General features: G+C 44.1%; 58 protein-coding genes and 2 pseudogenes. 24 read left to right on the top strand and 36 right to left on the bottom strand.

All coding sequences use genetic code 11. The features are described from left to right. Positions 1-223: 223 nt before the first annotated feature. The gene (gene rpsA, locus DW657_RS02190) at positions 224-2,008 is read left to right on the top strand and encodes a 30S ribosomal protein S1 (protein WP_118311246.1); all 1,785 of its coding nucleotides are present in this window, start codon (positions 224-226) and stop codon (positions 2,006-2,008) included. 464 nt (positions 2,009-2,472) lie between these two features. On the opposite strand, the gene DW657_RS02185 is transcribed toward rpsA, so the two are convergent. Next, positions 2,473-3,039: a transposase gene (locus DW657_RS02185; RefSeq protein ID WP_118311245.1), complete on the bottom strand. Its 567-nt coding sequence runs from the start codon at positions 3,037-3,039 to the stop codon at positions 2,473-2,475. Positions 3,040-3,516: 477 nt separating this feature from the next. Between DW657_RS02185 and DW657_RS02175 the strand changes: the two genes are divergently transcribed. From DW657_RS02175 to DW657_RS02145, 8 genes are all read left to right on the top strand, one after another. Then, the gene (locus DW657_RS02175; protein WP_118311243.1) at positions 3,517-5,874 is read left to right on the top strand and encodes a bifunctional DNA primase/helicase; all 2,358 of its coding nucleotides are present in this window, start codon (positions 3,517-3,519) and stop codon (positions 5,872-5,874) included. Between the two features lie 24 nt (positions 5,875-5,898). Continuing rightward, positions 5,899-6,330 carry a hypothetical protein gene (locus DW657_RS02170; protein WP_118311242.1) on the top strand — a complete coding sequence of 144 codons (432 nt, stop codon included), beginning with the start codon at positions 5,899-5,901 and terminating at the stop codon, positions 6,328-6,330. An 869-nt stretch (positions 6,331-7,199) separates the two neighbouring features. Further along, positions 7,200-7,649 carry a D-Ala-D-Ala carboxypeptidase family metallohydrolase gene (locus DW657_RS02165; RefSeq protein ID WP_233546592.1) on the top strand — a complete coding sequence of 150 codons (450 nt, stop codon included), beginning with the start codon at positions 7,200-7,202 and terminating at the stop codon, positions 7,647-7,649. 72 nt (positions 7,650-7,721) lie between these two features. Next, positions 7,722-7,820, top strand: a complete 99-nt coding sequence (locus DW657_RS18555; protein ID WP_158573450.1) for a smalltalk protein — start codon at positions 7,722-7,724, stop codon at positions 7,818-7,820. Positions 7,821-7,891: 71 nt separating this feature from the next. Further along, positions 7,892-8,503: an HU family DNA-binding protein gene (locus tag DW657_RS02160; RefSeq protein WP_158577302.1), complete on the top strand. Its 612-nt coding sequence runs from the start codon at positions 7,892-7,894 to the stop codon at positions 8,501-8,503. A gap of 251 nt (positions 8,504-8,754) precedes the next feature. Next, on the top strand, positions 8,755-9,942 hold the full coding sequence (locus DW657_RS02155; protein WP_118311240.1) for a PCMD domain-containing protein: 1,188 nt from the start codon (positions 8,755-8,757) through the stop codon (positions 9,940-9,942). A 45-nt stretch (positions 9,943-9,987) separates the two neighbouring features. Continuing rightward, positions 9,988-10,779: a porin family protein gene (locus tag DW657_RS02150; RefSeq protein ID WP_118311266.1), complete on the top strand. Its 792-nt coding sequence runs from the start codon at positions 9,988-9,990 to the stop codon at positions 10,777-10,779. A 133-nt stretch (positions 10,780-10,912) separates the two neighbouring features. After that, positions 10,913-11,671 (top strand): hypothetical protein, encoded by a 759-nt coding sequence (locus DW657_RS02145; protein ID WP_118311239.1) that lies wholly within the window; start codon positions 10,913-10,915, stop codon positions 11,669-11,671. Positions 11,672-11,965: 294 nt separating this feature from the next. Here DW657_RS02145 and rplT read toward each other — a convergent pair whose 3' ends face one another. The 5 genes from rplT to thrS all read right to left on the bottom strand — a co-directional run bounded on the left by rplT (position 11,966) and on the right by thrS (position 16,148). Further along, complete coding sequence (gene rplT, locus DW657_RS02140) at positions 11,966-12,310, bottom strand: 50S ribosomal protein L20 (RefSeq protein ID WP_089544559.1); 345 nt, start codon at positions 12,308-12,310, stop codon at positions 11,966-11,968. 39 nt (positions 12,311-12,349) lie between these two features. Next, complete coding sequence (rpmI, locus tag DW657_RS02135) at positions 12,350-12,547, bottom strand: 50S ribosomal protein L35 (RefSeq protein WP_006846865.1); 198 nt, start codon at positions 12,545-12,547, stop codon at positions 12,350-12,352. Between the two features lie 78 nt (positions 12,548-12,625). Further along, positions 12,626-13,312: a translation initiation factor IF-3 gene (gene infC, locus DW657_RS02130; protein ID WP_117661652.1), complete on the bottom strand. Its 687-nt coding sequence runs from the start codon at positions 13,310-13,312 to the stop codon at positions 12,626-12,628. 256 nt (positions 13,313-13,568) lie between these two features. After that, positions 13,569-13,943, bottom strand: coding sequence for a GxxExxY protein (locus DW657_RS02125; protein ID WP_118311265.1), 375 nt, complete (start codon positions 13,941-13,943; stop codon positions 13,569-13,571). A 252-nt stretch (positions 13,944-14,195) separates the two neighbouring features. Then, on the bottom strand, positions 14,196-16,148 hold the full coding sequence (thrS, locus tag DW657_RS02120; protein ID WP_117661651.1) for a threonine--tRNA ligase: 1,953 nt from the start codon (positions 16,146-16,148) through the stop codon (positions 14,196-14,198). Positions 16,149-16,454: 306 nt separating this feature from the next. Here thrS and DW657_RS02115 point away from each other — a divergent pair, with 306 nt between their 5' ends. Then, entirely contained in the window at positions 16,455-17,486 is a 1,032-nt protein-coding gene (locus DW657_RS02115; RefSeq protein ID WP_117661650.1) for an asparaginase, read from the top strand. 834 nt (positions 17,487-18,320) lie between these two features. Here the strand turns inward: DW657_RS02115 and DW657_RS02110 are convergent. After that, positions 18,321-19,898, bottom strand: a complete 1,578-nt coding sequence (locus DW657_RS02110) for a DUF4301 family protein (protein ID WP_089544563.1) — start codon at positions 19,896-19,898, stop codon at positions 18,321-18,323. Positions 19,899-20,566: 668 nt separating this feature from the next. On the opposite strand from DW657_RS02110, the gene DW657_RS02100 reads away from it, so the two are divergent. Beyond that, the gene (locus DW657_RS02100; RefSeq protein WP_118311237.1) at positions 20,567-22,786 is read left to right on the top strand and encodes a bifunctional (p)ppGpp synthetase/guanosine-3',5'-bis(diphosphate) 3'-pyrophosphohydrolase; all 2,220 of its coding nucleotides are present in this window, start codon (positions 20,567-20,569) and stop codon (positions 22,784-22,786) included. Between the two features lie 123 nt (positions 22,787-22,909). Here the strand turns inward: DW657_RS02100 and DW657_RS02095 are convergent, their stop codons facing one another. Genes DW657_RS02095 through DW657_RS02080 form a run of 4 tightly spaced genes read right to left on the bottom strand, consistent with a single transcriptional unit; the run spans position 22,910 to position 26,362 of the window. After that, positions 22,910-24,871: a tetratricopeptide repeat protein gene (locus DW657_RS02095; protein ID WP_118311236.1), complete on the bottom strand. Its 1,962-nt coding sequence runs from the start codon at positions 24,869-24,871 to the stop codon at positions 22,910-22,912. Then, positions 24,868-25,428, bottom strand: coding sequence for a peptide deformylase (gene def, locus DW657_RS02090; protein ID WP_118311235.1), 561 nt, complete (start codon positions 25,426-25,428; stop codon positions 24,868-24,870). The genes DW657_RS02095 and def overlap by 4 nt, the downstream gene beginning before the upstream one ends. Continuing rightward, positions 25,425-25,838, bottom strand: coding sequence for a Holliday junction resolvase RuvX (gene ruvX / locus DW657_RS02085; protein ID WP_117661646.1), 414 nt, complete (start codon positions 25,836-25,838; stop codon positions 25,425-25,427). Before ruvX ends, def begins: the two co-directional genes overlap by 4 nt. Positions 25,839-25,879: 41 nt before the next feature. Further along, positions 25,880-26,362: an SPOR domain-containing protein gene (locus DW657_RS02080; RefSeq protein ID WP_117661645.1), complete on the bottom strand. Its 483-nt coding sequence runs from the start codon at positions 26,360-26,362 to the stop codon at positions 25,880-25,882. Between the two features lie 381 nt (positions 26,363-26,743). Here DW657_RS02080 and DW657_RS02075 point away from each other — a divergent pair, with 381 nt between their 5' ends. The 3 genes from DW657_RS02075 to DW657_RS02065 all read left to right on the top strand — a co-directional run bounded on the left by DW657_RS02075 (position 26,744) and on the right by DW657_RS02065 (position 27,681). Further along, positions 26,744-26,956 (top strand): YtxH domain-containing protein, encoded by a 213-nt coding sequence (locus tag DW657_RS02075; RefSeq protein ID WP_089544569.1) that lies wholly within the window; start codon positions 26,744-26,746, stop codon positions 26,954-26,956. A 65-nt stretch (positions 26,957-27,021) separates the two neighbouring features. Next, positions 27,022-27,372: a phage holin family protein gene (locus tag DW657_RS02070; RefSeq protein WP_118311234.1), complete on the top strand. Its 351-nt coding sequence runs from the start codon at positions 27,022-27,024 to the stop codon at positions 27,370-27,372. A gap of 9 nt (positions 27,373-27,381) precedes the next feature. Further along, a complete protein-coding gene (locus DW657_RS02065; protein WP_367379341.1) occupies positions 27,382-27,681 on the top strand; it encodes a hypothetical protein in 300 nt (99 codons plus the stop codon). Positions 27,682-27,969: 288 nt separating this feature from the next. Here the strand turns inward: DW657_RS02065 and DW657_RS02060 are convergent, their stop codons facing one another. From DW657_RS02060 to DW657_RS02050, 3 genes are read right to left on the bottom strand one after another with little or no spacing between them, the layout of a single operon-like run. Next, positions 27,970-28,749: an MBL fold metallo-hydrolase gene (locus DW657_RS02060; RefSeq protein WP_118311233.1), complete on the bottom strand. Its 780-nt coding sequence runs from the start codon at positions 28,747-28,749 to the stop codon at positions 27,970-27,972. A 59-nt stretch (positions 28,750-28,808) separates the two neighbouring features. Beyond that, complete coding sequence (murB, locus tag DW657_RS02055; protein ID WP_118311232.1) at positions 28,809-29,864, bottom strand: UDP-N-acetylmuramate dehydrogenase; 1,056 nt, start codon at positions 29,862-29,864, stop codon at positions 28,809-28,811. A 34-nt stretch (positions 29,865-29,898) separates the two neighbouring features. Beyond that, complete coding sequence (locus DW657_RS02050; RefSeq protein WP_118311231.1) at positions 29,899-30,756, bottom strand: DUF4348 domain-containing protein; 858 nt, start codon at positions 30,754-30,756, stop codon at positions 29,899-29,901. 181 nt (positions 30,757-30,937) lie between these two features. Between DW657_RS02050 and pheS the strand changes: the two genes are divergently transcribed. The 7 genes from pheS (at position 30,938) to DW657_RS02020 (ending at position 38,485) form a co-directional block, all read left to right on the top strand. Further along, entirely contained in the window at positions 30,938-31,978 is a 1,041-nt protein-coding gene (gene pheS, locus DW657_RS02045; RefSeq protein WP_089544574.1) for a phenylalanine--tRNA ligase subunit alpha, read from the top strand. A 19-nt stretch (positions 31,979-31,997) separates the two neighbouring features. After that, positions 31,998-32,549: a DUF3332 domain-containing protein gene (locus tag DW657_RS02040; RefSeq protein WP_089544575.1), complete on the top strand. Its 552-nt coding sequence runs from the start codon at positions 31,998-32,000 to the stop codon at positions 32,547-32,549. 142 nt (positions 32,550-32,691) lie between these two features. Then, complete coding sequence (locus DW657_RS02035; RefSeq protein WP_118311230.1) at positions 32,692-35,109, top strand: carboxypeptidase-like regulatory domain-containing protein; 2,418 nt, start codon at positions 32,692-32,694, stop codon at positions 35,107-35,109. 240 nt (positions 35,110-35,349) lie between these two features. Then, entirely contained in the window at positions 35,350-36,915 is a 1,566-nt protein-coding gene (locus tag DW657_RS02030) for an acyl-CoA carboxylase subunit beta (protein WP_118311229.1), read from the top strand. Between the two features lie 24 nt (positions 36,916-36,939). After that, a complete protein-coding gene (locus DW657_RS18115; protein WP_176425588.1) occupies positions 36,940-37,089 on the top strand; it encodes a hypothetical protein in 150 nt (49 codons plus the stop codon). A 10-nt stretch (positions 37,090-37,099) separates the two neighbouring features. Then, a complete protein-coding gene (locus DW657_RS02025; protein WP_022120280.1) occupies positions 37,100-37,525 on the top strand; it encodes a biotin/lipoyl-containing protein in 426 nt (141 codons plus the stop codon). 180 nt (positions 37,526-37,705) lie between these two features. Continuing rightward, the gene (locus DW657_RS02020) at positions 37,706-38,485 is read left to right on the top strand and encodes a HesA/MoeB/ThiF family protein (protein ID WP_118311264.1); all 780 of its coding nucleotides are present in this window, start codon (positions 37,706-37,708) and stop codon (positions 38,483-38,485) included. Between the two features lie 243 nt (positions 38,486-38,728). On the opposite strand, the gene DW657_RS02015 is transcribed toward DW657_RS02020, so the two are convergent. From DW657_RS02015 to DW657_RS02005, 3 genes are all read right to left on the bottom strand, one after another. Then, entirely contained in the window at positions 38,729-39,112 is a 384-nt protein-coding gene (locus tag DW657_RS02015; RefSeq protein WP_118311228.1) for an MFS transporter, read from the bottom strand. A 136-nt stretch (positions 39,113-39,248) separates the two neighbouring features. Further along, the gene (locus tag DW657_RS02010) at positions 39,249-39,662 is read right to left on the bottom strand and encodes a putative toxin-antitoxin system toxin component, PIN family (protein WP_118311227.1); all 414 of its coding nucleotides are present in this window, start codon (positions 39,660-39,662) and stop codon (positions 39,249-39,251) included. Between the two features lie 10 nt (positions 39,663-39,672). Next, complete coding sequence (locus DW657_RS02005) at positions 39,673-39,888, bottom strand: dephospho-CoA kinase (RefSeq protein WP_233544398.1); 216 nt, start codon at positions 39,886-39,888, stop codon at positions 39,673-39,675. Between the two features lie 442 nt (positions 39,889-40,330). Between DW657_RS02005 and DW657_RS02000 the strand changes: the two genes are divergently transcribed. Further along, the gene (locus DW657_RS02000; protein WP_118153697.1) at positions 40,331-40,597 is read left to right on the top strand and encodes a helix-turn-helix transcriptional regulator; all 267 of its coding nucleotides are present in this window, start codon (positions 40,331-40,333) and stop codon (positions 40,595-40,597) included. 96 nt (positions 40,598-40,693) lie between these two features. Here DW657_RS02000 and DW657_RS01995 read toward each other — a convergent pair whose 3' ends face one another. From DW657_RS01995 to DW657_RS01905, 19 genes and pseudogenes are all read right to left on the bottom strand, one after another. Next, complete coding sequence (locus DW657_RS01995; RefSeq protein WP_147381870.1) at positions 40,694-41,677, bottom strand: hypothetical protein; 984 nt, start codon at positions 41,675-41,677, stop codon at positions 40,694-40,696. Positions 41,678-41,706: 29 nt separating this feature from the next. Continuing rightward, positions 41,707-42,672, bottom strand: coding sequence for a leucine-rich repeat domain-containing protein (locus tag DW657_RS01990; RefSeq protein ID WP_118311224.1), 966 nt, complete (start codon positions 42,670-42,672; stop codon positions 41,707-41,709). Between the two features lie 699 nt (positions 42,673-43,371). After that, on the bottom strand, positions 43,372-43,590 hold the full coding sequence (locus DW657_RS01980) for a type II toxin-antitoxin system YafQ family toxin (protein WP_233546591.1): 219 nt from the start codon (positions 43,588-43,590) through the stop codon (positions 43,372-43,374). Positions 43,591-44,093: 503 nt separating this feature from the next. After that, positions 44,094-44,231, bottom strand: a pseudogene (locus DW657_RS18270) (glycosyltransferase); the annotation flags it as partial. Further along, complete coding sequence (locus DW657_RS01970) at positions 44,232-44,666, bottom strand: putative toxin-antitoxin system toxin component, PIN family (protein WP_118311221.1); 435 nt, start codon at positions 44,664-44,666, stop codon at positions 44,232-44,234. Next, on the bottom strand, positions 44,663-44,881 hold the full coding sequence (locus DW657_RS01965; protein WP_118311220.1) for a hypothetical protein: 219 nt from the start codon (positions 44,879-44,881) through the stop codon (positions 44,663-44,665). Before DW657_RS01965 ends, DW657_RS01970 begins: the two co-directional genes overlap by 4 nt. 453 nt (positions 44,882-45,334) lie before the next feature. Next, a pseudogene (locus DW657_RS01960) lies at positions 45,335-45,466 on the bottom strand (dTDP-4-dehydrorhamnose 3,5-epimerase); the annotation flags it as partial. An 18-nt stretch (positions 45,467-45,484) separates the two neighbouring features. Further along, on the bottom strand, positions 45,485-45,829 hold the full coding sequence (locus tag DW657_RS01955) for a hypothetical protein (protein WP_147381869.1): 345 nt from the start codon (positions 45,827-45,829) through the stop codon (positions 45,485-45,487). Between the two features lie 110 nt (positions 45,830-45,939). Then, entirely contained in the window at positions 45,940-46,914 is a 975-nt protein-coding gene (locus DW657_RS01950) for an HNH endonuclease (protein ID WP_118311218.1), read from the bottom strand. Then, the gene (locus tag DW657_RS01945; protein ID WP_118311217.1) at positions 46,892-48,829 is read right to left on the bottom strand and encodes an AAA family ATPase; all 1,938 of its coding nucleotides are present in this window, start codon (positions 48,827-48,829) and stop codon (positions 46,892-46,894) included. Before DW657_RS01945 ends, DW657_RS01950 begins: the two co-directional genes overlap by 23 nt. Before the next feature lie 105 nt (positions 48,830-48,934). After that, positions 48,935-49,129: a hypothetical protein gene (locus tag DW657_RS01940; RefSeq protein ID WP_118311216.1), complete on the bottom strand. Its 195-nt coding sequence runs from the start codon at positions 49,127-49,129 to the stop codon at positions 48,935-48,937. Positions 49,130-49,167: 38 nt separating this feature from the next. Continuing rightward, entirely contained in the window at positions 49,168-49,296 is a 129-nt protein-coding gene (locus DW657_RS18550) for a hypothetical protein (RefSeq protein ID WP_255415890.1), read from the bottom strand. A 112-nt stretch (positions 49,297-49,408) separates the two neighbouring features. Next, positions 49,409-49,621 carry a hypothetical protein gene (locus DW657_RS01935; RefSeq protein WP_118311215.1) on the bottom strand — a complete coding sequence of 71 codons (213 nt, stop codon included), beginning with the start codon at positions 49,619-49,621 and terminating at the stop codon, positions 49,409-49,411. A gap of 32 nt (positions 49,622-49,653) precedes the next feature. After that, positions 49,654-51,639 carry a hypothetical protein gene (locus tag DW657_RS01930; RefSeq protein WP_118311214.1) on the bottom strand — a complete coding sequence of 662 codons (1,986 nt, stop codon included), beginning with the start codon at positions 51,637-51,639 and terminating at the stop codon, positions 49,654-49,656. Next, positions 51,636-52,490 (bottom strand): hypothetical protein, encoded by an 855-nt coding sequence (locus DW657_RS01925; RefSeq protein ID WP_233546590.1) that lies wholly within the window; start codon positions 52,488-52,490, stop codon positions 51,636-51,638. The genes DW657_RS01930 and DW657_RS01925 overlap by 4 nt, the downstream gene beginning before the upstream one ends. Before the next feature lie 9 nt (positions 52,491-52,499). Continuing rightward, positions 52,500-53,393, bottom strand: a complete 894-nt coding sequence (locus tag DW657_RS01920; protein ID WP_118311212.1) for a hypothetical protein — start codon at positions 53,391-53,393, stop codon at positions 52,500-52,502. 4 nt (positions 53,394-53,397) lie between these two features. Beyond that, positions 53,398-54,339 carry a hypothetical protein gene (locus DW657_RS01915; RefSeq protein ID WP_118311211.1) on the bottom strand — a complete coding sequence of 314 codons (942 nt, stop codon included), beginning with the start codon at positions 54,337-54,339 and terminating at the stop codon, positions 53,398-53,400. Continuing rightward, positions 54,339-55,622, bottom strand: a complete 1,284-nt coding sequence (locus tag DW657_RS01910; RefSeq protein WP_118311210.1) for a metallophosphoesterase — start codon at positions 55,620-55,622, stop codon at positions 54,339-54,341. Before DW657_RS01910 ends, DW657_RS01915 begins: the two co-directional genes overlap by 1 nt. A gap of 182 nt (positions 55,623-55,804) precedes the next feature. Continuing rightward, positions 55,805-56,062, bottom strand: coding sequence for a hypothetical protein (locus DW657_RS01905; RefSeq protein ID WP_118311209.1), 258 nt, complete (start codon positions 56,060-56,062; stop codon positions 55,805-55,807). A 74-nt stretch (positions 56,063-56,136) separates the two neighbouring features. On the opposite strand from DW657_RS01905, the gene DW657_RS01900 reads away from it, so the two are divergent. Beyond that, positions 56,137-56,574: a transposase gene (locus tag DW657_RS01900; RefSeq protein ID WP_089543290.1), complete on the top strand. Its 438-nt coding sequence runs from the start codon at positions 56,137-56,139 to the stop codon at positions 56,572-56,574. Between the two features lie 2 nt (positions 56,575-56,576). Beyond that, a complete protein-coding gene (locus DW657_RS01895; protein WP_158577301.1) occupies positions 56,577-57,479 on the top strand; it encodes an IS3 family transposase in 903 nt (300 codons plus the stop codon). The last annotated feature ends 192 nt before the right edge of the window (positions 57,480-57,671 follow it).

Below are 57,671 nucleotides of genomic sequence, written 5' to 3'. Positions count from 1 at the left end.
AGGGCAAAAGCTTTCCCCCAAGCAAAAAAAACACCCCTCTAATATATAATGTAGAAAGCGGCAAAAATGCCCTCAAACCACCACATTTAGTTAAATATCATTAATAAACCAAAGAAAAACAAGCACAAATGCTTGTAACTCAAAGAAAATGAGTAATTTTGCGCCCGATTTCAACAATATATAAAGTCAAACTTTATTAATTTAAATTTTTTAATTATTTTTTATGTCAAATTTTAAGAACGTACAGCCACTCGACGACTTCAATTGGGATGAGTTCGAGAATGGCACAAACGCAGGCGTCAGCAAAACAGACCTCGAGAAGGCCTATGACGAAACACTTAACAAGGTAACTGAGCACCAGGTGGTTGAGGGTACCGTAATCTCTGTTGATAAGAAAGAGGTTATCGTAAACATCGGCTACAAGAGCGACGGTATCATTCCAGCTTCTGAGTTCCGTTACAACCCAGACCTCAAGGTAGGCGACAAGGTTGAGGTTTACGTAGAGAACCAGGAGGACACAAAGGGTCAGTTGGTACTCTCTCACAAGAAGGCTCGCCTCAGCAAGTCTTGGGAGCGTGTTAACGCTGCTCTCGAGAACGAGGAAGTTATCCAGGGTTACATCAAGTGCCGCACTAAGGGCGGTATGATCGTTGACGTCTTCGGTATCGAGGCTTTCTTGCCAGGAAGCCAGATCGACGTTCACCCTATACGCGACTACGACGTATTCGTAGGCAAGACAATGGAGTTCAAGGTTGTAAAGATCAACCAGGAGTTCCGCAACGTCGTTGTATCTCACAAGGCGCTCATCGAGCAGGAGCTCGAGCAGCAGCGTAAGGAGATCATCGGCAAGCTCGAGAAGGGTCAGATCCTCGAGGGTACCGTTAAGAACATCACTACTTACGGTGTATTCGTTGACCTCGGCGGTGTTGACGGTTTGATCCACATCACAGACCTCTCTTGGGGCCGCGTAAGCGATCCACACGAGGTTGTATCTCTCGACCAGAAGATCAACGTTGTTATCCTCGACTTCGATGAGGAGAAGAAGCGTATCGCTCTCGGTTTGAAGCAGCTCACTCCACATCCATGGGATGCACTTGATCCAAACCTCAAGGTAGGTGATCACGTGAAGGGTAAGGTAGTGGTTATGGCTGACTACGGTGCATTCGTTGAGATTGCTCCAGGTGTAGAGGGCTTGATCCACGTTTCAGAGATGTCTTGGAGCCAGCACCTCCGTTCAGCTAACGACTTCATGAAGGTTGGCGACGACGTAGAGGCTGTTATCCTGACTCTCGACCGCGCTGAGCGTAAGATGAGCCTCGGTATCAAGCAGCTCAAGGAAGATCCATGGGAGTGCATCGAGACTAAGTTCCCTATCGGCAGCAAGCACGTTGCTAAGGTTCGCAACTTCACTAACTTCGGTATCTTCGTAGAGCTCGCAGAGGGCGTTGACGGTCTGATCCACATCTCTGACCTCTCTTGGACCAAGAAGATCAAGCACCCATCTGAGTTCACTACAGTTGGTGCTACTCTCGACGTAGTAGTTCTCGAGATCGACAAGGAGAACCGCCGCTTGAGCCTCGGCCACAAGCAGTTGGAGAAGAACCCATGGGATGAGTATGAGAACATCTACACTCCAGGTTCTGTACACAAGGGTACCATCGTTGAGATGATGGACAAGGGCGCTGTAGTTGCTCTCGCAGAGGGTGGCGAAGGCTTCGCTACTCCAAAGCACCTCACCAAGGAGGACGGCTCAATGGCTAAGAAGGGCGAGGAGCTCGACTTCAAGGTAATCGAGTTCGTTAAGGAGACAAAGCGTATCATCCTCTCTCACTCTCGTACATTCGAGGAGGGCAAGGACGAGCCAATCGCTAAGCCAGCTCACAAGCGTGGTGGTAACGGTGGCCGCAAGAACGAGACTCCAGCTATCAACAACGTAGCTGCTGGTACTTCACTCGGCGACATCGATGCTCTTGCTAAGTTGAAGGCTCAGATGGAGGGCAAGGCTTAATCTCCTGGAGATAAAGCATTTGCTATTCATTAGCTAAATAAAAATTTTAAGGGGACTGAAATTTCAGAAATGAGATTTCAGTCCCCTTTTTTTTGTGGGTGGGGAATGTGGATGGGGGGATGGAGAATGTGAATGGTGAATGTGTATGGCTAAGGGATAAAATGCATTACTGATTGCTGGGGATTGCAAATCCCCAGAACACAAAAGAGGTTAGGACATTTTTTAACGACGGATTGCAAATCCGTCAAAACGCCTAACGGTATCGATGCAAAGTCCTTCCGCAAGGCGTCCAGAAAAGTCTTCCGCTAGGCATCCAGAGAAAAGTCTTCCACTAGGCGTCCAGAGAAAAGTCTTCCACTAGGCGTCCGGAGAAAAGTCTTCCACTAGGCGTCCCGGCGGATTTGCAATCCGCCGTAAAAAAAGGTTCGACCTATGAAAACCGGGGGATTTGTAATCCCCCATAACTACCCATCAATAACAAAAGATAATCTCACAACAATCACTTCCAGCAATCCCCTACCCCCAGCATAATCTATCGCAGAACTATAAAGATAATCCTGAGGATACCTCACGAACTCGGCCCTCACAGGATTCTGATGAATATAATCCAACTTCTGCTTGAAAAACTTGAACGATGAAATCACTTCAGTATAACAACCATCCTGCCAAAAATGATACTTGCTGATTTTCGGATTCTTCTCACCAGCCAGTCTGAAAAGATGCAACATCCACTCTCTCCTACTCTCCTGGATATCTTCCAGAAGTTCTGCGACAATTTTCTTACTCGTGAACTTCTTGAAATCACGGAGAACAGTTTGAACCTGTTCAAGATTCTCTGCTCCTATAATGAAATGTAAATGATTGGGCATCAGTACCCAGGCGTATATTTCCAATCCCTTGGTCTTCTGACAAAAAGCCAGAGATTCTATAATAATATGCTTATACTTGGGACGACTGAAAATATCAACCCAATTAACAACAGTGGTTGTCACAAAATATAAGTTTTTGGTTGTAGTATTCTTTGTAGCCATAATTTTGATGATTTTAAAATTTCCATAAAACAGGATGAGTCATATAGGTTGTGATACTTCTTGATGTATCGTAGCTTATCACTGGCTCAAGCGAATATACAGGTACAAAGATAATATATTTCTTCATTCAATGGTGCTTTTGAAGCGAGAATTTGCTGTTTGAGTCGAAATTATTTGTTTTTTGGAGAAATCTAGCAGTTTTTTCTTCTTTTTTAGTGTTTATGAGGTGAAGATTAGACTTTACAAGGCATTACTTATTGATGGGGATTGCAAATCCGTCGGAATGGCAGTACTGATAGCTGGGGATTACAAATTCGTCAGAATGGCAGTACTGATGGCTGGGGATTACAAATCCCCAGAACACAAAGAGGTTGGGACATTTTTTAACGCCGGATTTCAAATCCGGCGGGACGCCTGACGGAAACTTCCCCCACTTGCAAAACTTGAATAAAACAACAACATAAAAATCCTAAAAACATGGAAGAAGACCAACAAAATCAAAACAAAAATGAGAAGCCACGTTACTATGCTACCGACTTCAATGAAATCAAGGAAAATCTCTCTGATGAAGAGAAGCTGCTCTTCGAGAGATACAAGGAAATGCTGAGCGGCATCATCCCTGCAGATTCAGCTTCATCAGCTTCTGCAAATGATGATGTATTCTCATCAGGTTCATCATCTACAGCAAATGATGCTTCATTCGCAACATCATCATCCCCTTCAAACGATGATGCATTCTCCTCCTCATCAGCTCCTGCAAATGATGCTCCATCCCTCAAGACCCTCCTCAATCACCTGAAGAACATCAGCCAGAAAACCATGAAGCAGATGGCTGGAGGAAAGCTCGATATCCAAGTTACCTGCCCGAAATGCGGAAAGCGTCACTGCTTCATCAAGGTAGATAACGGATTGACCCACTGCTGGTCGTGCAACTGGAGCGGATACCTGGAAGAGATGAAATCGCTGCTCGGAAAGGGCAGCGGTAAGGTGAACGGAAACTACTACGCCAATGCCCAGAAAAAGCAGCAGGATGAACACAAGGCCAAAGACTACGTGCCCATGCTGCCCGACGACTTCCGCGAGATAGATGCCGAAACACGCTCCTGGCTCTACCCCATCTACCCCTTCAAGACCCAGGAAGAGCAGCAGCAGTTCATCGACCACTTCCACCCCGCCAACCTCCTCTCGCGCCATCCCAAGTCCCGTCCCCTGATTACCGCCAGCGAACTCGCCTCGCTCCAGGCGATGGTGCAGCGATACATCCAGGCAATGAAGCTCTCGCCCGACATCATCGTACAGGAAGGAGTGATGTGCGCATGGATGAAGCAGACAGCGGATGACACCAAAAGCGAGGACCCGAAAGGCGTGGAAATGGTACCTGCCATCGCCTACTGCAACTACCTGGACGGCAAGATCATCAACGTGAAGTTCCGCTCCGTGCAGCAGCACCCCATCACCGGCGAATGGAGCAAGCTCTTCTGCCAGGTTTCCCCCACCAAGCCCTGCGCCCCCTACGGCATCGACAGCATCAACCTGCTCCGACCCGACGCACAGCCCATCCGCCAGCTCATCATTACCGAGGGCGAAAAGGACCGACTCACGCTGATGACCTGCGGATTCCCCTACGTGCTGAGCATCGCCAACGGCGCCTGCACCAACATCGAGGAGAGTCACGAGGCTTTCGATGAGTGGATCAAGCAGGCGGGCGAGATCATCATCTGCGGCGATACCGACCGCCCGGGCCGCCGACTGGTGAAACTCCTGATAGAGCAATACCAGACCCGCGCCAAGGTTACCACGCTGCCGCAGGGCAAGAAGGACATCAGCGAGGTATATGAGGCATTCGGAAGCCACGAGGTGCAGCGAATCATAGCCGAGGCTCAGGGCATCAGCGACGCCGACATCTACGACCTCTCCGAGCACAAGGAAGACATCCTCGACATCATGATGGGCAACTACGACCGGGGCTACGAGGTGGGCATGGGCGGACTCACCGACGGCATCTTCCACCCCACTTCCGATGGCGGACTCATCATCCTCACCGGTCGCCCTAACTCGGGAAAGACGGATTTCCTCAACTGCCTGATGGCGCATCTGATGTACCACAACCAGAAGCGCGTGGCGTTCTTCTCGTTCGAGAAACCTATCAAGGGCAAGCACGTGAGGGAGATTGCCCGCATAGCCCTGGGGGTGAGGAACACGGAGGATATGGACGGCACCGAATCGCCCGAAGAGGCAAGGCAGGAGAACCGCAGGGTGCTGGATTTCCTGTCGGAGCACATGGTGGATTTCGACACGAAGACCCGCCTGCCCGACAGCAACTACATCATCGGAATGATGGAGGCGATGATGAACCGCAAGAAGCAGAAGATTGATTATCTGGTGATAGACCCGTATGTGTTCATCAACATGACCGAGGGCGGCAGCCGTGCCACGGAGACGGAGAAGGTGAGACTGATGCTGACGAAGCTGCAGGCATGGAGCCGTACGCGCCACATCTGGACGGTGGTGGTGGCTCACCCGAGAATACAGTACAAGGACGGTCACGAGGCATTTCCGCCGCTGGATATCTACTCCGTAGCGGGCAGTGCGCAGTGGGCTAACCTCGCCGACTTCCTGCTCACCGTAAACCGAATCTCGAAGCCCGAGGAGGGCAAGATGTTTACCATCGTAGAGATGCTGAAGGTGAGAGACCAGGAGTTCTGTCATCCCGGAAAGGTGTACTACGTGCGCCAGCCCTGCGGCAGATACGACGAAAGGGAATCGGAAAACGACTGCATAGCCGAGGTGATGCAGGGCAAGGTGCTGGCGAAGGATGATGAACCCTGGAGATAGTGAATTTCAAAAAACGATACGCCTATGACAAGAGAAGAGTACAACGAGCTGAGAGCCCGTGCCCACGAGCAGATGCTCGACGACTATAAGTGGATGCTGGATCAGGAATCGGGCATCCGGGAGTGGCGATGCCCCAAGAGATGGATCATCGAGTTCGTACACGATGTGAGCGACTATGTGATGGTGAGGAGCAGCGGCGAGGAGGACGTGGGCGATGAGTGGCACGATGATTTCCTGCGCCCCATCCCCCTACAGAAGCTCTACCGCCAGTTCTTCCAGAAGAGCTGCATTCCCCCACCCAATCATCCGGATAAGGCGCTGAGCAAGCTCAGGGGCATGGAGCAGCGCAACAGCATCTACCCCGACAGCATCACGAGATTCTACATGGAGCAGCTGCAGAAGAATCCTCCCTGCCGAATCATCGAGCTGCTGATCATGGAAGGAGGAGAAAGCTGAAAAGAGCCTCTATTGGTCTGGAATAGAGCCTCTTTTACCCTGCATTTGAGGCTCTTTTACCCTGCAACAGAGCCTCTTTTACCCTGCAACAGAGCCTCTTTTGGCGATGAAATGAGCCTAAAACAAACGTTAAGTTAGGCTCATTTCTGACCCAAAAGAGGCTCAAATGAATAATCCTAGGAGGGTGTGTCATAAGTTTATGTCACATCCTCTTTTTAATTTATTCATCATTTTTTCTTCATCGGATTACACGGAGTTATCGGAAGAGCATTCTTGCTGTACGGATTACGCACGGAATTTAAACGGAAAGCGACCTATGCGGTCGAGACGACTTAAACCACATGTTATAAGGTCACGCAGATTTCGCAGATGACGCAGATTTTTTCTGATTGTTTTTTTGTCCCACAGATTTCACAGATTTACACAGATTTAGACCTGTTCGGTCTATGGGATGACGCAGATTATTCTTCATCTGATTAAGCAGAAGAATCGGATAAGAAAAATCTGCGAAATCTGCGTGACATAAAAAACGTATAGTAGTAAAATCTGTGAAATCTGTGGGACTATACATCATGCAGTTCCGGTTCCTCGACCGAACAGGTCGCTTTCCGTTTAAATTCCGTGCGTAATCCGTACAGCAAGAATGCATCCGATAACTCAGCGTAATCCGATGAAAAAAATACGTCATGAACTTATGACACACCCCCTATTGCAGAAGATGGTAATTACGCAAAGGGCAAAAGCTTTAAAACTGACGCGGTAACCCTCAATGTAACCCTCCCTGTAACCCCCAAACCCTTGACAAACCCGAAAAAATTTCGTATCTTTGCATCGTAAACCAATCAATAATGCTTATGGAAACACACACAATGTTAGAACTGGAGAGGATGCAGCAGATGCTCCTCTCCACTCACTTCGCCCTCGGAGAGTTTCTCCGCTCGGGCACCGCCATCAAGTATGGCATCGACAACACTCCACAAAGCTCCATGATCATCATCCGTCTGATGATGCTGTGCGAGCAGGTGCTGGAACCACTTCGTCTGCATTGCGGCATCATCACCATCACGAGCGGGTATCGCTGTCCGCAGCTCAACCTTGCCGTGCATGGCGTACCGGGCAGTCAGCATACCCTGGGCGAGGCTGCCGACATCTTCATCCCGAACGAGGAGATTCTGGCGAAGTACAGAAAATTCATAGAATCGAGCTGCACCTTCGACCAGCTGATCCTGGAGCCTCGCAGCGCCTCTCCCGGCAATCACCGTTGGCTGCACGTAAGCTACACCATGCGGCGGAAGAACCGTCAGCAGGTATTGATGTAAAATTTTCTAACAACCTGATAAAAAGAGATGTAAATTTTTCTAATAACATGATAAAAAGAAAGGAGATACAAAATGAAGAAAGACACATGGAAAACCGTTATCCAGATTGCGATTTCTATTCTCACGGCGATTGCCACCACCCTGGGGGTAACCTCGTGTATGGGTAGCTAACGCAGATTCTACGGAAAAATATCAGATGAAGAAAGAAAAATGAATGTTTAACCCTTTAAATCTAAATGAGTATGGCAAAATTCAGAAAAGTGAAAAACAACCGCAAGAACTCCCCTACCAAGGGAATGATCTACGGTAGAGCAGTAGTGAACAAAGTGGTGCACACCAGAGCCATCGCCAAGAAGATCACCGAGCGATGCACCGTCACCGAGCCAGACATCCTAGCCGTGATCAATGCCCTGATGACAGAGATCTCAGCCAACATCGCCGACGGCAACAAGGTGGTGCTCGACGAATTCGGAAGCTTCAAGCTCGGCATCAGAACTTCCCCAGCCGAAAGCGCCAAGAAGTTCACCTCAGCCAACATCAAGAACATGTACGTCATCTACTCACCTTACACTGTCATGGACCAGGGCAAGCGAGTAAAGCCGATGCTCAGTGGCATCAAGATGGAAGAGCTGACCGAGTACAACGGCATCGAAGACGAGGAAAATGGCGGCGGAACTTCAGGCGGAACTTCAGGCGGAACATCAGAAGGCGGCTCCGGAAAGGACAATACCGGTGATACATCCGGCGGCACCGACAAGGACAACCCATCCGGCGGCAACACCCCATCAGGAGGCACCGGAAAGGATAACACCGGAGACGGTGAAGGCGGCGGCGACGACAATGTAAGTCTCTAAAATCAAGACTGGGCATCCCTTTTGGAATGCCCAGTCTTTTTTTCTGCCCCATTTAACAAATAATCAGAAACATAAATAATATGCAAATAAAGTGAAAAATGTTTGGTGCTTTCAAGTTTTCGGCGTAACTTTGCAACCAGAAAATTGAATCATCAGCGGATATCCCAAAAAGATAACGCTCATATATATATAATAAAGAAAAGAATCTTATAACAAAAGATAGAGATTCTTATGTAATAAAGGAAAAGGATATGAAGACTATGGGTTTTAGAAAATTTTTAACGCTATCTTTATCGACGGTTTGCGCCCTATCTCTCAGTTCATGCTTCAAGGATGAACCCCTCAATGCCGAATGCGACATTGAGCAGGCATACATCCACCCAGGAAGCTGGATGAAGCTGTGGTTCACAAACGCATCGGATACGCTCGTCAACGTGCAGAGCGACCAGGACAAGATAGAATTCACCATGAAGCCATTCGCCAGTCTCAAGAAGCAGGCACCGATGTTCCGACTCACTCCTGGAGCCACCATCCAACCGGAAAGCGGAAGCGTACACGATTTCTCCAAAGGTCCTGTTACATACGTGGTTACATCGGAAGACAAGCAGTGGACCCGCACCTATCAGGTGAGCATCAAGAAGGGTCAGACCACCATGAGCAAGGAGCTGGAATTCGATTTCGAAAACGCATACCTCAGCAAGGGATACTACAACTGGCAGGAAAACTGGAATGGCGATCTCCTCGACATCTGGGCTACCGGAAACCCGGGATTCAAGATCAGCAACCCATCGGCAAAACCGGAGGAATATCCTACCGTGATGATAGAAGACGGCTATCAGGACAAGGGCGTGAAGCTCACCACCCAGCGCACCAGCAAGCTCGCCGATATGGTACACAAGCCTATCGCTGCCGGCAACCTCTTCATCGGACAGTTTGATGCCACCGATGCCCTGCGCGATGCGATGAAGGCTACCAAGTTCGGTCGCCCATTCAGCTTCAGCGCCAAACCGGAGAAGCTGGAAGGCTGGTACAAGTATCAGGCTGGCGAGAAATTCACCGACAAGGATATGAACGAACTGAACCGACATGACTACGGAACCATCTACGCCGTGCTCTACGAGAACATCGACGAGAATGGAAATGCAGTAATGCTCTATGGCGATAACGTACAGAGCAGCAAGCAGATAGTAGCGCTCGCACTGGTAGGTGAAACCCGCGATGACAACGGAAAGACAGCCATCGGCAACACACCGGAATGGCATCACTTCAGCGTAGATTTCGATTATCAATCCTACGGCAAGACCATCGACCCCGTGAAGCTGAAGAATGGCGGTTACAGTCTCTCCATCGTCTGCTCATCCAGCTCTGATGGAGCCAACTTCCTGGGAGCCGTGGGCAGCACCCTCTGGGTGGATAGTTTCAAACTGATTTGCAAATAAGAAAAGGAGGAAATGGCAATGATGAACTATAGAAAGAACTGTAGTATGAAAAAGATAACAGTACTGGCACTCCTGCTGGCATGCGGCGCCGCATCATGGGCAGGAGACAAGAATAGTGCCTGGAACAAATATCTCCACGGCTATGAGTATCAGGCACGCGTGGCGTATAACCTGGGCGGCACCGCCCCTATCGGCATGCCTGCCACCATCCGCACGCTTCACAGCTACACCCTTCGCCCTAACTTCAGTCTGGGCGTGGATGCCTATCACCCACTCTCCGGAAACTGGGGATTCGTGGGAGGAATCCGCTTCGAGAACAAGAGCATGAAGATTGATGCGGGCGTTAAGAACTACTATATGAAGATAGTTCGTGGCGGCGAGGAGCTGCAGGGCATCTTTACGGGCGATGTAGTGACCAAGGTGGATATGAGTCTCATCACCGTTCCGATTCAGGCAACATACGATGTCTGCGATAATCTCCGCTTCAAGCTGGGGCCATACGTAAGTTATGTTACCTCGAAGAAGTTTGAGGGCTGGGCATACAACGGTTATCTCCGCCGCCAGGAGGAGGGTCATCCCAAGGGAGACCCTACGGGACAGAAGGTGATGCTGGGAGAAAAGGAAGGCGAACGTGGTGATTACGATTTCAGCGATGACATGCGCAACTGGCAGGTGGGCGTAGATTTCGGAATAGACTGGCGATTGAACAACCGCTGGGGCATCTGCGCCGACCTGAGCTGGGGTCTGAACGGCATCTTCAAGAAGGATTTCGAAACCATCGAGCAGACGATGTATCCTATCTACGGCAGCATCGGCATCACGTATCAGCTGAAGTAACAGATCATATTCTGCTGAAGCTATCTATATAATAATGTACGCGTACATTAATATATATAGCCAATATATATAGCCAAAGAGAGATAAAAAGATAAAAAACGACAATTATTCATTAACAAAAAAAGAGAAGAAAATGAAAAAGTTTATTTATTTGATGGCCATGGTTTGCACCCTTGGCTTCTTCACTGCTTGTAGCAGCGATGATGACAACAATGAGAATGATTTCAAGCGCAACGAGAAGATTGAAGGCACCTGGAAGGTACAGGAGGCTGGTATGGATCCAACAACTTACCAGGCAACAGGTTCGATAGTATTAAACTGGGAAGGTTCTAACGATGCAGTTATCGAAATTCCAGGTCTCTTTGATGAGCCATATCCAGTAAAGGATGCCATCTCAATGGTTCCAATGCTGCTCAACAGCCAGCTCAGAAGCGTTCTGCAGGATGTAACCTTCAATGAGAAGGGTCAGATTTCTGCAACCTACAAGGAAGAGGCTGATGACAAGGACTGGAAGGTAGCTAACGATTACGCTACATACCAGGTAGTTAACGAGAATATGATTACCTTGTTCCTGAACACAGCCAAGATTACCGCAGACATCGACGATGCTCAGGAGAAGGCTATGGTAGCCGGCATGTTGGATCAGTTTAAGACCGGTATTCCAGTACACGTATCTTATCCAGCAGCCAACAAGGTATATTTCTATGTTGACAAGGATTTCGTAGCTCCTATCATCGCCATGCTTTATGCTCAGGTTAACAAGATTCCTACTACAGGTATGGACAAGGAGGATTTGGCACAATTCCTGATTTTGAAGACTGTTGTAAACCAGCTTCCTGCCATCATGGATAAGACCACCAAGTTTGAGGCAGGTCTTGAATTGATCAAGTAAAGCGGAGCTTCTGCCCCCACGCCCTGAAAGGGCAGAAGCTCTTAGCCCAGGGCAACGCCCTGGGTACAAGCAGCAAATCAGCAAAGCGCCCTGTAAGGGCAAAAGCTTAAAATATGGATTATAAAGCTTTTGCCCTTACAGGGCGTATGTGTATAACTCCGTACAACCCAGGGCGTTGCCCTGGGCTAGGAGCTTCTGCCCTTTCAGGGCGTGTGGGGCCAGTTTGCCATCCCTAGAAAAGAAAAATCCTCAGCTATCAAAGATAACTGAGGATTCCTTTAAAAATCTTTCAAATTACTTCACCTTAGCAACGATAGCCTTGAAAGCCTCTGGGTTGTTAACAGCGAGGTCAGCGAGAACCTTACGGTTGATCTCGATACCAGCCTTGTGAAGAGCACCCATCAACTGGCTGTAGCTCATACCATCGAGGCGAGCAGCAGCGTTGATACGCTGGATCCACAATGCGCGGAATGTGCGCTTCTTGTTACGACGATCGCGATAAGCGTAGGTAAGACCCTTCTCCCAAGTGTTCTTAGCTACTGTCCATACATTCTTGCGAGCTCCATAGTAACCCTTAGTGAGCTTCAAGATTTTTGTTCTCTTTGCTTTAGATGCAACGTGATTTACTGATCTTGGCATAATTTTTTTTCTTTAAAAGTTCGACTAAAAAGTTAATAATTAACGAAGGCAGAGCAAGTCGCGAACCTGCTTCAAGTTTGAACGGTCTACGAGAGTCTCGCCGAGGAGATTTCTCTTCTGCTTCTTTGTCTTCTTAGTCAAGATGTGACTGTGAAAAGCGTGATGACGCTTAATCTTACCTGTACCGGTGAAACGGAATCTCTTCTTTGCGCCGGAATTAGTCTTTACTTTTGGCATTTTTACTTTTAATTTTAAATTGTTATTTATTATAGCGATGGCAACGCATATACCAGGGCGTTACGCATCTTTTTTTTCTTAATCCTCTGTTCCTTCTGCGAGCTTCTTCAGGGCATCGCCGCCTTTGGCATTGGCGAGCAAGCCATTCTTCTCGGCATTGGCAGCGCGCTCTGCATCAGCAGCAGCCTTAGCTTCAGCCTCTCGCTTCTCACGGTCCATCTTCTGCTGGCTCTTCTTAGCTGTGCCAGCCTTCTTAGGACTCATATAGAGGAACATCTTCTTTCCCTCGAGCTTTGGCATCTGCTCTACCTTACCGCATTCCTCCAAATCATTGGCGAAACGGAGAAGGAGAACCTCACCCTGCTCCTTGAAGAGAATAGAACGACCACGGAAGAACACGTATGCACGTACCTTATTACCCTCATTGAGGAACTCTTTAGCGTGCTTGAGCTTGAACTGATAGTCGTGCTCATCGGTCTGAGGTCCGAAACGGATCTCCTTGGTCTCCACCTTCACCTGCTTCTGCTTCATTTCCTTAGCATGTTTCTTCTGCTGGTAAAGGAACTTAGAATAGTCAACAATACGGCAAACTGGTGGTTGGGCATTAGGAGATATCTCGACCAAGTCAAGCTCTTGCTGACGTGCCAAGTCCAACGCTTTACGTGTAGGCATCACTTCAGCTCCGCCTTCACTTACTACTCTCACTTCACGTACGCGTATCTGTTCGTTTACGCGGTACTGATTTTTCATTTTGTCATTTTTCATTAACTATTCGATATATTCAACGTTTTTTGATTAAACGGCTGCAAAGTTACGCATTTTCCGTGAAACCACCAAATTTTCAGCGGGTTATTTTCATTTTTAGGCTTATTTTTATTTATTTATGGTTTTATTCATGATGTTATTCATCGGAATACGCGGAGTTATCGGAATTTTCATGCTCAACGGATTACGCACGGAATTTAAACAGACTTCGACCTACGGTCGATGGAGGCTAACGCCATAAAGGAGGACAACATTACTAATAGCGCACTAAACGCCTGAAATGGAATGATGGATTGCCGAAATTCATCAGGAAACCAACTTTATAGCCTGTTATTTTTAAATAGTTGATGACTTGAGATTCACAACTGGTATCCAAATCTGTCACTGCTTTCAACTCCAATATCACCTTATTATCTATCACGAAGTCTGCCACATATTTACAGGCCAACGTTTTCCCATGATACACGATATCCAATGGTTTCTCTCGTTCAAAAGGTATCCCCATTTCAGATAGAACCACAGCCAGAGCCTCCTGGTAAACCTTTTCAAGAAAGCCACACCCCAATTCCCGATGCACCTGATAAGCTGCAGCCAGAATCTTATCCGTCAATTCCTTATATAACAATTCCATACCTATAATATTTAAATTCATATAACACAAATAGCAAACCTCATCCTCGCATCCTTCCTCACCCCCATTATCACCAGAATGCCATCGACCGAAGGTCGAAATCCGTTTTAATTCCGTGCGTAATCCGTTGAGCAAGAATGTTCCGATAACTCCGCGTAATCCGATGAAGAAATCCGATGAAAAATAAAATCTCCCACAGAAAAAATGAATTCTGCGGGAGATTCAAATAAAAAATATCCTATGAAAGAAGGATTACTCTTCAGCTGCCTTCAGCTGCTCTGCAACCTCGGCGTTGATGCGCTGAGCGAACTCTTCCATGCTCATGGTAGCCTGCTCGCCACCACCCTGCTTACGCATGGAAACGAGGCCCTCGGCACTCTCCTTCTCACCTACGATAACCATGTAAGGCACACGCTTCAACTCATTGTCGCGAATCTTGCGGCCAATCTTCTCGTTACGGTCATCAACCAAGGCACGAACACCCTGCTTGTCGAAGTACTGACGTACCTTCTGAGCATAGTCGTTGAACTTCTCTGAGATAGGAAGAATAGCAACCTGGTCTGGAGTCAACCACAATGGGAAGTGACCGGCTGTGTGCTCGATGAGAACGGCTGTGAATCGCTCCAATGAACCGAATGGTGCACGGTGAATCATCACAGGAGTCTTCTTTGAGTTATCCTCAGCGGTATATTCCAGCTTGAAGCGCTCAGGCAAGTTGTAATCCACCTGGATGGTACCCAACTGCCAGCGACGACCGATGGCATCCTTTACCATGAAGTCGAGCTTAGGACCATAGAAGGCAGCCTCGCCAATCTCTTCACGAGTCTCAAGACCCTTCTCCTTGCAAGCCTCGCGGATAGCGTTCTCACTCTCTTCCCAAATCTCATCAGAACCGATATACTTCTCGGTATCCTTAGGGTCGCGGAGAGAGATCTGTGCCTCGTAGTTCTCGAAACCGAAGATCTTGAATACCTTCAGAATTACGTCGATTACGTTCTCGAACTCAGACTTTACCTGATCTGAACGAACGAAGATATGGGCATCATCCTGAGTAAATGTACGAACACGAGTCAAACCGTGGAGCTCACCGCTCTTCTCATAACGGAACACGGTACCGAACTCTGCGATACGCAAAGGAAGATCCTTGTAAGAACGAGGCTTACGGGCATAGACCTCGCAGTGGTGAGGACAGTTCATTGGCTTGAGCATATACTCCTCATCCTCCTCTGGAGTCTGGATAGGCTGGAATGCATCCTTGCCATAGTGAGCATAGTGACCAGATGTTACATAGAGACTCTTGCCGCCGATACCAGGACAGATAACCTCCTGATAGTTATAAGGCTTCAGGAGCGAACGGAGCAACTCCTGCAAGCGGAGGCGGAGCTGAGTGCCCTTTGGCAACCAGATAGGAAGACCCTTACCTACACGCTCAGAGAACATGAAGAGTTCCATCTCCTTACCAATCTTACGGTGGTCGCGCTTCTTAGCCTCTTCGAGAACAACCAGGTACTCATCGAGCATCTTCTTCTTAGGGAAGCTGATACCGTAGATACGGGTCATCTGCTCGCGCTTGGCATCACCGCGCCAGAAAGCACCAGCCACACTTGTAATCTTCACAGCCTTGATAAGACCAGTGTTCAGCAAGTGAGGACCACGGCAAAGGTCGGTGAAATTGCCCTGGGTATATGTGGTGATGGTACCATCCTCCAAGTCCTGCTCAATGTGCTCGCACTTGTAGGTCTGACCGTCGGCCTTGAACTCAGCGAGCGCATCAGCCTTAGCAATCTCCTTGCGAACCACAGGCTCGTTCTTCTTGGCGAGCTCCATCATCTTAGCCTCGATCTTAGCGAAATCATTCTCTGAGATCACCTGACCCTCAGCAGGCATCACGTCGTAGAAGAAACCGCTCTCTACAGCTGGACCGAAACCAAACTGGATGCCTGGATAAAGCTCCTGAAGAGCCTCTGCGAGCAAGTGGGCTGAAGTATGCCAGAAGGTATGCTTGCCCTGCTCATCCTCAAACTTGTAAAGTTCTACACTTGCGTCCTCATTGATAGGACGATCCAACTCTACTGTCTCACCATTGACACCGCAAGATACAACGTTGCGAGCGAGAGCCGGTGAGATGCTCTCGGCGATTTGTAAGCCAGTAACGCCCTGCTCGTACTCACGAACAGATCCGTCTGGGAATGTGATTTTTACCATAACAACTTAGTATTTTTATTAAATCGTGTGCAAAAGTACTATTTCTTTTTGTAACAAGCGAATAAAAATGCATTTATTTTGCTAAACTTTGCTAATACCTATTTATATTTTGCTAATACCTATTTATATAAGAGGATTTTCGGGGCGAAAACGGTGACATATTGAAGTCTTCATCGGCATTCTGAGCGACAATCCATAACACTTTGCAAAAAGAAAGTGCTTTTTTAGCCGATAAGTTTTGGGAAAAAAAATATTTTCCGTATCTTTGCAGCCGATAAAGTGACAAAATGTAAAGAAACAAAGAAAATGGCAACACCAAAGATTCTCATCATTTACACGGGAGGTACCATCGGCATGGGAAAAGACCCGGTGACAGGCGTGCTGGAACCGCTCGACTTCAACCATCTCGTCTCATCCATGCCCGAGTTCAAACTCATCCAGGCAGAAATCGACGTGCGAAAATTCGACCCACCCATCGACTCCAGCGACATGGACCCGATGAGATGGGCAGAAATCGTGAGCATGATAGCCAACAACTATAATGACTACGACGGATTCGTGATCCTGCACGGCACGGATACGATGGCATACACCTCATCGGCCCTGAGCTTCATGCTTGAGAACCTGACAAAACCGGTGATCCTGACCGGTAGCCAGCTGCCTATCGGCGAACTGCGTACCGACGGCAAGGAGAATCTGATGACCGCCATCGAGATAGCATCGGCAAAGGACGAGAACGGCAGACCGATGGTGCCGGAGGTATGCATCTTCTTCAACGGCAAGCTGATCAGAGGCAACCGCGCCATCAAGATAAATGCCGAGGGATTCCACGCCTTCGAATCGTTCAACCATCCGCACCTCTGCGATGTGGGCATCAATTTCCAGTATCACAAGCACCACATCCTCACTCCGGATTACGACAAGCCGATGATACCCCATCTGAGACTCGACCCGAACGTGATCGTGTTCAGTCTCTTCCCGGGCATCCAGGACAACATCGTGCGCCACGTGCTGGAATCGCCGGATCTGCGAGGCATCGTGATGCGTACCTTTGGTTCGGGAAACGCCCCTCATTCTCCATGGATCATACGACTGCTGGACGAAGCTGCCCACCGAGGCGTGAACATCGTGAACATCAGCCAGTGCCTGACAGGTAGCGTAGAGATGGAGAGATACGGCGCCGGATTCCAGTTGAAGACTGCTCACGTAATCAGCGGCCACGACTCTACGGTAGAGGCGATGGTAACGAAGATGATGTATCTGCAAGGCAGATTTGATGACAACCGCAAGGTAAGGGAGATGCTGAAGCAATCGCTTGCAGGCGAGTTTACGGTATAAGATGTGTAAAATTTAATTCTTTTACTCAGGAGCACTTACCTCTACGGAAGGTAGGTGCTCTTTTTCAATCAGTTACGAGAAAAACGCATATTTTTGCAGTAAATATTCAGTTTTAATTAAAAAAGTTTAATTTAGAGAAGTTTTTGGGGCAAAAAATATCTCCGTACCGATATTTTTCTTATCTTTGTAGTGTGAAAAGTTGCTATTGGGAGCAAGAAAGCAAAATTTATTGCAATCGATTGCACTTTCCTAGCCGTAAGAAACAGAAATAAAATACGACTATAAACATAAAGATAAGAAAAGATGAAATGACTATGAATGGGCAGCAATGCCCACGATAATCTATCTCATTCGATCAATCAAATAATAAGTTTAATAAATCAACAAAAAACCTTTTAAATTATGCAGAGTAAAGCAAAAAAGTACGGTGAGTATGTAGAGATTACAGCTCCTGTAGAAAGAACGACATCAGAAGAGTATCCAACTTTATTGGGCGGAGAAATCTGGTACAACTAGAATTCAAGTAAAAAAGTATTATCGGAAAGCCAAACTCCAGGAAATCTCCCGGAAAAGCTAGAATCCAATAATAGAAAAGAAACAAGAATTTTGGTTCAATCAATCATCTGGTACAGCTATTTTGGCAAGCATGTACATCAAGAATCCGTTAAGAGTGAAATCAAGGAAGCGCCAAGATCTATCCCTCGCAGGTTTGTTATCTCGCAGCTAGATAAGTTTCTACGATTTCTAAACCTCAACTCTTAACAAAACAATATAGGCTCAATCCTCGACTGAAGAATCGGAGATTGAGCCTTTATCGTATCTATATCCGTGGGATTAGTGCTTGCCGCAGCAGCCACCCTCTCCGTGATGATGCTCGTGCTTGATGCCGCCCTCTACAGCCTGATGCTGGTCGCGGAGCAGATCGTTCACGGTCTTCACTGGGTTGAAGGTGCCGAGAGGAACCTCTACGAATACGGTGTTCCAGTCGCTCATTGCACCATTCCAGAGACCTGGCAACTCCAAGGCCTTGAGATCCTTACCGTTCTTGCTCTTACTGGAGATAAAACCGGTAGATGGATCTACGAACTTAGGAAGATCGAAGGCATTGCCCTGGTAATCCTTGGTAGCGCAGACGAGATCTACTGGGTTGAAGTGAGTACCCTCGGTAAACATCTTCATATACTCCTCGTTGTTCTTATCAATCTGTGAGCTCTCCAGAATCTGAAGACTTACAGTGCCATCCTGGTTGTAGGTAAGGAATGGACCACCACCAGGCTCGCCCACGTTCTTAACGACACCGCAGACACGCATAGGACGGTTCAACTTCTTGCGCAGATAGATAACCAGTTCGGCATCCTCCAGCTCCTTGATATCAGCCTTGCGGCAGCAGAGATCACGCTGAACGAAGCGGATAATCTCCTCCAGCTTCTCGTGGTTGTACTGTCCGGAATCCAATACCTTCAAGTAATCGAATGCCTGCTTCTGCAAAGTAACCAATACACCTGCAATCACCTGCTTCCAGGTAACAGTCTCAGCCTTCAGACGATCAGGAACCACATTGTCGATGTTCTTGATGAATACTACATCAGCATCAATCTCATTGAGGTTTTCGATGAGAGCGCCATGACCGCCTGGACGGAACAGCAATGATCCATCCTCGTTGCGGAATGGAGTATTATCCGGATTGGCTGCGATGGTATCTGTGCTAGGCTTCTGCTCTGAGAAAGAGATGTTGTACTTGATGCCGTAGCGCTGTGCATACTTATCAGCCTTCTCAGCTACCATCTGCTTGAAGAGTTCCAGGTGGTCGTGAGAAACGGTGAAATGAACGTTTGCCTCGCCGTTGCTGCTTGCATAGAGCGCAGCCTCTACCAGGTGCTCCTCCATCGGAGTGCGAACCTCATCCTCATACTCGTGGAACTGGAGCAATCCCTTAGGCAACTGTCCGTAGTTCAATCCCTCTGGCTTGAGGAGATTAGCCACTACAGCCTTGTAATCTCCCTTCTTGATGAGGCACATGATGCCTTTCTCGTTGTTTACATGACACTTGTCGCAGAGTGCCTTGCGGAAAGCAAACTTCTTGATATTCTCGAAGAATTGTTTTTCAAAGTCAGTAGTAGGAACATCGTATGGAGCATCCAGGAACGCAAACATGTTCTTGAACATACGGCTAGCCGCACCTGAAGCAGGTACGAACTTCACAATCTTGTGACCCTCAGCCTTGTAGTCGTTCCACGCCTTCTCGTAGTCCTCTACTTCCTGAGCTGTAGGAGCCATGATACCCTTACCGATGGCAGCCGCACCCTCGAGCTTGAGGAATGGGAAGCCATTCTTGATTTGTTCCAACTGGTGTTCAATCTGCTGCTCGGAAATGCCGCGAGCAGCGATTTGGTTTAGATCTTGCTGATTCATAATACCATATTTATGTTAAATTTACACTATATGTGCTACAAAGATAATAGTTTTTTCTGATAATCAGAAATATTTCCGCTTTTTTTTGTACCTTTGCATTGAAAATTTAACGAAGTACGCGTTTTTTAACGCTGAAACGCCATTGTTTGTCAAATTTAAAATGGAATATTGCGACATGGTTAGTAAATTATCAAAGGAGCACGACCGAAGGTCGGGGCTATCACATTACCTCTATGGGGTATCTAACTTGTTCATCAGCGGAACCGGTATAGGCGGATTATCTCCTATGATTACCGGAGACGAGATGGGAGTAAATAATATACTCTGCCTTGTACTTGGAGCTATAGCAGCTTTTGTATTTGCGTATAGTGCAAACAGAGTTATGAAGTATAACGATAAATAAGAAACAATATGGAACTATATACTATATTTATGGGGCTAGGAGCCTTGATAGGAACCTGCTTCGCCATCTGGCTTAACACAAAATCAGGTCAGAAGTGGATAGATAATTTATAAAATAAGTTATTATGGAGTTAATAACTATATTTATGGGGCTGAGTGCCGTAATTAGCGCTAGCTTCGCCATTTGGCTCAACACCAAATCAGGCCAGAAATGGATAGACGAGTTATAAAACTCAATAAAATATAATCAACGGGAGGGAACGACAATGAACGAAACACCTTTTAAATTCACATCCGAAGAAAAGGAACAGACACTCCAGATACTGGAGCGCCTGAGAACCGCCGTGGGCGACACATTCAAGCCGGGCGATGAGCAGCATCTGCGTGAAGACATACAGCATGCCTTCATCAACCACCAGATCAAGCGCAACGTCTTCGGCATGAACCCTATACTCGCAGCCCTGCAGACAGCAGAAATCGCAGTGAACGAAATCGGTCTGAAAAGAGACGGCATCATCGCTATCCTGATGCAGACCAGCGTCATCGACGGCTATCAGACCATCGAAGACATCCAGAAGAAATACGGCGACAGCGTGGCGCATATCATCAGCGGACTTCTCCGCATTCACGATCTCTACAAGCGCAACCCGATCATCGAGAGCGAGAACTTCCGCAACCTGCTCATCTCCTTCTCAGAAGACATGCGCGTAATCCTCATCATGATTGCCGACCGCGTGAACGTGATGCGACAGATACGTGATACCGAACAGAAGGAGGCAAAGCACGAGGTGAGCGAGGAAGCCAGCTACCTCTATGCCCCACTCGCCCACAAGCTGGGTCTCTACAAACTGAAGAGCGAGCTGGAAGACCTGAGTCTGAAGTATCTGGAGCACGATGCCTACTATATGATCAAGGAGAAGCTGAATGCCACCAAGGCTTCGCGCGATGCCTATATCGCCCGATTCATCCAGCCTATCAAGGAGAAACTCGATGCTGCCGGACTGAAATATCACATGAAGGGACGCACCAAGAGCATCCACTCCATCTGGCAGAAGATGAAAAAGCAGAAGTGCGCCTTCGAGGGTGTATATGACCTTTTCGCCATCCGTATCATCATCGACGCACCAAGAGAGAAGGAATACATGCTGTGCTGGCAGACCTTCGCCCTGATTACAGATATGTATCAGCCGAACCCAAAGCGTATGCGCGACTGGCTCAGCGTGCCTAAGAGCAACGGATACGAGAGTCTGCACACCACCGTACTGGGACCGGAGAAGAAATGGGTAGAAGTCCAGATCAGAACCGAAAGAATGGACGATATCGCCGAACACGGACTGGCTGCACACTGGCGCTACAAGGGCATCAAACAGGGAGAAGGAGGCATCGACGAATGGCTTGCCAACATCCGTGCCGCTCTGGAAAACAACGACGACCTGCAGCTGATGGACCAGTTTACCACCGACCTGAAGGAAGACGAGGTTTATGTGTTCACCCCTAAGGGCGACCTGCTGAACTTCCCGAAAGGTGCCACGGTGCTCGACTTCGCCTACTACATCCACTCGCGCATCGGCAACACCTGCGTGGGCGGAAAAATCAACGGCAAGGCGGTGACCTTCCGACAGGAACTGCACTCGGGCGACCAGGTGGAAATCCTCACCCAGAGCAACCAGAAGCCTAGAAGAGAATGGCTCAACATCGTGCAGACATCCAAGGCAAAGGCAAAGATCCGACTCGCCCTGAAGGAAACGCAGAAGAAGGACGGACTCTATGCCAAGGAACTGCTGGAGCGCCGATTCAAGAACCGCAAGATAGAGATTGACGAGAGCACCATGGCGCGCATCATCAAGAAGATGGGATACAAGGAGAACTCTGATTTCTACAAGGATGTGGCAGAAGAGAAACTCGACGTGAACACCGTGGTGGAGAAATACATCGAAGAGCGTGACCACGATCTCAACCTCAGCAACACCAACAAGCCTGCCGAAAGTGCAGAGAACTTCGAGTTCGAGAATCCTACCGAGGAACTGCTGAAGCAGAGCGACGACGTACTGGTGATTGACGAGCACCTGAAGGGCATCGACTTCGAGCTCTCCCACTGCTGCCACCCTATCTACGGCGACCCTATCTTCGGATTCGTAACCATCAGCAAGGGCATCAAGATTCACCGCATCGACTGTCCTAACGCCAAGGAGCTGCGCCGCCGTTTCGGTTACCGCATCGTGAAGGCGAAATGGAGCGGAAAGGGTACATCGAAGTATGCCATCACCCTGAGAATCATCGGAAATGATGATATCGGCATCGTGAGCAACATTACCAACATCATCTCGAAAGAGGATAAGCTCGTGATGAGAGGCATCAACATCTCATCCAAGGACGGCCTGTTCTCGGGCAATGTAACCGTGATGATCGATGATGCCGGCAAGACGGATGCACTCATCAAGAAACTGAGCGCCGTAAAGGGCGTAAAGCAGGTTACGAGAATATAAATTGGTTTAAAGAAAAAATAAAACCAACCGTATTGGAAAGCATAAAAATCAATGTTACAAAAAAATCCCGCAGAATTTTGCTCTGCGGGATTTTTTTATTATTATTTCATCTTGTTCAAGCACTTATTTCGTCTTATTCAATCGCTTGATTACCGAGTAGGCATCATACAAGCCCAGCTCTCCAGCCTTCGAGAGATCCTGGATACCAGCCTGCTTGTTGCCACTCTTGGCACGTGCGATACCTCTATTATAATACGCCTCAGCCAGACGGTTGTCTATCTTCAGCGCAATGGTATAATCATCTATCGCCTTGGAAAGCTCGTTTCTTCCGGCATGCAGATTACCTCTGTTATAATAGATATAGGCATTGCTGCTGTTCATGCGGATGGCATCGCTGAAATCAGCCTCGGCAGAATGGATATTCACCACTCCCTTGCCCTGAGCCTTGTTGAACTCATCCATCTCAGCCTGACAGACGGCACGCTGCCAGTAAGCCAGCGCATTCTTATCATCCAGCGAGAGATAATAGGTGAAGTCGCTGATGGCTGCCTCGAAATCGCGCAATACGCTATGAGCGATGGCACGACGCATCAATATCGCCTTCTTCTGCTCAATATCCTTCGCCACACTCAGTTCTGCCGAAAGCTTATCGATGAGAGAGAAGATCTTCATAGACCCGTTCTCATCCAACTGCTCCTTGGAACATACGATATAAACCTTGTCCTTCATCTTCTGGTTCAGCGCCTCCACATCCTTGTCGAAAGCCTGTACCCCACTCACATTCTGAGTGTTAGGGAAGTAAGAGAGCTGGAACATCGGCAGATAGGCAGTCTCTACCTGGCGGTTCTGGATTCTTCCACGATACTCGCTCTTGTAGTTATGCTCATACTTCGGCTCATCATCCACCACAATGGAAGCGAACTTGTTTGGGTCTATCTCCGAACGCTTGCGCATCTCCTTCTTGGTCTTCGCACTCCAGCGAGGCTGGATACCGAGATGCTTGTTCATCTGTGCCTTGAAGATGCGGAACTCATCCAGCTCAGCCTTCGCCGTCATACCCAGTCGGCGATAGCAATGAGCACGGGCGGAAAGACCCGTCCAGAAATTAGGAAACTGATTGATTACCGTAGTATAATCGCGGATAGCCGCCTTCAGGTTTCCCGTCTTGTCATGCAAAAGCGCACGGTTGAATATCGCCATGAAGTTCTTCGGCTCCATCTTGATGACGAAGTCGAAATCGGTGATGGCACGGTTGTCATCACCCAACTGCACACGCATCAATCCACGGTTGTAGTGAGCGAGGAAGTTGTGCGGATCCAGGTCGATAGCGGCATCATAGTCGCTCATCGCACCTCGTAAATTGTTGATGTTGATACGAGCCAATGCCCGGTTGATGTAACTGTTTACATTGTTCGGTTTGAAGTGAAGCGATTTGGTGAGCGCCTCATCCGCCACCTTCCATTCCTTCCGGGCAAGCGCCATATAGGCACGTGTAATCCAGGCATCACCATCGTATGGATTCAGCTTCAGGCTCTGGTCGAGCCATTTCTCAGCCTGCACCGTATCCTTCTGATGCAGATACACCTCAGCCTTCAGGGAGTAGGCATTTGAATAATCCTTCCACTTGGTGATGACCGTATCAAGTTCCAGCTGCGCCTTGTCGTAGTTCTTCGCCTCCATCTGGCAGAGCGCACGGTTGAACCAGTAGTTGCGGTTGCGAGGTTCCAGTCGGATGGCAGAATTATAGTCGGCAATGGCATCATCATAACGCTGCTGACGGATGCGGCAGATGGCACGCAAGTCGTAGATATCGTTGATATACGGATTGAGGTTGATAGCCTCGGAGGCATCACTCTCGGCACCCATATAGTCATCGAGATTAAACTTGGCCACACTGCGGTAATACCAAGGCTCATAGAGATAAGGCTTGGCACCGATGGCTAGATTAAAATACTTGATAGAAAGAACGAAGTCCTCGTAGAAGAGCGCACTTCTTCCCGCCGTAACGAGGCGGTCAACTCTATATTGCGCCGATGCTGACAAAGTAGCCAGCACCAGCACAAAAGTGAAAATAAACTTTTTCATCGACGAATCTTGGTACGATAGCTGCAGCGGAACTTACCCTTGATAATGTTCTTGAGCTTGCCAGCTATCATGTTCTTACGGAGAGGAGACACGCGGTCAACGAACATCGTGCCCTCCAGGTGATCGAACTCATGCTGCATCACGCGAGCCAAGTAGCCGCTCACCCACTCATCATGCTCCTGGAACTGCTCATCCATATACTTCACATGGATGCGGGTAGGACGAACCACCTTCTCATTGATGCCAGGAATAGAGAGACATCCCTCATCAGAAGTATCCTTCTCAGCCTCCTCATCATACTCCAGGATATGAGGATTGATGAAGGCATGACGGAATCCCTTATACTCAGGGAGGTCATCGCTGAGCACATCAAGGTCAATGACTACCAGGCGGATAGCCAAGCCTATCTGAGGCGCAGCTAGACCGATGCCATTGCTCGAATCGAGAGTCTCGTACATATTATTGATTAATTCCTTCAACTCAGGATAATCGGGGGTGATATCTTCAGCCACTTTTCTCAATACTGGCTGACCATAAATATAAATTGGTAAAATCATCTTCTTGATTGCATAAAGTCTTGTAATATGATGGTAGCGCTTATCTCATCTACCAATCCCTTGTTTTCTCTTCTCGTCTTCTTCTTCACGCCGCCGTCTATCATGGCACGATGCGCCAAAACCGACGTAAAGCGCTCATCGTAGTACTCGATAGGCACCTCGGGATGAGCCTTGCGCCAACGGTTGAAGAAATTCTCCACACGCGCCAGGTTCTCGCTAGGCTGCCCATTGGGCTGGGTGGGCTTACCGATGACGATGCGCTCCACCTGCTCCTTCTGGATATAGGCTTCGCAGAATTCGAAAAGTTCGGGCGTAGCAACAGTTGCCAACCCATTAGCAATGATCTGCAATGGGTCGGTAACTGCCAGTCCGGTACGTTTCTTACCGTAGTCTATAGATAAAATTCGCATTCAGTTACGAAATTTCTAATCTTCTATGTGAAACGTGAAAATTACTTCTTCAAAAGCAACCAAGCATCTGGATACTTGCCAGCGCGGAGCTCGTTGCGGCTTTTCACTGCACCAGCCTTATCTACGAATGTTGAAGCAACGACACGATACATGTTACGTGCACTGTTGTAAACGATCTGAGAATCATAACCAGCGCTCTTCAGAGTGCTAGCCAATCCCTCAGCATTAGCCTTCAGAGAGAAAGAACCTACTACTACGCTAAAGTTCTGCAGACCAGAACCTGAGATGAGATCTACATTCTCCTGGCGAACAGTAGCATTATCAACTTCTGTAGTTGTGCTCTCTGTAGGAGTTGTTGTTTCCAATGGAGTAACTACTGGTTCCTGAACAGCTGGTTCCTGCTGAGCCTCCTGCTGCTGTGCCTTCTCGTATGCCTTCTTGTAGGCACTTTCCTTAGATGTACCACAACTTGCGAGTGCCAGAACAGCACACAATCCTAAACTCAAAACTGATAATTTCTTCATAATCTTTTCTAAAATTGTATTTGTGTTTACTTAAATATTTTATATTGCTTCACCTTATTATATATAGGTGACGTCCCAACTTGAGTTCAGCCTACACCTTATTATATATAGGGGCAATACATAGCCTTACGCTTTTATTCTGCGAAAATACAAAATATATCCCAAAGAAAGAAACGTTTTCAGCATAAAGATTGTTAAACACAAGGTAATACAACACTTTTAACGAAAAATTAAGACTTAAAAGCTTGTTTTTTGAAGAATAATTCGTATATTTGCAATTGATAAGCGAAATAAGTGCATCTGGACGCAAAAACTCCAAAATGCCATCGCCATCACACAATTAACATCAATATATTGTATAACATTTAAAACTTTTAGATTATGAAGGCATTAGGTTACATTGGCGCATTCCTCGGTGGCGCTATCGCTGGTACAGCACTCGGTATGATTTTTGCTCCTGAGAAGGGTGAGGATACTCGCAGCAAGATTGCTGGAGCTGTAGAAGATTTCTGCAAGAAGCACGACATCAAGTTGACACGCAAGGACGTTGACGACCTGGTTGACGATATCAAGGATGTTGCTCCTGAGGTTTAAGCCCCACCCAACTACCCTGAGATTTCGACAAGTACAACATATTATTACTTGAATAAGCGATAAGAATGTTTTCGAGCGATAAGAATGTAGAAACCATCGGGCAACTCGTAGAGGTGCTCAAGCATTACATCGGGCTCAGATCTGAGTATATGAAACTCGATGCAGCTGACAAGGTGGTAAGACTGCTCGCTGCACTGATCATCGGATCGCTGCTGCTGGCTCTCCTCGCCTTGGCTCTGATATATCTTTCGTTTGCTGCCGCATTCGCCATGGCTGATTACGTAGGCTTGGCACCTGCATTCTGCATCGTGGCGGGAGCATACTTATTGATACTGGTTCTCTTCATCCTTTTCCGACATCAATGGATTGAAAAACCACTCGTGAAATTCTTAGCCAGTCTGCTTATGCAAAAATAAATAAAGAGCATGATGATGACAAATGAGCCAAACAATGACAACAGGTACCTGGACGACGACAACAGTTGCCCACAGTATAACAGCCTCAACGACATCAGACTGCGCAAGGAAGCACTTCGCAAAAGCATAGAGGCAGACGACAAGAAGATCAAGACCTTGTGGAACTCTCTCTTCACCAAGCCAGACGCCTTCAAGAAAGACGCAAGCAGAGGCAAGAGACTGCAAAGTATGATGTCTATTGGTATGGGAGCTTTCGATGGAGCTCTGCTGGCGTGGAAGCTCTACCGGAAATTCAAGAAAAAGAAATAAGAGAATCCTTCTATCTCAAGAGAAAGATAAGAATGAAAACCATCATAAGAAATGCGGCCTTGCAAAAGACCGCATTTTTTGTGTCTTTAACAGGGTATAAAAACAAAAAAGGGTCACCGCCGTGACCCAATACCTTGTTAACCTTAAATCTAATACTATGAAAAACACACATGCAAATGTAGAAAGAATCTGTGAACCTCACAAGCTTTTTCTAAAAAAAATGCCTTTTCTTAAGATTCTTTAATCTTATATGTTGTGCTTTTTTATTTCTTTCAATTTCATTAAGACTTATTCTTCGTCAATTTCCAGCTCCAGACCATCGTAGGCAAAGCAAAAACCAGCAGGAAGCTGGGCATTGGCGGCATCATGCAATCCTATCTGATGAGTAACGTGAGTAAGGTAGGTCTGCTTCGCTCCTATCCTGCGCGCCACACGGATGGCATCATCCACCAATTGATGACTATGATGAGGTTTATCGAAGCGCAGCGCATTGATCACCAAGGTATCTACGCCATCCAGGTAAGCATACTCTTCATCACTCATCGACTTCATATCCGTGATGTAGGCAAACTTTCCGAAACGGTATCCCAGAATAGGCAGTTGATCGTGCATCACCCGGATAGGCATAAACCCGATATCTCCAATCTGATAGGAATGATGGGGTACGATGGTATGCAGCTTCAACTTGGGAGCACCCGGATAGAGCTTCTCCGCGTCCTTAGGGAAGCAGTAAGGCATCGTATGCGGCAATGTCTCTGTGGTGATTTCATCGCCATAGATATTGATATCACCATAAACACAGAAACCACGCAGATCATCGATACCACCCACATGGTCGTAATGGATATGCGTAATCAGCACACCATCCAGCTTGCGGAAAGGAACCCGCAGGAGCTGCTGACGGATATCCGGTCCTGCATCTATCAGAATACGGGTACGCTCAGTCTCAATCATCGCCGCACAGCGCAAACGGTTATCCCGTGGATCCTTGCTGCAGCACACCTCACAATCACAACCTAAAACAGGAACACCGCTAGATGTTCCTGTTCCCAATAATGTTATCTTCATTGATATTCAAATCTTTCTCTGAAAAATAAACGAATTCTTCACTCTTCGTTCTACACTTTTCACTTTACATTCACTTCCGGATGGATATCAATGCCAAACTTCTGCTTCACATCTTTCCTGATGGTCTCACAGAGATTGACGATCTCCTCACCCGTAGCACCGCCACGATTCACAAGCACCAATGCCTGCTTGTCATGCACACCGGCACGTCCCAGGCTCTTGCCCTTCCATCCGCACTGATCGATCATCCATCCTGCAGGAATCTTCTCATGCTCCCCGTCGATGGTATAATGAGGCATACCCGGATACAGGGCTGCCAAAGCATCATACTTCGCCTTCTCTACGATAGGATTCATGAAGAAGCTGCCCGCATTGCCCTGCACCTTAGGATCAGGCAACTTGGCATTGCGGATTTCGATGATGACATCACGAAGCTGCTGCGCTGTAGGATGTTCGATATTCTTAGTCGCCAGAGATGCACGGATGTTACCATAGTCCAGGTCTGGGGCATAAGTCTTCTTCAGACGATAGATGACATGGGTAACGAGATACTTGTCTCTCCACTCATGCTTGAACTTGCTCTGGCGATAGCTGTACTGGCAATCCTTGTTATCGAAAACTACCAACTTGCCGGTAGCAATCTCCACAGCCTCCACCTTATATATAATATCCTTTGCCTCTACTCCGTAGGCACCGATATTCTGGATAGCACTCGCTCCAACTTCGCCCGGAATAATGCTCAGATTCTCAGCACCATAGAAGTCATGCTCAACCGCATAGGCAACCACATCATCAAAAACCTCGCCGCTACCACAGTTCAGGAACACCCAATCAGGATTCAGCAGGGCATCATCATGTTCTGCAGCAGCCAAGTTGCCATTCTCAAGCACCTCAATGCCCTTGATGGCAGAATGGAGCACCGTGCCCTGATAATCGCCTGTAAGCAGGAGATTACTGCCTCCGCCCAGGATGAGCAGCGGCTGATCGGCAGCCGTAAGCCCAGCCACAATCTGCTGTGCCTCTTCTACCGATGAGTATTCCAGGAATCGCTTGCACTTGGCATCAATTCCAAACGTATTGTGAGCCAACAGGCTATAGTCTCGGATATCCTTCATATCTGGTCAAATTATTAACAGTGAACTAAAAAAACTACATCTCCAGCTTCATCAGCTGCCACCTACCCCCGATTCTCTTGAAGGTAAGACGGGTTTCCATTCCATTGGCAATACCGCGAATCACAAAGATTTTCTGGCTGCTCTCCGTATATTTCTGTCCATAGATGATATTATATATCATGCCATGAGGCAACTGCGGAGCAAAAGCAGGCCAGGTCTCAGGCTCAATCTCGCCCGTCATCGTACTGAAATCATCATCAGGATCTGGACCGGTAAACTTCACCGGATTATGCAGATGGCGAGACTGGAAAGCCGTATCCGTGGCAAAGGATCCATAGAACTTCAGGAAGCTGGAATTCATATTCTGATACATCGGCTTGTAATTGATGCTGGTCATCATCCACTGACCGTTGATGCGGTTGAAAAGGAACTGCTGAACTACTTTTCTACTATAGAATACTTTCTCTATCACCACATGATCGATGGTGGTATCCTTCATCAGGTTCATCTGCTTATGGTTATCGAAAATAAGCGTGTAGTAATCCTGACGCATGAAGAAATGTTCCATCTTCCAATGTCGCTTCACGATGTGCTTCTTTAATTTATCATTACGATATACTGCCAGAGGGAAATGGATGCGTTCCATCTGAAGTTTGCGACTGGCTGCAAAATTGAACAGAAAATCATCAAACAACTCGTCTGCAGCCTTCGGCATCGGAGTCTCCTCTATCAATTTCTCAGTTGAGTCCATAGCTTGTGTGTCGGCTACGGCAGTATCAGCCGCTGTCGAATCAACGGCAGGTACCGGCTTCTTGTCTGTGCATCCTACAGAGGTGAAGCAAACGATGGTAAGCACCGCCAACATAACTGTTATCAAAGAGAGTTTCTTCATAAACTTATAAAATTTCTCAAATTTTCTATGCAAAAGTACAACTTTCTTTTGAGATATTTCATATTTTAAGCAAAAAATGTTATCTTTGCACTCAAAATAGATGAAATAGTGACTTTTGCGAGCCATTTATGGCGAACAAATCGCTTAAACTTCAATTTTGTAAACAGACAAATAATAAGATATGTTATTAGAGAAAATCGAAGAACTCTTGAAAGAAGTCAACGCTCTCACTGCCCAGAACGCAGAGGAGGTAGAGCAGCTTCGCATCAAGTATCTCAGCAAGAAGGGTGAAATCAATGCCCTTATGGCCGACTTCCGCAATGTGCCAGGCGACCAGAAAAAAGAGGTTGGTATCAAGATCAACGAATTAAAGAACGCAGCCCTTGAGAAAATCAATGGTCTGAAAGAACAGATGGAGGAGGCAGAGTCTTCAAGCGATGACATCGACCTGACCCGTACAGCTTATCCTGTAGCGCTCGGAACCCGCCATCCATTGACCGTGGTGAAGAATCAGATCATCGACATCTTCGGCCGCATGGGATTCACTCTCTACCAGGGTCCAGAGGTAGATGACGACAAGCACGTATTCACCATGCTGAACTTCGCTGCCGATCATCCAGCCCGCGACATGCAGGATACATTCTTCATCGAGAAGACCGACTCCGACGATGTTACCAAGAATGTACTTCTCCGTAGCCATACCTCTAACGACGAGGCTCACTATATGGAGACCCACGAGCCACCTATCCGCGTATTGTGCCCAGGACGAGTATATCGCAACGAGGCTATCAGCGCACGTGCTCACTGCTTCTTCCACCAGGTAGAAGGTCTCTATGTAGATAAGAACGTAAGCTTCACCGACCTCAAGCAGGTGCTCCTCACCTTCGCTCGCGAGATGTTCGGTGCAGATACCAAGATCCGCCTGCGCCCTAGCTACTTCCCATTCACAGAACCTAGCGCAGAGATGGATATCTCCTGCAACATCTGCGGTGGCAAGGGATGTAACTTCTGCAAGCATACAGGATGGGTTGAAATCCTGGGTTGCGGTATGGTTGACCCTCACGACCTCGAGGCTTGTGGTATCGACAGCAACGTATATACCGGTTATGCATTCGGTATGGGCGTGGAACGTATCACCAACCTGAAGTATCGTGTGAGCGACCTTCGTCTCTTCTCTGAGAACGATACCCGCTTCCTGCGTGAATTCGAATCAGCAAAGTAATTCATTAACAAGAATCAATATGAAAAAAATTACAGTTAACACCATCATTGCGCTCGCATTGGGTTCAATGTGCTTAAGTTCTTGCATCGGCTCTTTCAGCTTGACTAACAATGTGCTCAACTGGAACAAGCGTGCAACTGACAACAAGTTCATCAACGAGTTGATTTTCATTGTCATCAGCCCTGCTTATGCAGTCTGCTCAGCAGCTGACTTGCTTGTACTCAACACTATCGAGTTCTGGACTGGCGACAAAGTGATAGCCAACGTTGGCAAGACTCAGAAAGTTACTGGCAAGGATGGCAGATTGTATGCCATCAAGACTCTGAAGAATGGCTACGAGATTACCGACCCTGCTGGCGAGAAGTCTTACTTCGTGTTCGACAAGAAGAACAAGAGCTGGTCTTACAGCAAGGATGGTGACATCCGCGAGCTCTTCAGCTTCAACGAGGATGGCAGCATCCAGGCTTGCCTGCCTAACGGACAGAAGATGAACGTAGAGCAGAACGAGATTGGTCTTTACCAGCTCCGTATGGCTGTTAACGACGGTTTGTATTTTGCTTGCAACAAGTAAGCTTGCAACAAGTAAAATACTACCCTACTCTATATGAAAAAGGTGAGTCATTTTTTTGATGACTCACCTTTTTTATTTTTATCCATTCCATTATTCTACTTCATTATTATAATAAATAAGGTGTTTCTGCGTTAGATAATGTATGAAACAAAGATTATTCATACTCACGATATGCCTGATTGCCACCCTGAAGATGATGGCACAGGAATTTACACTGCACGGCAGGGTGACTGATGAAGACAGCCATCCTATAGAGCTTGCCACCGTATCCGTGGCAAGCCAGGGAAAGGTAGCCTTTACCTCGCTGAAGGGAGAGTTCAGCATGCGCCTTCATTCTGCCGACAGCGTGATGGTCAAGTTCTCCATGATAGGATACAAGAGCAAGGTTAGAGTGCTGAGAAAACCTCGAGGCAAGCAAAACCTGCAAGTCGTCCTCCATACCGATGCTGCCATGCTGGGAGAAGTGAATGTAACGGGAGAAAAGATCCAGACCGACCAGACGCAGGAAATCAAGCTCAAGGATGCCAGACTGGCCCCTTCTGCCAACAGCAATGCCGTAGAAGGCATCATCCAGCAGCAAGCCGGCGTAAGCACCCACAACGAACTTTCATCACAATACAATGTGCGTGGCGGTGCTTTCGACGAGAACTCCGTATATATAAATAATGTGGAGGTTTATCGTCCTTATCTCGTCCGGAGCGGTCAACAGGAAGGTCTCTCCATCATCAATCCCTATATGGTAGATAAAATCGGATTCTCTACGGGTGGATATGCAGCCAAATACGGAGACAAGATGAGTTCTGCACTCGACATCACCTACAAGACCTTAAGGTCGAAAGGAAAGAGCCCGATTGTAGAAGGAAGCGTTGCTGCCAGCCTGCTCGGAGCAGATGCCTACATAGGATTGGGAACCCGGAAGCTGTCCTGGCTCAACAGTGTGAGATACAAGACTACAGCCTATCTGCTCGGTTCGATGGAAACCAAGGGAGAATACAAGCCGAACTATCTCGACTACCAAACCTATCTGAGCTATCAGCCCAACAAGCGCTGGAAGATTGATTTCATCGGAAACATCTCTGATAACCATTACAATTTCGAACCATCCGACCGTGAAACCGCCTTCGGAACAATGGAAAACGTCAAGAACTTTAGAGTATATTTCGATGGTCAGGAGAAGGATCGCTTCCTCACCTATTTCGGCACACTGGGCATCACCCGCAACATCACCTCCAACACCAGCATCTCGCTCCTGGGCAGTGCCTTCTACACCAGGGAACAGGAAAAATACGATATCCAGGGACAGTATTGGCTCGACCAGACCGAGACCTCCGAAAACCTAGGTGTAGGAACTTACTTCGAGCATGCTCGCAACTATCTCACGGCTCGTGTGATGAGTGCCAAGCTGATGCTGAAACATAAGGTGAAGAAGCATGATTTGGAGACTGCAGTCACGCTGAAACGGGAGCACATCAAAGAAAATTCCGTAGAATACGAGATGAGAGATTCTGCCGGATACAGCATTCCTCACACCGGAAAAGACCTCTATATGTACTATTCCATGAAGGCTAGAAACGAGTTGAATGCCAACCGTATAGAAGCCTATGTTCAAGACACTTACCGCTTCACTAGCGGAGGAGATTCTACCCAGTCTGGCGATATCAGGCAAACACGCTATACATTGAACTATGGTCTTCGTCTGAGTCATTGGAACTTCAACCGGGAAACCATCCTGAGCCCACGCGTCTCCCTCGCTATCATTCCGGCAAACCATGAGAACACGACGCTCCGTTTCGCTGCAGGACTTTATTATCAGGCACCTTTCTTCAAGGAGCTGAGAGATACCTCAAGCATCAATGGAGTAACCATCGCCTCGCTCAACCGGAAGATCAAGAGTCAGCGAAGCATCCACTTCATTGCCGGTTACGACTACCGGTTCAAGGTGAATGAACAGAGATACAAGTTCTCGGCAGAAGCCTACTATAAGGCATTGAGCAATCTGGTGCCCTACTCTGTCAGCAATGTAAAGGTAGTTTATTACGGACAGAACGAATGCAGCGGTCATGCAGCAGGTCTCGACTTCAAGCTCTATGGCGAGTTTGTGCCCGGCACGGATTCCTGGCTCAGCCTGTCGCTGATGGATACCAGGATGAAACTCAACGGCAAGAGCATCCCGCTTCCTACCGACCAGCGGTATGCAGTGAACCTCTTCTTCACCGATTACTTCCCAGGCAGCAGGAAGTGGCTCCTATCTCTCAAGCTTGCCTTTGCCGATGGACTTCCATTCGCTGCACCTCATAGAGAATTGGAAACCAACAGTTTCCGTGCCACCGCCTATCGCCGAGCAGATATCGGAATGAGCTATCAGTTACTGGACAACCGCCATCATGAGCACAGAACATTCCTCAAGAATGTTACAGTGGGCATAGATTGCCTCAATCTCTTCGGCATTGACAATGTAAACAGCTACTATTGGGTAACGGATGTCACAAATCAGCAGTATGCCGTGCCTAATTATCTCACCGGCAGACAGCTCAATGCAAGAGTGTTGATGGAATTCTGATAAGTCAGAAGTTAAAAGCGGAGAGTTAAAGAGTTAAAAGCAGAGAGTAAGGAGTTAAAAGCGAGGAGTTTTAGCACTCAAAAATGGTGATTTTTCACATTATTCTAAATATTTAACCGTAGATAGTTCGCTATCTGCGGTTTTTTTCGTATCTTTGTGCCCGATTTATGCGATGATGGTTCATATCCATCATCTCAAATCACGATAAACGAAAAAAGAAATTATACATAATAATTAATTATGAGCAAACAAGTAGAAAAGATTAAGGAGCTGATCGCTAAGCGCGAACAGGCTCGTCTTGGCGGTGGTGAGAAGGCCATCGAGAAGCAGCATGCACGTGGCAAATATACAGCTCGTGAGCGTATCGAAATGTTGGTAGATGCTGGCAGTTTCGAGGAGTACGACATGTTTAAGCTGCACCGTTGCACCAACTTCGGTATGGAGAAGAAGCAGTACCTCGGTGATGGTGTGGTAGCGGGTAGTGCTACAATAGCCGGCCGCCTGGTTTACGTATATGCTCAGGACTTCACCGTAAATGGTGGTTCACTCTCTGAGACTATGGCACAGAAGATCTGCAAGGTAATGGATATGGCAATGACTATGGGTGCACCTGTTATCTGTATGAACGACTCAGGTGGTGCCCGTATCCAGGAAGGTATCTGCGCCCTCGCTGGTTATGGTGAGATTTTCGAGCGCAACATCCTCGCTTCTGGTGTCATCCCACAGATCTCTGCTATTATGGGCCCTTGCGCTGGTGGTGCCGTTTACTCTCCAGCCTTGACCGACTTCATCATCATGAAGGAGCAGACTTCTTATATGTTCCTGACCGGTCCTAAGGTTGTCAAGACCGTAACTGGTGAGGACATCGATGCAGAGCACCTCGGTGGTGCATCTGTCCACGCAACCAAGAGTGGTGTTACCCACTTCGCTGCCAAGACAGAGGAAGAGGCTATCGAGATGATCAAGAGCCTGCTCTCTTACATCCCAAGCAACAATACAGAAGAGGCTCCACGCGTAGAGTGCACAGACCCTATCGACCGTATGGACGATACTCTGAACGAGATTATCCCTGAGGATCCTAACCAGGCATACGATATGTATAAGGTGATTGGCGCTGTAACTGATAACGGAGAGTTCTTCGAGGTTCAGCCTAAGTTCGCCAAGAACATCATCACCGGTTTCGCCCGCTTCAATGGTCAGAGCGTAGGTATCGTAGCCAACCAGCCTTCAGCTTACGCTGGTGTACTCGATGTAAACGCTAGCCGCAAGGCAGCCCGCTTCGTTCGTTTCTGCGATGCATTCAACATTCCTATCGTATCTCTCGTTGACGTACCAGGATTCTTGCCAGGTACAGGTCAGGAGTACAACGCTGTCATCCTCCACGGTGCACAGTTGCTCTACGCTTACGGCGAGGCTACCGTGCCAAAGATCACTATCACATTGCGTAAGAGCTATGGTGGTAGCCACATCGTGATGGGTTGCAAGCAGTTGCGTGCAGACTTGAACTTCGCTTGGCCATCTTCAGAGATTGCCGTAATGGGTGCCAGCGGTGCCGTTGCCGTTCTCTGCGGTAAGGAAGCTAAGGCTAAGAAGGAAGCTGGCGAGGATGTAAAGGCATTCCTGGCTGAGAAGGAGCAGGAATACACCGACAAGTTCGCTAATCCATATCAGGCTGCTCAGTATGGCTACATCGATGATGTCATCGAGCCACGCAATACCCGTTTCCGCATCTGCCGTGGTTTGGCTCAGCTCGCAACCAAGCGCCAGAGCTTGCCAGCTAAGAAGCATGGCTGCATGCCAATGTAATGATATAATTAAACATTAGAATAAATGGATAAGAATATTTATGCTGCGATTGCCATGGCACTCTATGAGTACCAGGGCAATAACGTACACGACAAGGAGCCTGGCATCATTACGATCAAGCCACGTCAGACGATGTGGAACGCCAAGTTCTTGAGTTTAACAGCCAAACCATAAAGATAAAGAAATGAAAGAGTTTAAATATACAATTGACGGAAAAGAATACAAGGTTCAGATTGACGCTGTTGAGGGTAACATCGCAAGCGTGAACGTAAATGGCGAAGCTTACAAGGTTGAGATGGAACAGGAAGCTGAACCAGAGAAGAAGAAGGTAGTGCTCGGTCAGCCTGCAGCTGCATCTGATGATGCTGAGGCTACTCCAGCTGCCAACGTAAATACAGCCAACGCTGTAAAGGCTCCTCTCCCTGGTACTATCACCAGCATCGAGGTTGCTGTTGGTCAGGAAGTAAAGGCTGGCGATACTGTTGTCGTTCTCGAGGCTATGAAGATGCAGAACAACATCGAGGCTGAGAAGGATGGCAAGGTTACAGCTATCTGCGTAAAGCCTGGTCAGGCTGTACTCGAAGAGGATGCTCTCGTGGTTATCGAGTAATTTGAGAATTCGAGAATTATACTTCCTGATTCGGGAATTTATGATTCGGAAATTTATAAAGAATATCAAAGGTCGCAAGCTACGATAGTTTGCGACCTTTTTCTATACTGCTGTATGAGCATAAACTGCTATACAAAGTATTTTTTTCCAAAGAAAAAAGACATAAAGTACAATAAAATGATAGATTTAACAGAAGAACAGATAAAAAGATACAGCCGCCACATCCTCCTTCAGGATGTAGGCCTCGAGGGACAGGAAAAGCTCCTCAATGCCAAGGTGCTCATCATTGGTGCCGGAGGCTTGGGTTCCCCAGTTGCCCTCTACCTCGCTGCGGCTGGCGTGGGACATATCGGTATCGTGGATGCCGATGTGGTTGACCTCAGCAACCTGCAACGACAGGTCATTCACCAGACCAAGGACTTGAACACCCCTAAGGTGGAAAGCGCCAAGGAGAAGATGATTGCCATCAATCCTGATGTGGAGGTAACAACCTACCATACCTTCCTCGCCTCAGACAATGCCGAGGAAATCATCAAGCCATGGGATTTCGTCATTGATTGCACCGACAACTTCCCGGCGAAGTTCCTCATCAATGATGCCTGTGTGCGACTGGGCAAGGCATTCTCGCATGGCGGCATCCTGAGATTCCAGGGGCAGACCTTCACCCATCTTCCAGGCACGGCTTGTTACCGTTGTTTCTTCAAGGAGCCACCTCCAGCAGGCGCTGTTCCTACCAGTAGCCAGGCAGGAGTCCTGGGTGCCATCGCTGGTATGCTCGGAACCATCCAGGCTGCCGAGGCGTTGAAGTACTTCCTCGGTGTGGGCGAACTGCTCACCGACCGATTGCTCACCTTCGATGCCAAGACGATGAACTTCCGCACCATCAAGCTAAAGAAGCGTGCATCCTGCGAAATCTGCGGCGACCACCCTACCATCGATCATCTCATCGACTATGAGTAGGCTGCGTGTGATTTGAGATAGAATAAAGCATCGGGTAAACACGCACAACTTGATAAAAACAAATTAGGCAGTAACGCATCCTTTCGGATTCCGTTACTGCCTAAAATTTACCTATAGATTTTCAACCCATTTTCTCCCACTTTTCGTAAAAGCAGACCACAGGTATAGGCAACATGCAATGATACCTACCCCACCTAAAACAATGTACATTCCTTCCATAATCATTTCTTTTTTAATATGTTATCAGCAAATTTCCAGACAGGTCAGTCCGCATCCTATCACAAACAGCGACAGAACGAAGAAGTAGAAACTGTTGATCCTGCTTCCCGGTATGAACATCAGAGCACCGATACCGAAGAGAACCAGTCCTGTTATCACTCCCCTCCTGTAGCCCCACTTCCGGATAATCCATCCGGCAGGCAGCGCCATCAGAAAGTAGGCACCATAGACAGCAGCCTGCGTCAAGGCCGACATCGTCTTGCTGATATGGAACGACTCCTGGAAATGCGGATTCAGCACCTCCAGGATGCCATGGGCAAAGCCCCACATGAAGAAGAGGCTACTGATGATGAGGAAGGGCACCAGATAGTTATGCCCTTCGTATCTGAAGATAGATGGCTTCGTCATGATTCTCTGCAAATTTAAGACTGTCCTTTACTACCAGTGCCTGATAACCTTTTTAAGAATTCGGATGCAAAGGTAACTACTTAATATGTTTAAACCTTACGCTGTAATGGTGATATACCAAAACCAGTACATAAACCTATATCCACTTATCCAAATAACATTTAAAATCCTCTATACCTATAACTTCCACTTTAGGAAAAGGAATATTTTCCAGGACCTTAAAGTGCTTGTCTTCTGTAACAATACACTTTGCATTTGCAGCAATGGCACAATCTACAAACTTATTGTCATCTTTATCTGCCTCAATTAAAGCAAAAGTATAATGAGGATCTTTGCGAATTACATTGGGTCTAGTCAATATAGCATAAACTATGGCCTCAGAAACTTGAGGGGATATATTACGAGATAAAACCTCTGAATACTCCTCTATTATTTCATTGGACACACAAAGGTTATAATCGCCCCTAAGAAAAGCATTCCACACCTTACGATACGGACTTCTTGGGGCGATTGACATAATCAAACTATTTGTATCCAATACAATATTCATCACCTAAAGATTATAATTTTGGTTTATTGTATGGAGTACGTTCATGGAGATGCCGGAAACTCTCGATACGTTCTTCATTCAGGGTTCCTTCATTCCACATCCTATCTAATTCAGCATCAGCCATCTGAACAAAATAATCGGAGATTACCTTATTCAAATCTCGCAAAGCCTCAGGAGTCTTGATAAATGACAGCATATCGAGGATTTGCAATTGAGCTTGATTCATTGTTGCTACCTGTGCCATAATAATTCATTTTATTAATATCTAACCGCAAAAGTACACTTTTTCCTCGAAACCACCAAGAAAATCGAAAGAAATCTGCAACTCATCAACAAATTACCACAAAAATCTGTAAACAATAAACTATTAACTGTAAACAATAGCCTGCTATTCCCCGACGGTCCCATCCCGCACAATCTGGCGAGACCTTTGTAAGTATCCGCTCAACGCCGTATTGCATATCTCAAAAAAATGTTGTACCTTTGCACGGCGGCATCATTTTTCTAATTTTGAGACAAGAATACGAAGTTTAGCCCTCCACCAGCTAATGCCAGTGGAGGTTACCTATTACTTGAGGCAACTCCACTCCCGAAGCCTTGCCGTCTTCTCTCGCTGTCGATAATATGATAACAGACATAGAAAGTGCAACCTTTGAAATTTAAGCGTTATGATACAGAACAAATTATTCCGTGATTGCCTCGCTGCAATACCTGCCGAGCAAAAGGCAGAGTTCGATTTGTCTTTCGGTATTGCCGAGCGCATTAGTGAGATTCTGAAAGCCAAGGGTCTCACCCAAAAGGATTTCGCCCGCTTGCTCAACAAGCGAGACTCAGAAATCTCCAAATGGCTAACAGGCAGACATAACTTCACTACTCAAACTATTGCTCGTATAGAAACAGCTTTGGGAAGTAAACTCATCAGCATAGCTCATTGATTGAGCTATGCTTTATTTATAGAATCTGCAATAACCTTTCATCGGTATCCTCCAAATTCAGAACCTTAGCATGCTCAAGCCTGTTTTTACTTACTGCTAATAAAAGGATGCTCTGTTTAAATTAGACTGAAGCATTGGACAATATAGGCCATATTTTTTCTTAATGATATTCGAGACTAATTTTACAAACCATTTGTCTGCCTTTGGTGAAAAGTAAATATTATCAATTAGCAGATTCAAATCCACAGGTATAAGCAAGTCATGTGCATCCGTCAACATATTGAAATCGGGAGATTCCGAAATCACTCTAAATTCTTTCTCGTGAGCAAAAGATAATCTTTTATACCAAGGAGCATCAAACATATGAAAGTATTTCCCTGATGTTCCATTATTATATTCGCTATAATCAATATAATTTACCATACCGAATTCGCAATTTGCTGTAACCGGTAGTGCCTGATAAAGACGCTCAAACGTAGTCTGAATAGCAATTCCTTGTTTAGTATCCCTAGAATACAATTGCCACATAGCTTCAGACTCGACATCTGACTGATGCCAACAACTTATGTAGTTATTTAAGCGCCACTTTCTAATTGTTCTTCTATATCTATCAAATTCATATTTGGCTTTTTCTTCGTCATTGCTCCCATCGTCAAATTCTTTCAAATTAACGAATGGTGCTCTTCGCTGCATTTCCATTTTAATCCAAGCATCTTCATTGGTAGCAACTCCCAAGGCACCTTCATAAGAGTCATTAAAATGATCTATACGGGTAAAATACAAAGAACTTTCATCCAATAAAGACAGGAACTTAGCTAAATCCATATATCGCCATAACTTTGCTGATGGTTCTGGAATTTTGCAGCAAAATCTTCTGTTAGAATAAAATCTTGCATCTTTCATTTTCGAACTACAGCCTTTACAAGTATAAGCTAATGCACCATCATCTAAATGCCCAATAAAAGTTTCCTCCCCATTGCTAAATTCTTTTCCACATAAAGTGCATTGATTCCTATGGATAATATAGAACCATCTTTCTTGCTTAATGCTTTCTAAATCATATTTTTTATGCGCTCCCATTATCATATAGTTTTAATGTCAAGACCTAACTATTCGACCTCTATTATTCTCTGAATTTCATCCATCAATTTAAGAAATACTCTTTCTTGTGCAGGTTTTTCCATTTCCGCCAAAGTTTCCTCAGGCTTATTTACTGCTTGGAATGCTGACAATTCTGATTTTAAAAAGAAACTCGGTTCTACCAATAAACACAACACATTAGTATTCTCAGCTTCAGCCTTCCTTAAAATCGGTGGAAGTTCATTGTTTTCAATAAAATCAGAAGCAAGAAAGTCTGTAGATACCAAAAGTATTGCAATGTTAGCATCATCCAATGCCTTTTTTATCTCTTCTTTCCAGTGTTGTCCAGCATGAATTTTCTTGTCAGACCATTCTTCAAAACCTCCTATATACTTTTTCAGCACACTCAAATGAGTCATCAATCTATTGTGGAATATTTCATCAGCATGAGAATAGCTGATAAATATTTTCTTCTTATCTTTATGCATAATAATCTTTTTATTTTCAGTTTCATTCTTTAGAAGTTGCATAGAGGGTATTACAACCTTCTTATCATCCTCAATTACCAGTTCATCAACATACGACACAGGATTATCTACAACATCCAATTTTGTGATACCGCTTATCAAACTTTCATCAAGATGTTCTATTTTATTCTTACTAAGAATGAGTGTAGTAATCTTCGAGTCAAGTATTTGCTTGGGTAAATGCTTGATTTGGTTACCATGCAGATTCAAAATCTTCAACTTTGGCAGTTTAAATAAGGCGCCTTGTAATACCTTTAAATTATTAAAAGCCAAATCTAAGGTTCGAAGTTTTTTGAGTTTCAATATTTCTTGAGGAATCACCTCTATCCTATTGTAACTCAAATCGAGCTTTTCTAGATTTGCATACTGATATACATTATCAGGTATTGTCTTTAGATTTTTATGGGATAAATTAAGTTTTGTAACTTGCTTTATCGTTTTTCCTTTAATTTTTATTGGATATTCCATAATATTTATGTATCTTTGCACCCATAGTCGGACTATGGGGGTAGCGACTTAAAATAAGTGATGTTCAGAGTGCACTCCTGCGGGAGGTCAATCTGATTAATATCTTGAATGGAGTCTAAGCGTAGAGGAGGAACCTCTAATAGACGGGGAAGAAGAACTTCAACGGCTTGCTTAGAATCCCTTTAATTCATCGCAGCTTCGGCATCCCACGTTTTTCGCTAGCGAATTTGTGTTCTGTCATACAAAAGAACACATACAGCATTCTGAGGTCGTTCGATTTGAACGACCTCATTTGTTTTCTTTTATCTCGACATAGCACTCCTCCATTTTCTCTAGCATTTTTGGCACGATGAAGAGTTCTTTCACACTCTTTCTGCCAGTCTCGCCATTCAGCGATACCCAGGAACAGTAAAGGTGACAGCAGGAGTACCACAATAGCTTCAGTCATGACCAATCCAAACGCCTCGTCCTTAATAACAGATGGAAAAAATCAGTATTACATAATTCCATTATAACAAGCCGTAGTAAGACCAACACAAGCGGTCTCCACCTTTAGCAAGGCGGTCCCAGCCCGCACAACCTGGCGCAGACAGCTTTGGTCCGCCAACCTTAGAACGTAGCGGTTCTGAGCACCGGAGGGCGGTTACATCCTCTCGTTCCTGAGGAAAGAGAGGCTTGGTGAGAAAGGTGGAGTCTTCCTTAAGGGTAAGGAAGGTTTCTGTCCCCTAGAAGGGGAACCGAAGGGGTCGAAAAGACTATTGAAGGTAGGTTTTCGAAAACTTCGCTTGAATGAATTGCGGCACTTTCCATGCCATTTTCACTTGTTTTTAAGAAGACATCATTATGAGAACCAGTATTAGTCATCACTAAAACCAGCTCATCATTATATTGTTTCCATATCAACAGCCAATCTGGCATAATACTACATTCCCAACTTTTCAAACATGTCATCAGCACTTTCATACTCTGTCACTCTACCATGGCGAATATCATCCATAGCTTCCTCTATCCCAGCCATAACACTTTTGTCCTCCACTTGTATAGTTAATGTTGGCATAACCTTTTATTTTAGATGATTAATATTCTGCCGTCAAAATTACGCTTTTTTCTCGAAACCACCAAGAAAAAAGCCGAAAATCTGCAAGCTATCAGCAAATTACGCAATGCGCCAGCCGACAAACAATCGCAAAGCGCCAGCCCATCCCCAGGCGGTCCCAGCCCGCACAATCTGGCGCAGGGCTTTGATGCCCCGCCAACCATAAAGCGCAGCGGTTCTGAGCACCGGAGGGCGGTTACATCCTCTCGTCCCTGAGGGAAGAGAGGCTTGGTGAGAAAGGTGGAGCTCTCCTTGCAGGAGAGACGGAGAGGTAGAAAAAATTCCTTCTTTAATGGTAAAGAAGGACGGGTAGGTTTTCGAACCCCTACGCCTCTTTCACCATATTCCAGAGGAATAAGGTATTACCAATAATATATCTTCTCCACACGAAGAAGTCGAAGACAGCATCGATGGTACCTACGTGACAATGGATGTTCAACTCATTCCAAAGAGAGTACGTCCACTAATTAAGATGATCATTTCCTTGATTCCGTAATAATAATTCTACGAAGTCTTTTATGTTTACAACATAAATTCTAGGAAATTTCACCTCTTTGAGAATTTTAAAGTGAGCATCATTACTTACAATACAACTTGCACCAGCAGTAAAAGCACAATCAACAAATTTGTTGTCGTCCTCATCAGCTTGAATGAGATGCAACTTATAATATGGTGTAACAAATTCCACATTCTTTTGACTTAGAATCACAGACACAACATTACTAGCAATATTTGCATTAGTCTTCTGCTCTATAATTTCTAAATATTCCTCAATAATTTCATTTGTGACACACAAAGTCAATTTACCTTTCAAGAAATCATCCCAAATCTTACGATAAGGACTTATCCTTGGAAGGCTCATCAATAAGCAATTAGTATCAAGAACTATCTTTCTCATTTGCAAGAAGTGCGTAAATGTTCATTTCCCCAGCTCTCTATGGTATCTAGAGTAATACTGCCATTATCGCACAACTCATCAATCCCCTCATCAACCTTCTTTGCAAAGTATTGAGAGAGAACATTTTCAAGATTATCCAATTCCTGTGGAGTCTTGATATAAGACATCATCTGCAGAATCTTCATCTGAGCAGGGTTAAAAACTGTCTGTTCCATCCTTTTTCAATTAAACGTTCAACTTTGCCGCCAAAATTACTCTTTTTTCTCGAAACCACCAAGAAAATCGAAAGAAATCTGCAACTCATCAGCAAATTACTACAAAAACTGTAAACTATAAACTGCTATTTCCAGGCGGTCCCAGCCCGCATAAACCTGGCGCAGGGCTTTGATGCCCCGCCAACCTTATAGCGTAGCGGTTCCGAGCACCGAGTAGGGCGGTTTCCCTCTTCTTCCCTGAGGGGAGAAGACCGAGATGAGAGGTGGAGCCTTCCTTAACGGTAAGGAAGGACGGGTAGTTTTCGAAAAAGCCTTTTTTAATGGGAAAAAGCGATGCCAATGAGTGCATTGAAAGCTGCTTTCAAATTGCCGAGTGCAGCTCGCTTTATCAACAAAGAAGGACGGGATGATTTTAGAAAAAAAGATTAGATGATTTTAGAAATCAAAATCCTTTTAGTATTCAAAAGGACTTTGAAAGTCCTTCAGCACCTCATGTTTCGTATCCTTCTCCGAAAGATTAGCATGTTCCGTAGGAATGCGCCAATCAATCCCGAGTGATTCATCCAATATCGAGATACCCCCGTCAGTTCCACCGCCACATGCTTACCGTATGTTGGCGACCCCTTGCGGAATCTTTTGTAGTTTCAGCATAAAGTTGTACTTTTGCACGCATGAAAGAGAAATTACAAAGAGCCATCGGTCATCACGAAATATCTCCACGGCCTTCTCCACCTGCTCCCGCTTCGAAGCCACGATATAGATAGTCTTTCCATGCTTGGCAACGTAAGCAAACAACTCTGGATCCATAGAAATCATGTCGAAGCTTCGGCGAGTCACTTGTTTGCCATACACCATCTTGATGGCTTTCACCAACAACCCGCCATCCGCAAAGATACCATCCAGCTGCGAGAATAGCTCCTTATTGTCGAGAGCAGTCAAATAAGACACTGGGGTGAGATAGGTATATGTCTTTCCCTTATTCTCGAATATCTGATTAACGGAAAGGATTCCGTTGATATAATCTTAGAAACTAATATTGATAACATATTTCTATATGTTTAAATGATTCCTAATTGTTTGGCTATATCCTGCACCATCTTTGCAAAAGGACGCTTTAGAATGTCTTCGTCCTTATCATAATTCGACAAGATAAAGCGATTAAAGTCTGTCTGCTTAAACCCCAATTGCTTAAAGTTGTCTTTGTAAATATCAAGGATGGTACTATTATAGATTTGTTCTTTCCATATCAACTCTTCCACCATTTCCTTATGCGCTTGATATTGAGTAGATATATGAAACAAGGCATCCATATTATCTTTCAAACCAGGTTCATTCGATGAAAATATAATCCTTAGCATATCCCGGTCATGTGTAGCTAAATATTGCGCACACGACACATGAAGTATTGAAAAATCAAATGGGTTTAATTTACTTTTATCATCCGTAAATAAGCAAAAAGGAAGAATATCATCCTTGTTTGATTTCAATTTATTACACTTGGTACAGCTCGGCTGAAGATTGAAAAATGAAGTGCATAAATAAGGATATTTACTCTTAGGCATCCAATGGTCTATCTCATAATTTCGAAAACTATTCCGACCATTATCATAAGAAAAAGCATATTGAGCATTACAATAGACGCAAGTCTTGATACCAAGCTGATTGATAATTTTAGGATAGACACTTTCTTGCACGTAATCATATCGCATTGCCTCTACTATTTCCCTATAAAGGAACTTGGGGGATTTAGAGTCAATTCCAAACTGCTCAGTTGAAATCTTATCAGCAGGAAATAAGGTTTCAAACTTTTTAATAGTGTTATCGAAGGGTGGTTCCAATACTATCAAGTTGTCCCATTCACTGATGACAAGTTGAACATATTGCTTTTGCTGAGGATTAAGTAGAGGATTATTAGCCAACTCTCCCAAGTGTGTTTTAGGAGACTTATATTTACTACCTAAACCATTTTCAAGAAATTTCTTAAAAGACATAGCTATACCTCTAACTCTATCATCTATTAGTATTCTTCTCATCGCCCTTATCCTCCATAAATGTCGAAAGCTTGTTTTTCAACAATGGTTCACCAATTAGAGTCAATAACTCCACAGCTTCCTTAAACTCATTTGTATCAAGTTTTTTCTTCGTATAACTATCTATTACTTTTAGGATTTTCTGCTTGGCAAATTCACCCATAAAGCCATTTTTCAAGAAAAAACTCTGTCGCAAAATATCATTTACATTTGCAGCAAAAGGATTTTGCATATAGCTCTTATCCACAACATGACCATCTTCCAAGTAAAGCACATTGCTCTGAGGTATATCAGAAAGCAAAAAAGGAGAATGGGTCGTAATAATGATATTAAAGCCACAATATGTATTCAAATGCAATCTTTGGATAGACTGCAAAAGCTTATACAAGAATGTTCTTTGGTATTCAGGATGGAAACAAAGCTCCACTTCATCAAGAATTATATTCACATATCGATAAGCGATACGAGAAGTTGGCACTGATTTTATGTTCATCACATGATAGATGACAGAACTCATCAAGAACAAGAATTGCCTTTCACCGGAACTGAGTTTATAAAAAGGAATTTCCGCTTCGTCCTTATCTCTTTTCATGATAATCTCCGAGTTAAAGATTGGAGGTGGCATCAGCTCCATTGTCGCTTCAAGAGAAGTGTTCTTCTTGTCCATCCTTAACCAATCTTCATAAAACTCATAAGTAAATTTGTTCTCTGCCCAAATGTCTTGGTCAAAGGCATCCAAGAAATGAATGGTTTGCCTGATTTTCGTTGTGATGTGAGATTTGTCTTTCTTTATTTCTGTGATAAGATGGACCAAGTCTTTCTTTTCATTTTCATCTTTTAAAAAACCATCAATCTTTTCAATATCAACTACTGAGGCATATTCTGCGTAACTTGGATATTTTGATGGGATTGTCAAGGTCTTATAGATAAGATAAATACATCCATAAGCAGACATATAGTTAGAATTTGCAAACGAATATCCGTATGCATCCAAAACAAGTTTTACAAAAGAATTCTCCTCTCCATAAAGTATCCTAAACGAGTTCTCTACCTGTGTTACATCCTTTTCGTGAAATTTTTCAGGCAACTTAGCAATCACTCTATATGGATTAAACGCATAAACAATGCGCAAAAGTTGATAGCCATCTATGAATTCTCGATTTTTTCTCTTTGCCTCAACAAGAATACCTGCAAGCCTGTCTTTGGTCAAAGCTGTCTCCGTCTTCATATCAATAACACCTTGATCTCTGTATGGATTCAAGACAATAGGCGAAGTATATCCATCATTCTTATGAAACATGCTGTTCATCCAGTTGCCATTCGAACTTGCCCCAATTAGATGGTCTGTTTGATAATGCTCTGCCTTTTCGTCTTGATAGTCCAGAGAATTATAAGCTTGTAAGGCATAATTCATGACGATGGTGTAGAAAAAGCAACTTGCTATCTCGCTTCTCTTTGCAGTTTTGGGCTTGTAGCAAACTTCGAAATCCCGATATTCATCTATCATCGTCAAGTCAGGATCAGACAAAAAGAATTTCTTATCACCATAAACCAATGCCACAATTCCATCATCACAAATCAATGTACCCTTCATGCCTCTTATTTCGTAATCAAGAGTAGCCTTAATGCCAGGAATAAAATAGATTTCATCAGCTCCATTACGTCTGATTGTATTCCCGACCAAACAGGCACTAAAGTTGTTTATCATACGAAACATCAACTCTAGTAGTGATGATTTGCCAGCACCATTCATGCCCACGATAGCAGTGACGCTGACATTCCGCAGGAAGAAAGCATCACTGAGTTCATCTGTGTAAAAAGGATAGTAACCTGTAGCCAACGTTTTTGTCAGCTTAGGATTACACCCATCTTTTATGGTCAAGCCAAGTAGTCTTATTTTTCGGTAATTGTATGTCATTGTAATATTATTAGCTTTGCTTATAGACTAGTAAGAACTCTTATCGTCTTGATATTATTGATATATCTATACGATTGTGGTACTTGGAAGTTCTCACCAAATATCTCAGCTATTTGATAATCCTTCGCCTAACTTCTTGTTTTCATTTGGTTGAAGCTTATTTGAACGATATGATTTCTTAAGCTCAATGAGCCAGTCATAATCCACAGCCTCACCCTTACAATACTTGCGCAAGCTACGACCTTTATGGTTTTGGTTGTAATCCTGCATCACTTTTTCGAAATATTCCCTTGTTTCCATTATCAAACTGTTTTGATTACGGATGCAAAGGTAATATATTATATAGGTACCGCCATACGGGCTAACGGTGATTTACCATTCTTCCAATCAATTGTTTCACCATCATAATAAGCAAGGTCAAGTGTCTTCTTGGAGACATCTACGCCAAAACACAGTTCTTTATCCATATTATTAACATTTTTGAATTTAATGGAATCAAGAAAGAATGTTGGGTAGGCGAAGGACAGAATCGGTGAATAGAGAATATCTAGGAAACTTACTAGTACATCTTAACACCCATTAACCAACTTTGGCTTTCGTGATTCCGGGTGCAAATGCAAAAGAATACTCACGATGCTTCTTGATAACTTTTTTCAGATAACATTGCCATGCCTCCTTGTTCTCTTCGGTAACGAATGGCGGACATTGTCCACCGTAGAAGATGTGCCAGGTGAATGGCTCGAAGTCGAGATGCCAGAGGAATGATTTGGGTTGTGGATTTCTTTGTTCCATAATTTTTAGGGATATGCTTATACTTCTTAAAATTAGCTTTTCTTCCAATAGTGTACTAAACGCTCATTGATTTTCTTATTTGGAGTAAATTCTTTCAGTACTCTAATGTCTACACTTGTATTTTTTAGATAATCAACCAATCCTCTACTCAGTATCTTGCATTTATCCCATTTATCTATAAAATAGGATATAGAAGTAAAGCAACTAATTCTATTCCAATATTTTTCGTCCAACTGATTTTTGCTTAAAGCAATATATATGTGATAAAAGCTATGCTTAAGCATTTCTATCGCTATAACATCATGCCAATTGTGTGCAAGAATATATAGGTATATATAGAAATCAATGTTCTTATTTTCATTGTCTTGATTCAAAAAAGCTTTCCACACTGATGAAGAATTACTTTTCAAATCATAATCATTCGGCTCTATTTTATATAACAAGAATTGCTCAACTCGTTCATTAATGGTTTCTTGCGAGTTCATCCATATGAATATATCTTGCTTTTTTAACAAACAAGCCTGCAATAAAAAAGGAGATACAAAATGGTGGCTACCACTATTTGCAGCTTCAAAGATAATGCTAACGGCATCTTTTGCTTTCTCTATGATTTTTTTTGAGACATCCTCACCAACAAGAGCTTCTGCATCAATAGCCTTATTCAGCAATCCATCCCAATATATGAATTTATCAGATAGTTTTTGACTAAACAGTAAAAATATGGTATTAAATTTATCATTCGAAACTTTAAGCCACATACCTGATTCAAAGAATCTATCGTTAGAGCTAAGAAAAGGCAATAATTTTTCCCATTCTTTGTCTATGAGATTAAGCAATTCTTGCTCTTCCATATTATTAATGGCATAGAGCAAGGCTTTACAAGCGGTGTCATTAGGGTGAGCTAATGCTGCAATCTTGGTGATTAAATCTATGTAACCTGCATGGTTCTCTTTATCCAACTCCATTAAACGACTTTCAAACTGTGTTTCTTCTGGGTATAAAAAAGAATCATTTTTCAATGATGCGATTTGATAGAGATAATCTTTTTCTGTCCCATATAAACTGGAGATTTTTTTTGACAAGAAATTACATTTCAATCGAACTCCATCATATATATTTGGAAAAGATTCCTCTAACAAATGAAGAACCTCCGCATATTGTTCTGCCCCAACATTCTCCGTCAAAGCTGTATCAAGTTTTTTCATTAATACAGCAAAAGCCATGAGCTTATCTTTATCTTCACGTATATCCTCACGAAAAAGCCTTATCAAACTAGGAAATGGGTCATTTAATGTTTTTGATTGTTCAAAGATATATTGCAATCCAACATAAAAGTTCGTCTTATCAAATTTTCCGTTCCATGGAGCATTAGACAAAGATATATTGGCTGTATTGTCTGTGAATTGTATAGAAAAGTCTATATCTCCAATTTTTCTGTTAGAAACAGAACCTGTACTCAGTTCAATGTTTTTCAGCATATCCAAAGGCATATATTGCAGTAGATAAAAGCACAACGCATCGTATATCCCGTGGTCTTTATCCATGTATATAAATAGATTTTTATTGTTACCAAGCAACAATAAATAGAGAACCATCAAAGAAGTATCATCGAATTGCTCAAACACAGCATTTGAGTTTCCATTCTCAAAGGTGTCTATTTCTATTTTTTGGTGATAGAAGTCATATTTGTCTTTTAGAGGTCGTCTGAAATAATTTTCCAGAGTTCTAAAGTCAAAATTCCTATCCACCTTTTTTAAGTCAACAATAAGTGTATGCGTCCAGACACATCCAGGACGTTCCATTTCCTCGGCATACCAAGTTTTGGCAAATGCATACTTTTCGCCATTAGACAGAGGATAGAATGTCATATACGAGTCTCCTCCTAACTCATCTCTATAGCCAGTCCAATCACTTAGGACTGACATCAAAGAAGAATCATCATTAGGTTTTACTGGAAATGAACTCGCCAACAATCCATGTCCTTTGTTATAGCCGTGTAAAGTCTGTTCTATTATCATTCCTTTATAAGTAAATATAATGGTAAAGACAAATCGTGTATAATATCATTTCCAACCTCAACAAAAGATCTTTTACCTTCTCTTGTTTTCGCTTTTATTTCCCTTTTTGTTGCTTCGTAGCTTTCTTCATTTTCTTTTGGATACTCCAAACCTTGTGAACTCAAACCAATAATATCAGCATTTGGAATATAGTATTCTATGAAATTATATAATGCTGGCGATTCATCTCTAAGATAATCCTTTGGATTTTTTGGTATTGTTCCATTTGCAGTATTTTCATCCCACCAAGAAAGTACAATTACGACTTTTCTGAATTTCTTTTTGCTCAACAGAGATTTCAATACCATGATATTCATTGCTACAGCGGAAATATCTGTAATGGTAAATGGAGCAATATCTTTAGCAGGCAATGGTTCTTCGTCATCTTCTGGACCATGGTCATCTTCGAATTCTGGCGGAATGACTTCGTTCATAAAATATACTAAGGTATCTGTATCCTTCAACCATTTAGAAACAAGTTCAGACTCTTTAAAAACAATAAAATCGCGAAAGTTTTCTCCAAGAAAATCAGGTATTTCCACTTGGATTTTTTTATCAGAACCAGCTTCTTTAAGATTTATCAGAACGGTCTCATTTTGATTAGAATAATTGCGGTCTATAAGCTTCATATTCTTATAAGCTTCACTCAATCTGTTTAGCACTGTAAGATCATTTGCAAGATTCATCTTATCAGCGACTAATTTTATATTACCGACTTTTTCTGGATGCATCAGACAATACCATAATGCACCTATATATGTAGACTTGCCCGAACCTGGCAATCCTGCTATCATACATTTTGTAACACTCATACTTTCTTTTTATTCGTTCAACAATGTTTGTACCCAATTCGTTTCTTTTTGTTGACATATAATTTGACCATTCAAGGTGTTTACAAAATAGTCAAAGACATGATTCAACTCTTTGTCTTGCATGTTGTTTGCTGTAATCTCAAACCTATTCAAGAGATTGATACCATAATCATTCTTCAGCATATTCTCCAATTCTTGACTTTGCTTTGTGTACAATGCTTTTTCTTCATCGGTTGAATTCAATTCAATCTTGTTATAAATTATATCATACACTTTTGAAATGGCAAAAACACCAGCAGATGCCATGCGTCCAAGTAACAACTGAAATTCATCACAAAAATCGCCGTAATCATCTTCATTATTAATTGATGAAGAATCCACAAAGAAAACTATGTGGTGAGAATTAATAAGTCCTTTGTCTTTCTGAACATCAGACAAGTTATTCTTATAGTTATTTTTATACATTTCTCCAGCACGGTCAGAAATAATCAATTTCTTTAATTTTGCATTCTTTAATAGTGTCAAGGTCAAAAACTGACCTTCCAATGTAGTTGTTCTAGAATTTCGCTTAGAAGTTTTCAAATCTTCATTCCGAATATACGCCCTGCGTTCAAATCCGATATAAGTATCAGAATCTATAAACTTGTATCCATCAATTTCTCCTGTAGACATAACTTTATGATACAAAGAAGCCACAAATGTTGATTTTCCAACTTCGGAAAAGCCAACCAATGTTATAAGATGCGTATCACAATCTCCCAAAACATCATTTACGTTTTCATCTGTCAGCGCATCACAATAATACTGCGCAGATTGCGTAACAGCATTATCTATGATATCATCAGTTTGTTTTGGTCGTGTAACGCCAGCCAAACTTTCTAAAATATCTTTTTTGTCTTCCATTACTTTAATCTTTTAACAAATCCTCTAATAGCAGTTCATGATAGAGATAAACAAAGAACTCTTTTGGACTCAGTTCGAAGTCTTTCAGATAATCACCATATTCATTATCCCTTGCATTTTCAATTTCATGCAATAGCAAAGATGAATCTGATCTGATTTCATCAACAAGGCATACGTCCGTTTCCGCCAAGTTTTTAAGAATTTTCTCTATCTTTTGCCTTTGTCCATTTCCGCCACGTGGAAAAACACGTTGCATTAACTCTATAAAATTTTCTTTTTGAGGTATCTGCGGCTTATTGATAAAATAATGTTCCAATATCAATTGTATTTTCAAGAAATCATTCGTTTCCGTTAATCCTTTTATGAATTGCGACATTTCTGAATCCCAGGCCATCAATGCCAAAGACTGAATTTTATCAGACATATCCTCGGAGATAGTCTCACCCTGTCGAAAACTATCAATAAACATTGATTGAACAAAGTCTCTTGGATATTTCTTTTCACCGATTACTTCTCCCTCTGCATATTGATTATATTTAAAATATAGCTTATAGAGTACATCTTGATAATTTAATTTTTCCCAATTTCCATGCACTTGAATCATAACGTTTTGCAACGATAAAGATCGTAATGCTGTTTCCTTGTCATCTTCGCATTCTTCTATAGCCAAATAGATGCAATAGAAAACAAGTGCGCATTTTATACGTTTGGGAAAATTATAGTTACCCAAGCCATTGCTTGAAATGTATTCTGCCACGAAATCGTTCAACTCATTACATTCCCGATTCATAACATAGCAATCGACCAATTCCTCGAAATCATCGAATGAGAACGACTCTTTACCAATGTATTCGGAACAGGCTTTTGCCAATACGTCTGTTTCAGTCTCTTCAAGTGGTACAATAAGACCACATTGCATGAGAATATTGTTTAGTACATTATTCATCACTTTATCATTTTATAAAGTTCAACCCACCTGTTGTCTTCCCTGATTTTTTCCAAGAACACTTGATTTCTCATATAGGCAGAGCCTGTACAATCAATCTTTGGGTACATCTTTTGTATTATCTCTTTTGAATTTGGACACTGTTTAAACTTGTGTCTAACATCACGCTTGGATAGGCCATCTGGAAGTCTCTGTCCGATAACTACCGCAGGTTTATTAGCATCCTTCCATAAATCATGTTTTTTCAATGTAACTTTGAATGGTTTGGATTGTTCTTCATCCTTCACAAATTGTTCCCCATCATACTTCTGAACCCTCAAATCCACTTTCAACACATCGTTTTCATTATCATGCTTTTCTATGGAGAGTTCTATGATATTATAGACTGGTTTATATGTGTTATCATTCACATCTCCAGGGTTTAAAGAGCCTGAGTATATGTGCACTGCATTGTTATTAATATCACTGTTGGCTATATGAACATGCCCATATAACTGCAAAGCATACCTTTTATCCAAGTCTTTGGCTATTGTATCTTTATTCAGCAAGAAATCTAATGGATGATGACACATTAGTATGTTTATGATACCATCCTTACATTTTGCACCACGATATGCTATTTGGGGAAGGAAAAGACGATGTCCCTTTGTTCTATTGGGATCTGTGTCATAATCATTTAAGTCACTAATCAGGGCTGAGTTCACACCATACAAATTGACGTGATATCCTTCGAGGTCATCTTCAAATTCTGAATGCCAAAACATGTCTGCATCATTATGTCTATCAACATCCATTTCTAAAGCTCCTAGCATAAAAGGTTCAGCATTGTCTCTCTCATCATTGCAGAAATGATTGTATTCTTTAAAAGGTGTATACAATTTCTTGATGAAAGAAAAATCTTCATCAATCATTTTATTCCACCACCAATCACAATCATTTCCGCGGTTAGATATAGCTTGATGAATGAATTCTCTCACACATTTGGGATGTTCATTTACATTCTTGTCATGATTGCCAGGGACGGTATAAACTTCTTCGCTTTTACAAGCAACGGTCTTACACAGTTCTCTGATAAATGAATTAGCCCGTTTATACTCATCTACAGAACCACTGAATGCAATATCTCCGCAAATGAGAATTTTATCAAAGCTATTACCTGTACCTTTACAATAATACTCCAAATCTTGTAGCATTTGGTCCCTTATGTCTGTATAGTCATCAGCAGCATCAAGCTGCTTCTTCCAATGTATATCGGAAAGTTGTAATATGCGTAATATTTTCATTATTTCATTCTATTTTTTACCCTTATATCTCTTGTAAATGTCCTTTGCTGTATTCTTGATTCTGCGAAACACATCACAAAGATAGAATATCACCAACACAGCATCCCCACTATATTACAAGCAGTTACACCTATCAGCATTTTGAAGCAACATTATAGATTCAGCATTATTGCCACTTATACCTATATATTATTTCTATTTCTCAATGCCTTTTCCAATACCTCTTGTGAAATTTCATTATGGAGTCTAACAATCTCTTGCTGAATTTCTTCTGCATGTTGTAAGTCGCCAATATTCACACAATACTGATGAAGTTTTTGCAGAACCGCAATAGCTTCCAAATTGTTCCCACAAATCGCCAAAGCCGCCAAATCTTTCTGTTGTTCATTATTGGCTGTCACTTTGAGCACCTTGAACATATTATCTAAAAATGTATACATAATTACTCAGTTACAAATATTTATACTGTACTTCCCTGAAAAAGGTTGTCACTTAGGAACAAACAGAAGTGACAATGAAACGTAAGACAAGAATTGAACGTGTGTATAATGAGGACACTGGTTGGTTTGAGACCCGTGAGGTAGAGTTGAATAGCTACTCTTTTACAGATGATGATCGTATCATGATAGTTCGAGAGTATATGGAGAGTGGGCTCCCAGCAGAAGAAATCATCAAGAAATACTATATAAGCAGTCGTACAGTGCTATTTTCTTGGATGGATAAGTTCTTAAATGAAAAAGATTTGTTATCTTTGCCGCCAGAAGACCAAAACCGTGACGATATGGCAAAGACAACAAATGAACAGTTGAAAGAGAAAGATGCAGAGATTAAGCGTCTCCGCAAGGCTTTGGAGTTAGAGAAGCTTCGCTCTAAGGCATTCTCCACCATGATTGACCTCGCAGAAGAAACCTTCAATATTCCTGTGAGAAAAAAATCTGGTACCAAACAGTAAGCTTGCTCCGCACAGAGTGCCAGAGCCAAGGTTTAGGCACTCTATGTGGGCTGTTTGGTTTCACCCGGCAAGCATATAATAAGCGCAATGTCTCTGACGGCTTTGCTGAAGATGTCATTGAGTCTATCATCATTGAAAAGGCACGTGAGTATCGTAAGTCAAATCCTGGCTTAGGAGCTGTAAAGTTGCATGCCATATTGAAACAGATGTTTGAGGATACAGGCTGCTTCCCTGGTCGTGACGCATTTATTGAGATGCTGCGTAAGCATGGGCTCATGGTGCGTATAAAGCGCCGTAGGCGCTATAAGACAACAGATTCCGACCATAATTACCGCAAATATCCAAACTTGATTAAGGGAGTAGTTCCTACCCATCCGAACCAGATTTGGGCAAGTGACATCACCTATGTTGAAACCAATGAAGGTGTGTGCTACCTCTCGCTTATAACAGACCTGTATTCCCATAAAATCGTTGGATGGGCTGTTGGTCCAACATTAGAAACTGTATATCCATTAGAAGCGCTTAAAATGGCATATAAAAGCATTGATGAAGAAACTGCAAAAGGACTCATCCATCACTCTGACAGAGGAAGCCAGTATTGCAGTCAGAATTATGTGTCTATCCTAAAAAGTCATGGCTCACAAATAAGTATGACTCAAACAGGAGATCCTTTGGAGAATGCCATAGCAGAACGTGCAAACGGCATTTTAAAAACGGAATGGCTTTATAGGATGACAATTCCTACTCGTAAAGTATGTAAGAAGGAACTGACCAGGATTATTGCGTTTTATAACGACGAAAGACCGCATATGAGTATCGGTAATCAAACACCATCTGTTGCACATACTCAAGCGGGGCCACAGCAGAAAATGTGGAAAAATCCTTGGGAAAATTCTTCTAATTAGTTGAAAATGTGTATCTTTGCATTTGAAAGAATATCATCACCGTAACCTTTCTAGGGATAGCTCCTTAAAAAGAGTAACCTAGTTAGGTATAATGGGGATTCGCTGACAACCCATATAGTGATAAAATTAAAAATGCGTAACTCATTTAGTGATAAGAAAAATAGATAGTAACATATTTAGTTTAACCATCCT

Origin of the sequence: Prevotella sp. AM23-5 (assembly GCF_003473645.1) — a bacterium.
Classification (GTDB): Bacteria; Bacteroidota; Bacteroidia; order Bacteroidales; family Bacteroidaceae; genus Prevotella; species Prevotella copri_A.
Note: the sequence above shows the minus strand (reverse complement) of the source record. Positions and strands in the feature narration are given on the sequence as shown.

Excerpts from the sequence above, each read along its gene's own strand:
- DW657_RS01925 (WP_233546590.1), bottom strand. The coding sequence starts at position 52,490 with ATGAGTGTTACAAAATGTATGATAGCAGGATTGCCAGGTTCGGGCAAG.
- DW657_RS02070 (WP_118311234.1), top strand. The coding sequence starts at position 27,022 with ATGTTTTCGAGCGATAAGAATGTAGAAACCATCGGGCAACTCGTAGAG.
- DW657_RS02125 (WP_118311265.1), bottom strand. The coding sequence starts at position 13,943 with ATGGAATTGTTATATAAGGAATTGACGGATAAGATTCTGGCTGCAGCT.
- DW657_RS02175 (WP_118311243.1), top strand. The coding sequence starts at position 3,517 with ATGGAAGAAGACCAACAAAATCAAAACAAAAATGAGAAGCCACGTTAC.
- DW657_RS02075 (WP_089544569.1), top strand. The coding sequence starts at position 26,744 with ATGAAGGCATTAGGTTACATTGGCGCATTCCTCGGTGGCGCTATCGCT.
- def (WP_118311235.1), bottom strand. The coding sequence starts at position 25,428 with ATGATTTTACCAATTTATATTTATGGTCAGCCAGTATTGAGAAAAGTG.
- DW657_RS02080 (WP_117661645.1), bottom strand. The coding sequence starts at position 26,362 with ATGAAGAAATTATCAGTTTTGAGTTTAGGATTGTGTGCTGTTCTGGCA.
- infC (WP_117661652.1), bottom strand. The coding sequence starts at position 13,312 with ATGAAAAATGACAAAATGAAAAATCAGTACCGCGTAAACGAACAGATA.
- DW657_RS01965 (WP_118311220.1), bottom strand. The coding sequence starts at position 44,881 with ATGGAACAGACAGTTTTTAACCCTGCTCAGATGAAGATTCTGCAGATG.
- DW657_RS02160 (WP_158577302.1), top strand. The coding sequence starts at position 7,892 with ATGGCAAAATTCAGAAAAGTGAAAAACAACCGCAAGAACTCCCCTACC.
- DW657_RS02015 (WP_118311228.1), bottom strand. The coding sequence starts at position 39,112 with ATGACGAAGCCATCTATCTTCAGATACGAAGGGCATAACTATCTGGTG.
- DW657_RS01990 (WP_118311224.1), bottom strand. The coding sequence starts at position 42,672 with ATGGAATATCCAATAAAAATTAAAGGAAAAACGATAAAGCAAGTTACA.
- DW657_RS01905 (WP_118311209.1), bottom strand. The coding sequence starts at position 56,062 with ATGTATACATTTTTAGATAATATGTTCAAGGTGCTCAAAGTGACAGCC.
- DW657_RS02050 (WP_118311231.1), bottom strand. The coding sequence starts at position 30,756 with ATGAAGAAACTCTCTTTGATAACAGTTATGTTGGCGGTGCTTACCATC.
- DW657_RS02150 (WP_118311266.1), top strand. The coding sequence starts at position 9,988 with ATGAAAAAGATAACAGTACTGGCACTCCTGCTGGCATGCGGCGCCGCA.
- DW657_RS02155 (WP_118311240.1), top strand. The coding sequence starts at position 8,755 with ATGAAGACTATGGGTTTTAGAAAATTTTTAACGCTATCTTTATCGACG.
- DW657_RS01935 (WP_118311215.1), bottom strand. The coding sequence starts at position 49,621 with ATGGAACAAAGAAATCCACAACCCAAATCATTCCTCTGGCATCTCGAC.
- DW657_RS01900 (WP_089543290.1), top strand. The coding sequence starts at position 56,137 with ATGAAACGTAAGACAAGAATTGAACGTGTGTATAATGAGGACACTGGT.
- rplT (WP_089544559.1), bottom strand. The coding sequence starts at position 12,310 with ATGCCAAGATCAGTAAATCACGTTGCATCTAAAGCAAAGAGAACAAAA.
- rpmI (WP_006846865.1), bottom strand. The coding sequence starts at position 12,547 with ATGCCAAAAGTAAAGACTAATTCCGGCGCAAAGAAGAGATTCCGTTTC.
- DW657_RS01920 (WP_118311212.1), bottom strand. The coding sequence starts at position 53,393 with ATGGAAGACAAAAAAGATATTTTAGAAAGTTTGGCTGGCGTTACACGA.
- DW657_RS02060 (WP_118311233.1), bottom strand. The coding sequence starts at position 28,749 with ATGAAGATAACATTATTGGGAACAGGAACATCTAGCGGTGTTCCTGTT.
- DW657_RS02145 (WP_118311239.1), top strand. The coding sequence starts at position 10,913 with ATGAAAAAGTTTATTTATTTGATGGCCATGGTTTGCACCCTTGGCTTC.
- murB (WP_118311232.1), bottom strand. The coding sequence starts at position 29,864 with ATGAAGGATATCCGAGACTATAGCCTGTTGGCTCACAATACGTTTGGA.
- DW657_RS02170 (WP_118311242.1), top strand. The coding sequence starts at position 5,899 with ATGACAAGAGAAGAGTACAACGAGCTGAGAGCCCGTGCCCACGAGCAG.
- DW657_RS18550 (WP_255415890.1), bottom strand. The coding sequence starts at position 49,296 with ATGGATAAAGAACTGTGTTTTGGCGTAGATGTCTCCAAGAAGACACTT.
- DW657_RS01995 (WP_147381870.1), bottom strand. The coding sequence starts at position 41,677 with ATGGGAGCGCATAAAAAATATGATTTAGAAAGCATTAAGCAAGAAAGA.
- DW657_RS01950 (WP_118311218.1), bottom strand. The coding sequence starts at position 46,914 with ATGAGAAGAATACTAATAGATGATAGAGTTAGAGGTATAGCTATGTCT.
- DW657_RS18555 (WP_158573450.1), top strand. The coding sequence starts at position 7,722 with ATGAAGAAAGACACATGGAAAACCGTTATCCAGATTGCGATTTCTATT.
- DW657_RS02005 (WP_233544398.1), bottom strand. The coding sequence starts at position 39,888 with ATGAATCAAGCTCAATTGCAAATCCTCGATATGCTGTCATTTATCAAG.
- DW657_RS01915 (WP_118311211.1), bottom strand. The coding sequence starts at position 54,339 with ATGAATAATGTACTAAACAATATTCTCATGCAATGTGGTCTTATTGTA.
- DW657_RS01970 (WP_118311221.1), bottom strand. The coding sequence starts at position 44,666 with ATGAGAAAGATAGTTCTTGATACTAATTGCTTATTGATGAGCCTTCCA.
- DW657_RS02065 (WP_367379341.1), top strand. The coding sequence starts at position 27,382 with ATGATGATGACAAATGAGCCAAACAATGACAACAGGTACCTGGACGAC.
- DW657_RS01980 (WP_233546591.1), bottom strand. The coding sequence starts at position 43,590 with ATGCCAGATTGGCTGTTGATATGGAAACAATATAATGATGAGCTGGTT.
- DW657_RS02025 (WP_022120280.1), top strand. The coding sequence starts at position 37,100 with ATGAAAGAGTTTAAATATACAATTGACGGAAAAGAATACAAGGTTCAG.
- DW657_RS02115 (WP_117661650.1), top strand. The coding sequence starts at position 16,455 with ATGGCAACACCAAAGATTCTCATCATTTACACGGGAGGTACCATCGGC.
- rpsA (WP_118311246.1), top strand. The coding sequence starts at position 224 with ATGTCAAATTTTAAGAACGTACAGCCACTCGACGACTTCAATTGGGAT.
- thrS (WP_117661651.1), bottom strand. The coding sequence starts at position 16,148 with ATGGTAAAAATCACATTCCCAGACGGATCTGTTCGTGAGTACGAGCAG.
- DW657_RS02095 (WP_118311236.1), bottom strand. The coding sequence starts at position 24,871 with ATGAAAAAGTTTATTTTCACTTTTGTGCTGGTGCTGGCTACTTTGTCA.
- DW657_RS02000 (WP_118153697.1), top strand. The coding sequence starts at position 40,331 with ATGATACAGAACAAATTATTCCGTGATTGCCTCGCTGCAATACCTGCC.
- DW657_RS02100 (WP_118311237.1), top strand. The coding sequence starts at position 20,567 with ATGAACGAAACACCTTTTAAATTCACATCCGAAGAAAAGGAACAGACA.
- ruvX (WP_117661646.1), bottom strand. The coding sequence starts at position 25,838 with ATGCGAATTTTATCTATAGACTACGGTAAGAAACGTACCGGACTGGCA.
- DW657_RS02010 (WP_118311227.1), bottom strand. The coding sequence starts at position 39,662 with ATGAATATTGTATTGGATACAAATAGTTTGATTATGTCAATCGCCCCA.
- DW657_RS01945 (WP_118311217.1), bottom strand. The coding sequence starts at position 48,829 with ATGACATACAATTACCGAAAAATAAGACTACTTGGCTTGACCATAAAA.
- DW657_RS02035 (WP_118311230.1), top strand. The coding sequence starts at position 32,692 with ATGAAACAAAGATTATTCATACTCACGATATGCCTGATTGCCACCCTG.
- DW657_RS02185 (WP_118311245.1), bottom strand. The coding sequence starts at position 3,039 with ATGGCTACAAAGAATACTACAACCAAAAACTTATATTTTGTGACAACC.
- DW657_RS02040 (WP_089544575.1), top strand. The coding sequence starts at position 31,998 with ATGAAAAAAATTACAGTTAACACCATCATTGCGCTCGCATTGGGTTCA.
- DW657_RS01940 (WP_118311216.1), bottom strand. The coding sequence starts at position 49,129 with ATGGAAACAAGGGAATATTTCGAAAAAGTGATGCAGGATTACAACCAA.
- DW657_RS02165 (WP_233546592.1), top strand. The coding sequence starts at position 7,200 with ATGTTAGAACTGGAGAGGATGCAGCAGATGCTCCTCTCCACTCACTTC.
- DW657_RS01910 (WP_118311210.1), bottom strand. The coding sequence starts at position 55,622 with ATGAAAATATTACGCATATTACAACTTTCCGATATACATTGGAAGAAG.
- DW657_RS02110 (WP_089544563.1), bottom strand. The coding sequence starts at position 19,898 with ATGAATCAGCAAGATCTAAACCAAATCGCTGCTCGCGGCATTTCCGAG.
- DW657_RS18115 (WP_176425588.1), top strand. The coding sequence starts at position 36,940 with ATGGATAAGAATATTTATGCTGCGATTGCCATGGCACTCTATGAGTAC.
- DW657_RS02030 (WP_118311229.1), top strand. The coding sequence starts at position 35,350 with ATGAGCAAACAAGTAGAAAAGATTAAGGAGCTGATCGCTAAGCGCGAA.
- DW657_RS01930 (WP_118311214.1), bottom strand. The coding sequence starts at position 51,639 with ATGATAATAGAACAGACTTTACACGGCTATAACAAAGGACATGGATTG.
- pheS (WP_089544574.1), top strand. The coding sequence starts at position 30,938 with ATGTTATTAGAGAAAATCGAAGAACTCTTGAAAGAAGTCAACGCTCTC.